Origin of the sequence: Streptomyces sp. 1-11 (assembly GCF_007176755.1) — a bacterium.
Classification (GTDB): domain Bacteria; phylum Actinomycetota; class Actinomycetes; order Streptomycetales; family Streptomycetaceae; genus Streptomyces.
Genome location: NZ_BJTV01000026.1, coordinates 1 through 56256, shown reverse-complemented (window position 1 = coordinate 56256; position 56256 = coordinate 1). Strand labels below are relative to the sequence as shown.

General features: G+C 69.9%; 58 protein-coding genes, 3 pseudogenes and 2 CRISPR repeat arrays (1 of these 63 only partly in view). Of the genes and pseudogenes, 26 read left to right on the top strand and 35 right to left on the bottom strand.

Annotated features, from left to right (window positions below; translation table 11 throughout):
- From TNCT1_RS34055 to TNCT1_RS34025, 7 genes are all read right to left on the bottom strand, one after another.
- On the bottom strand, positions 1–155 hold the 5' end (the start) of the coding sequence (locus TNCT1_RS34055) for a GNAT family N-acetyltransferase (RefSeq protein ID WP_216856697.1). The gene continues 481 nt to the left of window position 1, outside the view; 155 of the gene's 636 nt are visible here — the first part of the coding sequence; its start codon is at positions 153–155; its stop codon lies off the left edge, out of view.
- A gap of 36 nt (positions 156–191) precedes the next feature.
- Entirely contained in the window at positions 192–941 is a 750-nt protein-coding gene (locus TNCT1_RS34050) for a restriction endonuclease (RefSeq protein ID WP_143639941.1), read from the bottom strand.
- A complete protein-coding gene (locus tag TNCT1_RS34045) occupies positions 938–1147 on the bottom strand; it encodes a hypothetical protein (protein WP_143639939.1) in 210 nt (69 codons plus the stop codon). The genes TNCT1_RS34050 and TNCT1_RS34045 overlap by 4 nt, the downstream gene beginning before the upstream one ends.
- A gap of 174 nt (positions 1148–1321) precedes the next feature.
- On the bottom strand, positions 1322–1666 hold the full coding sequence (locus TNCT1_RS34040; protein WP_268894194.1) for a GFA family protein: 345 nt from the start codon (positions 1664–1666) through the stop codon (positions 1322–1324).
- Positions 1667–1887: 221 nt separating this feature from the next.
- Entirely contained in the window at positions 1888–2580 is a 693-nt protein-coding gene (locus tag TNCT1_RS34035) for an HNH endonuclease family protein (RefSeq protein ID WP_373920526.1), read from the bottom strand.
- 110 nt (positions 2581–2690) lie between these two features.
- Entirely contained in the window at positions 2691–3149 is a 459-nt protein-coding gene (locus TNCT1_RS35685; protein ID WP_160160453.1) for a hypothetical protein, read from the bottom strand.
- Entirely contained in the window at positions 3146–3364 is a 219-nt protein-coding gene (locus TNCT1_RS34025; protein ID WP_143639937.1) for a hypothetical protein, read from the bottom strand. The genes TNCT1_RS35685 and TNCT1_RS34025 overlap by 4 nt, the downstream gene beginning before the upstream one ends.
- Positions 3365–3444: 80 nt before the next feature.
- On the opposite strand from TNCT1_RS34025, the gene TNCT1_RS34020 reads away from it, so the two are divergent.
- The gene (locus TNCT1_RS34020; RefSeq protein WP_143639935.1) at positions 3445–3801 is read left to right on the top strand and encodes a DUF6233 domain-containing protein; all 357 of its coding nucleotides are present in this window, start codon (positions 3445–3447) and stop codon (positions 3799–3801) included.
- Here TNCT1_RS34020 and TNCT1_RS34015 read toward each other — a convergent pair.
- The 21 genes and pseudogenes from TNCT1_RS34015 to TNCT1_RS33915 form a co-directional block, all read right to left on the bottom strand.
- Positions 3798–4259: a hypothetical protein gene (locus TNCT1_RS34015; protein WP_143639933.1), complete on the bottom strand. Its 462-nt coding sequence runs from the start codon at positions 4257–4259 to the stop codon at positions 3798–3800. The two genes, TNCT1_RS34020 and TNCT1_RS34015, sit on opposite strands and share 4 nt — an antisense overlap.
- 781 nt (positions 4260–5040) lie before the next feature.
- Positions 5041–6351 carry a hypothetical protein gene (locus TNCT1_RS34010; protein ID WP_143639931.1) on the bottom strand — a complete coding sequence of 437 codons (1311 nt, stop codon included), beginning with the start codon at positions 6349–6351 and terminating at the stop codon, positions 5041–5043.
- A 64-nt stretch (positions 6352–6415) separates the two neighbouring features.
- Positions 6416–7404 (bottom strand): annotated as a pseudogene (locus TNCT1_RS34005) (NAD(P)-binding domain-containing protein).
- A pseudogene (locus TNCT1_RS36535) lies at positions 7401–7541 on the bottom strand (arsenical-resistance protein); the annotation flags it as partial. The pseudogenes TNCT1_RS36535 and TNCT1_RS34005, both read right to left, overlap by 4 nt.
- Positions 7542–7651: 110 nt before the next feature.
- Complete coding sequence (locus TNCT1_RS33995) at positions 7652–8575, bottom strand: ParB/RepB/Spo0J family partition protein (RefSeq protein ID WP_143639929.1); 924 nt, start codon at positions 8573–8575, stop codon at positions 7652–7654.
- On the bottom strand, positions 8572–9777 hold the full coding sequence (locus tag TNCT1_RS33990; protein WP_143639927.1) for a ParA family protein: 1206 nt from the start codon (positions 9775–9777) through the stop codon (positions 8572–8574). The genes TNCT1_RS33995 and TNCT1_RS33990 overlap by 4 nt, the downstream gene beginning before the upstream one ends.
- Positions 9778–10169: 392 nt before the next feature.
- Complete coding sequence (locus tag TNCT1_RS33985; RefSeq protein ID WP_143639925.1) at positions 10170–10625, bottom strand: Pycsar system effector family protein; 456 nt, start codon at positions 10623–10625, stop codon at positions 10170–10172.
- A gap of 123 nt (positions 10626–10748) precedes the next feature.
- Complete coding sequence (locus TNCT1_RS33980) at positions 10749–11189, bottom strand: RRQRL motif-containing zinc-binding protein (protein WP_235903038.1); 441 nt, start codon at positions 11187–11189, stop codon at positions 10749–10751.
- 166 nt (positions 11190–11355) lie between these two features.
- Positions 11356–13542: a hypothetical protein gene (locus TNCT1_RS33975; RefSeq protein WP_143639923.1), complete on the bottom strand. Its 2187-nt coding sequence runs from the start codon at positions 13540–13542 to the stop codon at positions 11356–11358.
- Positions 13539–14612, bottom strand: coding sequence for a hypothetical protein (locus TNCT1_RS33970; protein ID WP_143639921.1), 1074 nt, complete (start codon positions 14610–14612; stop codon positions 13539–13541). The genes TNCT1_RS33975 and TNCT1_RS33970 overlap by 4 nt, the downstream gene beginning before the upstream one ends.
- 123 nt (positions 14613–14735) lie before the next feature.
- The gene (locus tag TNCT1_RS33965) at positions 14736–15992 is read right to left on the bottom strand and encodes a hypothetical protein (protein WP_143639919.1); all 1257 of its coding nucleotides are present in this window, start codon (positions 15990–15992) and stop codon (positions 14736–14738) included.
- A 3-nt stretch (positions 15993–15995) separates the two neighbouring features.
- Positions 15996–16271 carry a hypothetical protein gene (locus TNCT1_RS33960; RefSeq protein WP_143639917.1) on the bottom strand — a complete coding sequence of 92 codons (276 nt, stop codon included), beginning with the start codon at positions 16269–16271 and terminating at the stop codon, positions 15996–15998.
- 3 nt (positions 16272–16274) lie between these two features.
- The gene (locus TNCT1_RS33955) at positions 16275–17273 is read right to left on the bottom strand and encodes a bifunctional lytic transglycosylase/C40 family peptidase (protein WP_235903037.1); all 999 of its coding nucleotides are present in this window, start codon (positions 17271–17273) and stop codon (positions 16275–16277) included.
- 189 nt (positions 17274–17462) lie between these two features.
- Positions 17463–19112 carry an FtsK/SpoIIIE domain-containing protein gene (locus tag TNCT1_RS33950; RefSeq protein WP_143639913.1) on the bottom strand — a complete coding sequence of 550 codons (1650 nt, stop codon included), beginning with the start codon at positions 19110–19112 and terminating at the stop codon, positions 17463–17465.
- A gap of 237 nt (positions 19113–19349) precedes the next feature.
- On the bottom strand, positions 19350–20501 hold the full coding sequence (locus TNCT1_RS33945; RefSeq protein WP_143639911.1) for a hypothetical protein: 1152 nt from the start codon (positions 20499–20501) through the stop codon (positions 19350–19352).
- A gap of 46 nt (positions 20502–20547) precedes the next feature.
- Positions 20548–20799 carry a hypothetical protein gene (locus TNCT1_RS35680; RefSeq protein ID WP_160160452.1) on the bottom strand — a complete coding sequence of 84 codons (252 nt, stop codon included), beginning with the start codon at positions 20797–20799 and terminating at the stop codon, positions 20548–20550.
- Positions 20800–20818: 19 nt separating this feature from the next.
- Positions 20819–21001 carry a hypothetical protein gene (locus TNCT1_RS33935; RefSeq protein WP_143639907.1) on the bottom strand — a complete coding sequence of 61 codons (183 nt, stop codon included), beginning with the start codon at positions 20999–21001 and terminating at the stop codon, positions 20819–20821.
- Positions 20994–21197: a hypothetical protein gene (locus TNCT1_RS33930; RefSeq protein WP_143639905.1), complete on the bottom strand. Its 204-nt coding sequence runs from the start codon at positions 21195–21197 to the stop codon at positions 20994–20996. Before TNCT1_RS33930 ends, TNCT1_RS33935 begins: the two co-directional genes overlap by 8 nt.
- The gene (locus tag TNCT1_RS33925; protein ID WP_235903036.1) at positions 21198–21668 is read right to left on the bottom strand and encodes a hypothetical protein; all 471 of its coding nucleotides are present in this window, start codon (positions 21666–21668) and stop codon (positions 21198–21200) included. It abuts the gene before it with no gap.
- 164 nt (positions 21669–21832) lie between these two features.
- Positions 21833–22126, bottom strand: coding sequence for a hypothetical protein (locus TNCT1_RS33920; protein ID WP_235903035.1), 294 nt, complete (start codon positions 22124–22126; stop codon positions 21833–21835).
- A 241-nt stretch (positions 22127–22367) separates the two neighbouring features.
- Complete coding sequence (locus TNCT1_RS33915) at positions 22368–22973, bottom strand: hypothetical protein (RefSeq protein WP_143639903.1); 606 nt, start codon at positions 22971–22973, stop codon at positions 22368–22370.
- Positions 22974–23361: 388 nt separating this feature from the next.
- On the opposite strand from TNCT1_RS33915, the gene TNCT1_RS33910 reads away from it, so the two are divergent.
- The 3 genes from TNCT1_RS33910 (at position 23362) to TNCT1_RS33900 (ending at position 25891) form a co-directional block, all read left to right on the top strand.
- Positions 23362–24114, top strand: a complete 753-nt coding sequence (locus TNCT1_RS33910; RefSeq protein ID WP_143639901.1) for a GntR family transcriptional regulator — start codon at positions 23362–23364, stop codon at positions 24112–24114.
- Between the two features lie 173 nt (positions 24115–24287).
- On the top strand, positions 24288–25325 hold the full coding sequence (locus TNCT1_RS33905; RefSeq protein WP_143639899.1) for an AAA family ATPase: 1038 nt from the start codon (positions 24288–24290) through the stop codon (positions 25323–25325).
- Positions 25322–25891, top strand: coding sequence for a guanylate kinase (locus TNCT1_RS33900; protein WP_143639897.1), 570 nt, complete (start codon positions 25322–25324; stop codon positions 25889–25891). Before TNCT1_RS33905 ends, TNCT1_RS33900 begins: the two co-directional genes overlap by 4 nt.
- A gap of 7 nt (positions 25892–25898) precedes the next feature.
- Here TNCT1_RS33900 and TNCT1_RS33895 read toward each other — a convergent pair whose 3' ends face one another.
- Both TNCT1_RS33895 and TNCT1_RS33890 read right to left on the bottom strand, forming a co-directional pair.
- On the bottom strand, positions 25899–26735 hold the full coding sequence (locus TNCT1_RS33895; RefSeq protein WP_143639895.1) for an NAD(P)-dependent oxidoreductase: 837 nt from the start codon (positions 26733–26735) through the stop codon (positions 25899–25901).
- A 4-nt stretch (positions 26736–26739) separates the two neighbouring features.
- Entirely contained in the window at positions 26740–27384 is a 645-nt protein-coding gene (locus TNCT1_RS33890) for an HAD family hydrolase (RefSeq protein WP_143639893.1), read from the bottom strand.
- A gap of 145 nt (positions 27385–27529) precedes the next feature.
- On the opposite strand from TNCT1_RS33890, the pseudogene TNCT1_RS33885 reads away from it, so the two are divergent.
- The 18 genes and pseudogenes from TNCT1_RS33885 to cas2e form a co-directional block, all read left to right on the top strand.
- Positions 27530–27820 (top strand): annotated as a pseudogene (locus tag TNCT1_RS33885) (helix-turn-helix domain-containing protein); the annotation flags it as partial.
- Positions 27821–28214: 394 nt separating this feature from the next.
- Complete coding sequence (locus tag TNCT1_RS33880) at positions 28215–29174, top strand: hypothetical protein (RefSeq protein ID WP_143639889.1); 960 nt, start codon at positions 28215–28217, stop codon at positions 29172–29174.
- An 80-nt stretch (positions 29175–29254) separates the two neighbouring features.
- Positions 29255–30640 (top strand): DnaB-like helicase C-terminal domain-containing protein, encoded by a 1386-nt coding sequence (locus TNCT1_RS33875; protein WP_143639887.1) that lies wholly within the window; start codon positions 29255–29257, stop codon positions 30638–30640.
- Between the two features lie 141 nt (positions 30641–30781).
- Positions 30782–31336 carry a helix-turn-helix transcriptional regulator gene (locus tag TNCT1_RS33870; RefSeq protein WP_143639885.1) on the top strand — a complete coding sequence of 185 codons (555 nt, stop codon included), beginning with the start codon at positions 30782–30784 and terminating at the stop codon, positions 31334–31336.
- 471 nt (positions 31337–31807) lie between these two features.
- Entirely contained in the window at positions 31808–32029 is a 222-nt protein-coding gene (locus tag TNCT1_RS33865) for a hypothetical protein (RefSeq protein WP_143639883.1), read from the top strand.
- Positions 32026–32634 carry an RNA polymerase sigma factor gene (locus tag TNCT1_RS33860; protein ID WP_235903034.1) on the top strand — a complete coding sequence of 203 codons (609 nt, stop codon included), beginning with the start codon at positions 32026–32028 and terminating at the stop codon, positions 32632–32634. The genes TNCT1_RS33865 and TNCT1_RS33860 overlap by 4 nt, the downstream gene beginning before the upstream one ends.
- A gap of 7 nt (positions 32635–32641) precedes the next feature.
- Complete coding sequence (locus tag TNCT1_RS33855) at positions 32642–33352, top strand: hypothetical protein (RefSeq protein WP_143639881.1); 711 nt, start codon at positions 32642–32644, stop codon at positions 33350–33352.
- 64 nt (positions 33353–33416) lie between these two features.
- Positions 33417–33782, top strand: coding sequence for a hypothetical protein (locus tag TNCT1_RS33850; RefSeq protein ID WP_143639879.1), 366 nt, complete (start codon positions 33417–33419; stop codon positions 33780–33782).
- 157 nt (positions 33783–33939) lie between these two features.
- Entirely contained in the window at positions 33940–34230 is a 291-nt protein-coding gene (locus TNCT1_RS33845) for a hypothetical protein (RefSeq protein ID WP_143639877.1), read from the top strand.
- Entirely contained in the window at positions 34223–34519 is a 297-nt protein-coding gene (locus tag TNCT1_RS33840; RefSeq protein WP_143639875.1) for a hypothetical protein, read from the top strand. The genes TNCT1_RS33845 and TNCT1_RS33840 overlap by 8 nt, the downstream gene beginning before the upstream one ends.
- Positions 34520–34593: 74 nt before the next feature.
- Positions 34594–36205: a CRISPR direct-repeat array (repeat unit 29 nt; unit sequence GGGACCATCCCCGCGTGCGCGGGGAGCAG).
- A gap of 337 nt (positions 36206–36542) precedes the next feature.
- On the top strand, positions 36543–39359 hold the full coding sequence (gene cas3, locus TNCT1_RS33835; protein ID WP_235903033.1) for a CRISPR-associated helicase Cas3': 2817 nt from the start codon (positions 36543–36545) through the stop codon (positions 39357–39359).
- On the top strand, positions 39352–41043 hold the full coding sequence (casA, locus tag TNCT1_RS33830) for a type I-E CRISPR-associated protein Cse1/CasA (protein ID WP_235903032.1): 1692 nt from the start codon (positions 39352–39354) through the stop codon (positions 41041–41043). Before cas3 ends, casA begins: the two co-directional genes overlap by 8 nt.
- The gene (casB, locus tag TNCT1_RS33825; RefSeq protein WP_143639872.1) at positions 41040–41756 is read left to right on the top strand and encodes a type I-E CRISPR-associated protein Cse2/CasB; all 717 of its coding nucleotides are present in this window, start codon (positions 41040–41042) and stop codon (positions 41754–41756) included. The genes casA and casB overlap by 4 nt, the downstream gene beginning before the upstream one ends.
- Positions 41753–42946, top strand: a complete 1194-nt coding sequence (gene cas7e, locus TNCT1_RS33820) for a type I-E CRISPR-associated protein Cas7/Cse4/CasC (protein ID WP_143639870.1) — start codon at positions 41753–41755, stop codon at positions 42944–42946. Before casB ends, cas7e begins: the two co-directional genes overlap by 4 nt.
- Positions 42943–43665, top strand: coding sequence for a type I-E CRISPR-associated protein Cas5/CasD (gene cas5e, locus TNCT1_RS33815; RefSeq protein WP_143639868.1), 723 nt, complete (start codon positions 42943–42945; stop codon positions 43663–43665). Before cas7e ends, cas5e begins: the two co-directional genes overlap by 4 nt.
- Positions 43665–44435 carry a type I-E CRISPR-associated protein Cas6/Cse3/CasE gene (gene cas6e, locus TNCT1_RS33810; protein WP_143639866.1) on the top strand — a complete coding sequence of 257 codons (771 nt, stop codon included), beginning with the start codon at positions 43665–43667 and terminating at the stop codon, positions 44433–44435. The genes cas5e and cas6e overlap by 1 nt, the downstream gene beginning before the upstream one ends.
- A 4-nt stretch (positions 44436–44439) precedes the next feature.
- Positions 44440–45423 carry a type I-E CRISPR-associated endonuclease Cas1e gene (gene cas1e / locus TNCT1_RS33805; protein ID WP_143639864.1) on the top strand — a complete coding sequence of 328 codons (984 nt, stop codon included), beginning with the start codon at positions 44440–44442 and terminating at the stop codon, positions 45421–45423.
- Entirely contained in the window at positions 45420–45770 is a 351-nt protein-coding gene (gene cas2e, locus TNCT1_RS33800; RefSeq protein ID WP_143639862.1) for a type I-E CRISPR-associated endoribonuclease Cas2e, read from the top strand. Before cas1e ends, cas2e begins: the two co-directional genes overlap by 4 nt.
- A gap of 92 nt (positions 45771–45862) precedes the next feature.
- Positions 45863–48598: a CRISPR direct-repeat array (repeat unit 29 nt; unit sequence GTGCTCCCCGCGCCCGCGGGGATGGTCCC).
- 238 nt (positions 48599–48836) lie between these two features.
- Here the strand turns inward: cas2e and TNCT1_RS33795 are convergent.
- Positions 48837–49034, bottom strand: coding sequence for a hypothetical protein (locus TNCT1_RS33795; RefSeq protein WP_143639859.1), 198 nt, complete (start codon positions 49032–49034; stop codon positions 48837–48839).
- Between the two features lie 31 nt (positions 49035–49065).
- Entirely contained in the window at positions 49066–49443 is a 378-nt protein-coding gene (locus TNCT1_RS33790; RefSeq protein ID WP_143639857.1) for a hypothetical protein, read from the bottom strand.
- Between the two features lie 351 nt (positions 49444–49794).
- On the opposite strand from TNCT1_RS33790, the gene TNCT1_RS33785 reads away from it, so the two are divergent.
- Positions 49795–50103, top strand: coding sequence for a hypothetical protein (locus tag TNCT1_RS33785; protein ID WP_143639855.1), 309 nt, complete (start codon positions 49795–49797; stop codon positions 50101–50103).
- Positions 50104–50184: 81 nt separating this feature from the next.
- Here the strand turns inward: TNCT1_RS33785 and TNCT1_RS33780 are convergent, their stop codons facing one another.
- Positions 50185–50835: an endonuclease VII domain-containing protein gene (locus TNCT1_RS33780; protein WP_235903031.1), complete on the bottom strand. Its 651-nt coding sequence runs from the start codon at positions 50833–50835 to the stop codon at positions 50185–50187.
- 111 nt (positions 50836–50946) lie between these two features.
- Positions 50947–51288, bottom strand: coding sequence for a hypothetical protein (locus TNCT1_RS33775; RefSeq protein ID WP_143639851.1), 342 nt, complete (start codon positions 51286–51288; stop codon positions 50947–50949).
- Positions 51289–53138: 1850 nt separating this feature from the next.
- Between TNCT1_RS33775 and TNCT1_RS33760 the strand changes: the two genes are divergently transcribed.
- From TNCT1_RS33760 to TNCT1_RS36525, 3 genes are all read left to right on the top strand, one after another.
- Positions 53139–54149: a hypothetical protein gene (locus tag TNCT1_RS33760; RefSeq protein WP_143639845.1), complete on the top strand. Its 1011-nt coding sequence runs from the start codon at positions 53139–53141 to the stop codon at positions 54147–54149.
- 663 nt (positions 54150–54812) lie between these two features.
- On the top strand, positions 54813–55193 hold the full coding sequence (locus TNCT1_RS33755) for a DUF3846 domain-containing protein (RefSeq protein WP_143639843.1): 381 nt from the start codon (positions 54813–54815) through the stop codon (positions 55191–55193).
- Between the two features lie 243 nt (positions 55194–55436).
- Complete coding sequence (locus TNCT1_RS36525) at positions 55437–56012, top strand: hypothetical protein (RefSeq protein WP_235903030.1); 576 nt, start codon at positions 55437–55439, stop codon at positions 56010–56012.
- Positions 56013–56061: 49 nt separating this feature from the next.
- Here TNCT1_RS36525 and TNCT1_RS36055 read toward each other — a convergent pair.
- On the bottom strand, positions 56062–56256 hold a 195-nt coding region (locus TNCT1_RS36055), incomplete at its 5' end, for a hypothetical protein (protein ID WP_216856696.1).

Genomic DNA, 56256 nt, shown 5'->3' with positions numbered 1-56256 from the left:
TCGCGATCGTCGAAGTCACCATGTCCCTCCATGGCGAGCGCGGCGAGATCGGTGAATGCCTTGCCTTCTCCGAAGCGGGCTTCTCTGATCTGGAGGGTGTCCGGCAGTGCGTCGGGGCGGCGGCGACGTACCTTGCCAGGCTTGTGTCGTCCCACGAGCATCCTCTCGAGTTGGGGTAGGGCGTAGCCGGTTCAGGACGAAGCGGTTGGCCTTCGGGGTGGCGGGACCGACCGGGGTGGCGGAACGGCACGGAGCAGCTCCCACAAGGGGCGTGAGCCGGCCGCCCACGCGCCGAGGGTGTGGCGGTCGACGACGTGGAGGCGCTGTTGCTTGGCGAAGGCCAGGGCGGGGGCGGTGGCTCGTCCGTTGGTGACGATCACCGCGATATCGGCGCCGTGGACTGGTCGGGCAGTGCCGTTGAGGACTTGCAGGTCCGGCGTGCCGACCGGGGAGCCGGCCATGCCGTTGCGGCGGTGTTTGCACTGGATCACCCAGCGTCGCCCGTAGGGGTCGGTTGCTTTGACGTCGGCGCCGAGGTCGCCGCCGCCCCCGACGCGGACCGCGTCCGGGCAGCCGTCACGCCGCATCAGATCCCGCACCGCGTCCTCGAACCGGGAATGGTGCAGAGCGTCGAGCTGGGGCAGCGCGTAGCGCAGGCCGTGTGTACGGACCGCTTCCCACCGGGCCTGCTGCCGCGCCTGATGGATCCGGGTGCTGCCGGCCAGCAGACCGAGCGCGCCGACAGCAGCCAGGATCCACCAGTGGGCGAGCAGCCAGTTGACGACGGCCACCACCAAGGCGACGGCCAGGGCTGCAGCGATCAGGAGGCCGATCAGCCGGTCGTCCGCCCGCTGCCGCCGCCTGCTAGAGGTGCGGGTCCGGCGCCGGACGTGTGGGCGCCTGGCCGCCGCGGGCCGGCCATTGCGGGTGCGGGGGCTCACCGGCTGGCCCGCGTGACGCCACCCGCCAGCTGCCCCAGGATGTCCAGGATGCCTTGGCCGACCGGGGTAGGAGCGATCAGAACACCCAGCGCCAGGATGAGGACCGCAGTGGTCCTTTCCTCGTTCCGGCTGCGGGCCTGCGTACGCCGCCGCAGCCGGAAGAACACGATGACCGCGAGCAGGAACGCCACATCGATCGTCAGCAACCGCCCCACCTCCCCCACCACCGCACGGGGACGGCCCGACGCTCACCCCGGCCTTCCTATGTAGCCGGACCATGATGATCTTGAGGGTGGATTACTGGCGAATGGCACAAACTCAATCGGGCCTGGCCGAATTAGATGTCCCGTGTGCCCGGGCCGGGGAGCAGCCGGGTGGCGCTACGGGTGAAGCGGGTCGGGGGCGAGGGTGATGGCCATCCAGGGCACGGCGGCTTCCCGGAAGCTGTGCCCGACAGGATCGAGGCCGCTCCGTTCGGTGAGACTGAAGCACGTCACCATGATCATTTCCGAGCCTTCGGCGATGGAGACAAGGTGGGTCCCGCAGCGCGGGCAGAAGCCGCGGTGCAACGTCGGCCAGGTCGAGTACCAGGCCGGCTCACCTCCGGGGCCGGTCCAGGTCAGTGCCTCCCTGCGGAACCCGGCCCACGCCATCGCCGGGGAGCCGGAGAGGAGCGTGCAGTGCTCACAGGAGCACAGGTGGGGGTCATCCGGGGCACCGGTCACCTCATAGGTGATGTCGCCGCATTGGCAGCACCCGGTTCGCAGTCCCGGTGCGGGGGTTGGGTCGGTCACTCGAGCATCTCCGTGATCTGAAGGCCGTTACGAGCACCAGAATGCTGTCGGCCGGGGTCCCCGCGCTGATGTCGGGCAGCACAGGCAGCGGCCGGCCAGCCTTCGGTGAGTGAGCAGGATCATCGCCATGCCCGAGCAGTGGTGGAGGCGGGTTAGCGGGCTAGGGCTACGGTGACGGGAACGTCAGGGCAGTGACTGAGGACCTCCGTGAGAGCAGCTTGCTCCACGGCATCGATACTGAGTTCCCAGCGGGTCTTGTCGGCCACCCAGTCAGTTGCATACTGGCAGCGGTAGCCCTCCGCCGGCGGCTGCCACGTGCTGGGATCCTGGTCAGCCTTGCTGCGATTGCTGGCCGCGGACACCGCGATCAGCGCCCGGTCGTCGCCGAGATCGTTGGCGTAGTCCTCACGCTTCTTCGCCGTCCACGCGTACGCCCCGGAGTCCCACGCCTCAGCGAGCGGGACCAGGTGGTCGATGTCCAGTCCTCTCGGTCCGTCGATGTAGCGGTCGTCGTACGGCGAGTACCACTCACCTCCGCTCAACACGCAGCGCACGCCCTGCGTCGGCGCGATGACCGCCTCCGCCTTCAACACCTCGGCCCGGGTGTTACACCCGTCCCTGTCCGCGTCGATCCAGTGCCGGAACTTACTGCGCTCGTAGCCCGTGCGGTCCTCGGCCCGCACAGGAAGGCCGGCCAGGGCGTCCCGCACCGGCACGGTGACGGTGTCCCCCGGCGCGACGGCCGGAGCAGCATTAGCGGTCGTCGGGATCAGAAGGGCGGCGAACACAACAGTCGCGGCGGCGAAGCGGGCCAGACGCACGAAACGGGTCCTCTCGAAGATCACGGACAGTTCGTGATCTTCGTAGCGGCTCCCATAAGCGACTCGCCCGGCAACCAGCCCACCTCTACCCGATCGGGGGTTAAGTGAGATCGTCGACGCTGCCTGCTCGCCGCCTAGGCTCCGGTGCTGTGACAGAGGTCCCCGATGAGCTGATCGAGCTGGAACGATCCGCCGAACAGGAGCGTGCGAGACTCGCCGGCCTCACCGGTGACGATTTCAACGCCCAGTTGCGGCGCTGGCGCGAAGCGGCCGACTCCGTGCAGGCGGCCATCGCGGCACACGCGGAAGCGGTGGAGGCGAACCGGTACGAGGTCGAGCAGGCCGTGAAGAAGGCCGTGCGCCACGCCCATGAGGACCCGGCGGCCGGCTAACTCCTGCTGGTCGGGACAGGTCGCCAACAGGGCAGTTCTCTCCTCGTCAAGGAGGGTGATCCGGGCGCCGGGCATGCTGCCGTACTCGCCGACCCAGACGCGGAACTTCCTCCGGGCGACCGCTTCCGTCCCCCACCAGCCGCGCAGAACCGGGCGGCCATCACAGACGAGCAGCAGGTAGTACCGGTCGAGGCTGGTCATGCCAGACGGATCCCTCTGCGTTGCCCGCGCTCCCGGACGATCGCGTGCTTCGCCTCGAGCTCGCCGAGCTGGTAGTGCACCGAGGCTCGGCTCCGCAGGCCGACAGCCGACCCGATCTGCGTGATCGTCGGAGCTTCCCCCTGGGTGGCAATGTGCTCGCGGATCAAGCGCAGGATCCGTTCCTGGGTGTCGGTGAGGTGGTCTACGCGATGCATAATTCTAATTAGAGCGCGTGTTCGAATTAGCGGGCAAACGACACGCTCAAGCCGACGCAGCGCGTGAGAGGAGCGAAGCAGTGAGGGGGGAGCGGCCGATCTCGCGCCTTGAGGCGCTGCGCTTCGCCCGCCGCGTCGTCGCGCAGCAGGCAGCGGCAGCACTCGCGCAGCTCGACGGCTGGATCGCGGCAGAGGAACGGCGCGAGGCGGAGCAGCGCCGGGGTGAGGAGATGCGGCCGGCCCCGCCGGACTGGCTGATCCAGTACGGGCTCAACCGCGGGAATGTGGACGCCGTGCACGCCGGTGGCTGCTGGTCAGCCACCAAGAGCGGGCGGTGTCGTCCGGCGACACGCGAGCAGGCACTCGAGGCACTGCGTCGGCAGGTACCAGCGTGCGTCCACCGCCGGCCCGACTCGGCCCTCGGTGTTCTGGACTAGTCGCCGTTGTCAGCAGGCTCGGGAACGTCGGCGCGCAGGGCTTGCAGCGTCTTCTCGCAGGCTCGGGCGATGTGCTCGCGGAAGGGGTGAACCTTGGGATTGGTCACTTCTCGTCGCAGGGCCGCCAGTGCCTCAATCCACTCCACGGCGTCCTCGGGGAGGGTGTAGGGCTGCCCGCTCAGACGCCGTGCCGGCCGGAGCTGCGTCAGGGAGGGAGCGGTGGCCGGTCGTACGACGGTGCGCACCACCGTTTCGGTGCGCTCAATCACCTCGCGGATCGGTTCACGGGTCTTGCCGCCCTCACTGACAGGTCGTTCAGCGCGAGCCGGCGCTGTACGCACTTCCCATGCCCGGCGCCGGTGCACCGGACTGCAGTAGCGCGGGGGGCGGCCTCGGCCGCTGTAGGCGACAGGCTCGCCGCACCATGCGCAGGTGCGCTCCAGCAGTTGCTCGCTCACGGTCGTCGTCTCGTGGATCTCGCCCGGTTCTGCCGCGTCCTGCAGACGGGTACCCGAGGAACCTGGACCTACTTTCGTCACAAACGAAATCATAGAAGCCTTGTTTCCCATGGTCAGTGGCGGGTGAAGGGCCATTTCGTCCAGGGATCGGCGACGTGTAGTGGAAGGCTTGCGGTATGACCTGGTCCCTGCCCGAACCGATGCTGACCTCAGCTGTGGACAGTCCCGCGTTCCCCGCGGGGTGGGCGGCCGAGCCGAAGCGGGAGGGTTCTCCGGACACTCTGTTGTGTCTCATCGTCCCTTCGTGAAGCACTGTTAACCGTGACAGGGCATCCGGTGCGGTGCAGAGGCCGTTCGCTAGCGAGAGTTCGATCTACCCGCGATGAGGCAGCAACCGCGGATGCCGCGACGAGCAGGAAAAACAGGTGGGGGTACGCCTTCTCCAAGGACGGCCCGAAGCCGGGGCAGCCGCGGCTGAGGCTGATGGCGGACGACGACAGCGACACCTTTCGCAGCGTCTAGCGCGGCGCGGCGGCCTTCCCCGAGGGCTGCTACGCCGGCATCCGAATCCCAACAGCCACGAGGACGGCCTGCCGGAGTTACCCGAGCATGAGGCGCTGGAGCAGCTCGCGGCGTTCAGCGTCCTGGCCCGCTGGGCGGACACCGCGTCTCTCCTCCAATGATGACCAGACGATGGCAGCGGCCACCAGGAGGCCGCCGCCGTCGCTAGCGCGCTGTTTGCGCCTCGCACCCAGGCTTCGTTCGCTGCCGTCCGGGGGTGTCAGACCTTCTCGCCCTCGGGCCACAGCTGCTCGAAGTCGTGCAACTCGTCCTGGGTCAGGCCGGTGGGGCCCTCGATTCGGATCAGGGTGGTGTCCCAGGGACGTCGCCCGTCATGGTTTGGGGTGAGCATGACGCCGAGGCTGGTGAGGTCTTCCGGGTGGCCGGTGCGTTCGCCGACTTGGTGGTGGCGCAGCATGACGTAGCTGCCGAATGAAGCCTCGACGTCCTTCCCGAACCGGGTCGCGCAGGTGAAGAGCATCTGGCGGTATCCGCTCTCGTCTGCATGCAGTTGACGTCGTGAGCGCCACTTCACGTGGCCGTCAGGAACCTGGACGACTTCATCGAGCATGTCGAGGAGCAGCTGGCCCCACTCCTCGCGGATGCCGACCGGGAGCCGGTCGAGGTCACCGAGCACGGTGAGCCGGTTCTCTTCGGTGACGGCGTCGCGCAGCATGCTGGTCGCGACGTCTTCGAGTACGAACCGGATCATCAAGTGGGCGCGCGTAACCCCTGATTCGGCTGGTACTTGCGGCAGGAGGGGCGTGGAGAACGGGCGCCCGCCGGGCCCGACGAGGTCGCTGTCGAAGTCTCCCGGAGGTGCTGCGGCGTCCGCGGCGGCGAGTTCGTAGTAGCGCACCGGCTCACCATCCAACGCGATGGGCGGCTCTGTGGCGACGCGAAACAAATAGTCCAGGACCGCGGTGGTGGAGCGGAGCTGGTCGAAGAGGAAATCCCAGTCGCGGCGCGTTAGCGTCAGGGCGGGCATGCCGATGGGATCCCAGGTGGGCACTGTGCCGCTGGGAACGTGATCGTGATCGAGGAGAGACACGGCCAGCCACTCGTAGGCGTCGCCCACCACGGACAAGGTGCGGTCGCGTCCGTTGACCATGTCGGACGGCATCAGCCGTAGCGTGCGGACCGTGCCTTTGGCCTGTCGCATCGCCTTGGCCGTCACCTTCTGGATCCAGGCCCGCTCCTCGGCCTCACCCTTAGGCTGGACGGTACGGCTTTTGATCTGAACGACTGCGCCGCGTTTGCCGCTGATCAGCAGCCGGTCACCCAATTCCCTTTGACCGGAGCCCTTGCGGGCGAGAGCGGACTGGAACACGAAGTCGGGCATGCCCCACGCCGCTGCGGCGGTGTGGGCGGCCTCCTCGGCGCCGGTGCCCGGTTCCGCATCAGCGGGGAGCGGTATGGCCGGCGGTATCCGGCGGACATAGGGGCCTGCCGGGGTGTCCACGACGAGCGTGAGAGTGGTGGGGTCGTCATCGTCGATGAGACGCCACAAGGCGTCAGAAGGTGCGCTCACGAATCCTATTAGACGCGGGTGGTCACCCGAAGAGGCCTATTTTCTGCTTCTGACGGTCAGTGGCTCAGCAGCCCCGCGATGCCAGCGGCGGTGCGCGGGCGGGGCGTCCGACGCCGATGAGGGTGGCGGAGGCCAATCCCGTCCAGTCGCCGTAGCCGAGCAGGTGCAGCCGCGGTTCGTCGGCGGCCCGGGTCCCGTCGATCGCGATGTGGCCGCGGGCTTGCGCAGGCCGAGCGGGGCGAGGTGGGCCACGGTCGGGCGGGGGTGAGGCGAGTGAACATCGGCTCGGTCTTGAGCAGTCCGGCGTCCCGTGCGGCGCGGCCCGGTGGGACGACGACGATGTCGCCGAGCGAGGCACGCCCCCGGTGTCGGTGTGGCCCGCGTCCAGGGCGCGGCGGCGTGCGGTGGCGGCGTCGAACAGGGCCCAGCCGTCGATGTCGTCGGCGAGGTAGCGGGGCGGGTGCTGGGTGACCCAGGTCAGCTCAACACCGTCGGGGCCACGGCCAGGTCGGCGGCGATCTGCGCGCCGGAGTTTCCGCCGCCGACGACGATGACGCGCTGTCTGGTGAAGTCGGCCGGGCTGCAGTAGTTGGTGGTGTGCAGCTGGCGACCGGTGAACAGATCCCGTCCCGGGACAGCCGGAAGGAAGGAGCCGCCACCAGGCGCCGGTGGCAGATACGACTGCCCGTGCCCGCCAGGTACCGGAGTCGGTCTCCACCTGCAGCAGCGGACCGTCGCGGTGGACGGCCCGGACTCGGATCCCGCAGTAAATCGGGAGGCTGTAGTGCAGCCCGTAGTCGCTCAGGTAATGCACCACGTGAGCGGCGTCTTGGCACTCCTGGCCCCGCTGGACGGGCATGTGCCGGCCGGCAGGGAGGGGAACGTTGCCGGAGAGAACAGGTGCAGCGAGTCCCAGGCGTGCTGCCAAGCGCCGCCCGACTTCACCGGGCCATCGAGGTTGACGAAGTCGAGCTTGTTGCGGCGATGGCGGTAGCCGGCGGCGAGCCCTGCCTGCCCGCCGCCGATCACCACCACGTTCACGAGAGCGGTCACGGGGCTGTGGTCACCGCGTCCGCGCTGAGCTGCTTGCGCCAGGCGAGAACGACGTAGACGAGCCCGATCAGGACCGGGACTTCGATGAGCGGGCCGACGACGCCGGACAGGGCCTGGCCGGAGGTGACGCCGAAGGTGAGAGGTGCCGCTGTTTGGCAGCGGAGACACGTAAGGGGTGGTGGTCCGGGAAGTACGGGTCACCACCCCTGTCGTGGGGCTGGGTGCTTACCGGGTAAGCACCCAGGCGTTAGGCGATGAGCAGCTCGACCAGTTCCTTGATCTGCTGTGGCGTGAGGCGTCGCTTCAGGTTTGCGGCAAGGGCCGTCAAATCCTCATCTGCCGACTGTGCGTCGGAGACGATCGCAGGGCCGTCCTGGGGTGCGGGGGCTGCCGTCGTGGGGGTGCTTACCGGGTAAGCACCCTTCGGCTTCCGGCCGGTCTCCGTCTTTTGCTTGGCGCGCTGCGCGAGTGCCTTGTCTGCGGCACTCTGCTGCTGTTGTTCAGGCAACTGGCCGACGGTGCGGGCGACCTTGACCGGCAGTGTCTTGTCCTCGAGCGCCTGCTTGAGTTCGGGGGTGAGCTTGAGCAGGGCGAGGCGCTGGGTGACCCATCCGCTTGATTTGCCCAGTGCCCGGGCCACAGCGCGCTGGGAGCCGTGGACCTGGACGAGGCGTTCGAGCGCTCTGGCTTCGTCGAGTGGTTCCAGGTCTTCGTGCTGCACGGCTGCAACGAGGGCGGTCTCGAGGAGGGTGTCGGCGTCGTGGGCGAGTGCGTCGTCGACGTGGACGGGGACGTCGTCGAGGCCGGCGAGTTTGGCGCCGGCGAGGCGGCGGTTGCCGTCGACGACGACGTATTCAGCTGACGCGAGGTCTTGCGTGTGGTTGGGGTGTGCCGCCAGGAAGGCGTCGCGGGTGACGATGGTGAGGGGCTGGATGATGCCCTTGCTGGTGAGGCTGTCGGCCATTTCCTCTATGGATGCGAGGGTGGCGCGGGGGTTGTAGGGGTTGGGTGCCAGATGGTCGACGGGGACCCGGAGTGAGCTGTGGGTGACGGCGGCCGGGGCCGGTGCGGTCTGTCCGGCGAAGGCGGCGAAGCTGGCGGCGCGGCTGCTCATCGGCTGGGCGACGGCGTCGAAGGTGGCGGATCCGCCGAGAGCGTCGGATTTTTTCATGACAGCCTCCGTGCGATCTCACGCATGTGGTGGGCCTGGTCTGATTCGGGGGCGTAGGCCAGGAGTGCTCGCTGGAGGCGTACGGCTTCGCGTTGTTCCTTGAGGTCGCCGATGACTGCGAGGACGGGAGGAGAGCCGAGGCTCTTCCACTTGTCGAGGGATGAGGTAGCGATGTAGCCGCGACGTGAGTCGTACTTGTTGACCACGAGGCCGAGTTGGTCGACGTCGATTTCGTAGTCGCTGGCGAGGGAGTCGACTTGGTTGATGAGCATGCCGTAGGCCTGAGCGGAGGTGTCTTCCGCCTCGACGGGAATCACCAGGCCTGATGAGCCGGGCTTCTCTCCATCGCGTCGGCGCCCGTAGAAGATGGCGGCATCCATGGCCAGTCCCAGGCTGGGGGGTGAGTCGATGACGATGACGTCGAAGTGTTCCTCAATCGGGGCGAGGGCCCGTTCGAGGGCGGCGTGCCGGGGTCCGCGGAACATGGTGAGGCCGGAGTCGAGCAGGAAAGCGTCGAATGCTGCGGGCAGGATCCGCAGCCGGTCACCGAAGCGGGCTTCGTCTATGACGACGGTGAGGTCGATCAGCGGGGTTCGGGCCTGCTCCCGGTTGAGCATGTGGGTGATGAGGCTCTCGGCGCCGGCTGGGATGGCTTTGAGCCCCAGCTGGTGGGAGAGGTGTCCTTGAGGGTCGTAGTCGACCATGAGGACGCGGAGTCCGAGGCCTGCCGCGGTGGTGGCGAGCTTCGTTGCTTTGTCGGTCTTTACGGGCAGCCCGTCGGAGGCTTCGGCCAGGGCCTGGGCGAGGCCGGCGGTGACAGCGGTCTTACCCACACCGCCTTTCTGATTGCAGACGATGATGCGGCGCGTGGGCGCGGTCTCGTCGTCTGCGGGGTTCTGCTCGAGCCACAGCGCTACGGACTGGGCAAGGCCTTGGATGTAGGAGACGCCCCGGGCGACGCAGTCCTGCTTGAAGTCGTCGTACAGACCTTCAGGCAGCCAGGTGCCGAAGGACTCAGCTCCCGCCGTGTCGATCTGGGGGAGGACTTCGGGATGGGCGCGCCAGGCGTGGATGCCGTCGGCGACAGCGTCCTGCACGTCGGTACTGAGCTGTGCTGCCCTGACTTTGAGGGATTGTCGGAGGGAGGCGGGCAGCTTGGACACGAGCTTCTCGCGCTCACCTCCCGAGGTAGGAGATGCCATGCGCGGCAGCATACTGCCGCAGCTGATGGATCAGTCACTGACACCAGCTCTCATATCACCCAGGCTGACGTTAGCTCCTGTCAGTCTGGGTGCTTACCGGGTAAGCACCCAGACCCAGTTGCCGCGCCGATCCAGCAGATACCGCGTCCCCGCTGCGCTGCGCGACGCAAGCGTCCAGAGCCCCGCGCGGCACCGGCGGGACTGGTGCTGCACCGAGCACGACGGTCAGTGAGAGCGGCAGAAGCCGCCTTGCCCAATTGGGCAAGAACGATCTTGACGAGTAGATGGGTGTAGAAACAGAAAAGCGGCCCCTGCTGACTAGCCGTCTAGTCAGCAGGGGCCGCTTCGGATTCTTCACATGGCCACGGAACGGCCAGCGTTCTTCTTGCAGCTCACACCAGGGCGCCAAAGGCAGCTACGGCAAGGAGAGCGAGCGCGGACAGGGTGCAGTCGACGGCGCGACGCAGCGTGCGGTACTTGCGCAGCGCGATCGTGGACAGAGCGTGGATGCGGGCGGGGCGGGTGTCGATGGTCATGCTGGCGGGGATTTCGTCTGCCTCGAGCTGGGCCCAGTAGGGGAAGCTGGCGCGGTCGTGGCCACCGAGGCGGGGGCGGACGACCACGAGCAGCAACACCGCGGCTGCGCCGAAGGCGAGGACGGCGATGATGCCGGCGACTTTCGTCACGGGCGGCAGGTCCTTGTCCGCGAGGGATGCAAGGCCGGCGAGGACGGCGCCGTTGAAGGCGAGGAGTAAGGATGCTTTGCCGTCGGTGCGGCCGATCTCGCCCGCGACCGCTGCGCAGGCGGCGTCCAGGTTCTTGTCCGTGCTGGGGGCCGTGGTAGTCATGGGATTTCTCCTAGTTCACCCGAAAGGGTGCGAAGGTGGAGTGGGTGGCCGGCCCTCATGCCGATGCGACGGCCACCCGGTGTGGCCCCGTCCCGGCCTCTGTCGCCGGGACGGGGCTCAGCTTCACGCGGCTAGCCGGTGCGTGCCGGGCGCCGGAGGCGTGGTGTAGGAGGCGGGGTCGGCCGGGGTGCCGTCGTGGCATTCCAAGCAGCTGCCGAGGGTGCGCAGCGGCAGGCAGTGGTGGTATCGGCGGCGGCAGAGCGGGCAGGTGGTGCGGGCCGCCATCGCGGCGTCGAGGGCGGCCTCTTTGGCGAGGGTCATGGGCCGGATCGGCTGGGCCTGGTCGACGCGGTACAGGTAGGCGGGGCGGGTGCAGGTGCGGTGCGGGCGGGTGGCGCACGCCCGGCAGCGCAGGATGGCGACGGGGTCGTGTCCGCCGGGGCGGAGCCGGGCGGCGCGCAGCTGGCGGCGTGTGGCCAGCTTGCCGGCGGGGGCGGTGCCCCAGTCGTACTCCGGTAACCCCTGCGGAACACGGACTCGGTTCATCGCGCTGTTGGCGGCCACGCGATCTCCAATCACATGGGGACGGATGGTGGTGGGTGAGGCCGGGCGGCCGGCTCAGTCCTCGCGACCCCGGTCTGGATGGGCGAGGGCCAGGCGGAGTGCCCGGAACAAGGGACGGCCCGCGCCGTGAGGCGCGGGCCGTGGGTGGTGCGGGGGCGTGCGGGGGTCAGAGATTGGAGGGCAGCTTCTCGCCGGTCTCGGCGTCGTAGGCGATGCCGGTCGGGGACAGTCGGACCGTACGAGAGTGCGGTGCCATGCCTTCCTTCCAGGTCTTACCGCCGACCGCTACACGTACGGTCACATCCGCCAGGGGATCCTTCACGGGCAGCGCAATCTCGGGTGACTGCGGGAACCAGCCGTCTTCACGGATGCTCTTCGCGCTGCGCCCGGAGGCATCCATGCGGAGAAGCTTGGAGTTGGCCTCGAACGGTGCGTTCAACTGCAGAACGACGCGCCGCTTGTCCCTGCTCCAGCGAGCAACTACGTCCGCGTGGACGCCGTCGATGTGGAGGTCCGCTCCCGCTCGCCCCTGGTATGCGGCTGCCTTGGCCTGTCGTTCGTGGCGTTCTTGGTCGTCGTCGCCCTTCTGCCACACGCCCGTGGCCACCAAAGCCAGCCCCGCGATCACCGCAACGTAAGGCCAGGCACGCCGGTTGGGCTGTGAAGGCACCTCACCGGCATCGGGCGAGCCCGCCGTGGGCGGCTGGGAAGGGTCGGCCCAGGCGGGTGCGGCGGTGGTGTTGCTCGCAGGCTCCTGCTGCCACCATTCGACGTCTTTGCCCATGCGGGTGACGGTAGCCCGGAGCTGAGCCGCCTGGTCGGGGCTTCCGCACAGTTCGGCCACCTTCGCGCGGGTGGACAGCCACAGGGCGGCCTCGTCGGAGTTGATGCCGTGGGCGGTGATGTCCTGGCGTTCGCCGATGGCGGCGAGCTGGGCGGCTTCGTCGCACCGGCCCTCGCTCGCTGCCCTGATGACATCGTGGTGCCGTCCGTCTATCACGTTGGGCGGCATCTCCCAGTCCCAGTCATCGGCGGCTTCCTGCTCAACCAATGGCGTCTCGTCGATCGGCATGGTGTCCGGTCGATCCCCGTCGCACAGATCGATGTCGGAAGCGCGGGCGCGCTCCGTCTCGGTGGGTTCCTCCTCGATCACGGCGATGGTCTCGGCAGCGTCGGTCACGGCCTGTTGTGCGGCGCGGCGGCGCGTCGAGGTGTCCGTGAGCCGGGCTTCGTCCTCGCTGAGCAAGGTCTGGATGATGTCGACGTAGTCGGGGCCGACCTTCCACACGGCTTGGCCCGGGTCTAGGGACGGGATCCGTTCTACCGCCCAGGCGGGCAGGCCCAGCAGTGAGCCGACGATGGCGGCCTCTTCGGGGCCGAGGCGTCCGATATGAGCGATCTCGCACAGTCGGGCCAGGTCCTGGGCCTTGCCGTCGCCGAGGTCGGACAGCGTGTGCATCACCACGTCCAGGGACAGTGCGGCCCTGCGGGAGTACTTCAGCAGGCGCTGGATGAGTTCGGCGGTGGCCGGGGACAGCAGGATCTGCCAGGCCTCCTCGAGGACCAGGTGCCGGTGCACGGCGGTCGACTGCCGCAGCCACACGTGCTCCGCCCAGCAGGAGATCGCGGCCATGAGCGAGGGAATCGCGGGGCTGTTGCGGTCCAGGCGGGAGAAGTCGAAGGACAGGATCGGCAGGTCCGTCTCGGGCAGGCTGGCGTCCTGCCCGTCGAACAGGCCTCGGAGCGAGCCTTCGGTGTAGCGGGACAGGGCGATCGCGGTGCCCACGCCCCACTCAGCGAGGCTGGCGGCCGGCCACCTTCCATCCTCGGGACTGACCAGCGCGTCCACCAGCCCGTTCAGCGATGTCGCTTTCGGATGGTTCAGGGCGTGCTGGAGTGCGTGTGTGGCCTGAGGGCTGAGCGCGGCAGGCTCTACGGCAGCGATCAGCGACCGCACCAGCTGCTCCTTGACTTCCGGCGGGAACATGGAGCTGCAGGGGTTCAAGGTGAAGGTTCCGGCTTCGATGACCCTGCCGCCCAGGGAGCGCACCAGTGGTGCCCACTCCCCGCCGGTGTTGTGCTCCCCGAAGGAGTCGATGACGACGGCCTGGTGGTCGTGGTCGAGGATCTCGCGGCGGATCCTCGCCTTTGCGGTGGTGCTCTTGCCGGAGCCGAGACCGCCCAGGGCGAGGCTGTTCGTGGACGGCAGCACGGCCGCCGAGGCGCGGACCGGTGACAGGTGGAACGGGCGGCCGTCCAGCAGGGACCGGCCGATCGGGATGCCGGGAAAGGTGGTGCTGGAGGCGACGAGCGGTGCGGTGATCGCGGCGTGGCTGGAGGGCAGACGGATCACAGGATCGCCCCTTTCTGGGTGGAGGCTGCGTGGGGGGTGGTCATCACGTGGGCGCGGTGCTGCTGGCCGGGGAGCCAGTCGAGGTGGATGCGGTGCCGGTCGGCAGTCAGAGAGGCCTGCCAGCGGGCGTCAGTGACGGCTTCCGGGCTGTCGCTGCAGACGGTCAGGTAGGCGTCGAGGTCGACGAGCGTGTCGCCTTGGACCAGCGCGCCGTGCGCAGTGTTGGACGCGATCTCGTGAGTGGCGGCCTTCACCTTGTCGGTGGTGAAGGCCCCGCTGGCGGCGGCCTGCCACTTCGCCGAACGCCGGGATTGGGCCGCCGGCAGCGGCCGGTACAGGACCGCAAGAGAATGGTCCGCCTCCTGACCCAGGAGCAGCCGGGGCATGAGGTCACCGCCGGTCTCCTCCGGCCAGGCGGTGATCCGGGCGGTGGCCGCGTACCGGCCGTCGTCCAGCGCCACCCAGCCGGGGCCCCGTTCGGTCACGTCGGGGACGGGGTCGGGTGTGAGGGGAGTCAGGGTGCCCAGGGCGGCGAACTCGCCCGCCAGGGTGTCCAGGACACGGGCGGGCTGGCCGGCCAGTCCCTTCGGCACGTGCACGCTGATGGTCTGCGTGTGCGCGGTGTGGTCGCCGACGGTGGCGTGGTGGGTGACGTGGACCTGGATACCGGCGGTGCGGGCCTGGCCGGCGGTGAACGTCAGCGCGCGGGAGAACGCGTCGTGGAATGCGGCCCGCCGCGCGGCGTCCTGCATGGTGCCGTGTTCCGGATACAGCGCCCACGTCGCGGTCGCCCCGGCCCGGGTGGACATGGCGGCAGGGGTGGTGCGCTCACGCAGATGCCGGTAGCCGACCGTCGCCCACCGGCCGATCGAGCGCGGCCCGGGCGCAAGGTTGAGCAGTGCCGCGGCCGCGCCCACCGCGCCGAACGTCCACATCGGCGGCGGAGTCAGCATGGCCGACGCCAGGATCGCGCTCCCGGCCCCGGCGTTGATTTTCGTCAGCAGGGTCTCGGCGGGGCTGAGTCCGCGCTGCAGAGCCGGGATGCGGTAACCGGGCGTCAGGGAATACATGCAAAGCCTCCGAGGAAGATGTGGTCGGACAAGGACCGGCCCCAGTGCCCGCCCCTCACCGCCGGACAGCGGGAGGGGCGGAGCACCGGGGCCGGGAACAGCCGACTGCTGCTGTCGCCGCTGTTACGGAGTGCCGCCGGACCCACCGGGCCGACCGGTCCGGCCGGGCGCGGGCCGGGGGTTGGGCGGCTGGGTGCCGCCGTTCTGCGGCTGGGCCGCGGTACGCGCCTGCTGGCGCACCTGGCGGATCCGTTCGTTGCGGGCCGCGGCTTCGGTTGCCTGCCGGCGGGCCGAGGCGACCGCGGACTCGGTGGTCAGACGTCCCGGCCGCTGGGGCCGCTTGACGCCGTAGGCGGCGAACAGCACGCCCCGGTCTTGCGACATCGCACGGCCCGGGGTGGGCACCGTGCGCGGCAGGCGCGGGGTGTTCTCCTGCTCGTAGAAGTCCGGCACGCCGGCCCGGACCATCGCCCGCACCAGCGGGTTGGTGGTGTTGTGTTCCACCAGCGTCCGCACGCCCCTGGCCACCTTGGGCCCGAAGTACGGCACGCCGTGGAAGATCATCCGCAGCATGAGCGCGTCCGCGGCGATCACCAGGACGGCGTCCACCGCGAGCGAGCCTTCAGCGAGCTTCACGAACGGTGAGACCAGCAGCAGCGCGAAGGGTGCGAACATCAGCCCCAGCAGCCGCTGCGCCCACTGCTTGACCGCGCTCGTGTCGCCGCCGCGTGCCAGGGATGCCAGCACCAGCGGTGCCATGCACACGAACACCAGGATTCCGATCTGGCGTGTCATGAACACCAGCGCCGCGAACGCCAGGGCGACGACCAGCGCGGAGATGATCAGTAACAGGGCCAGTGGGTTCCCCGCATCCGCGCCCTTTTCCAGATCGGTGCGGATGACGGGGAACAGCGTGGATTCGTTGCTGTCGAATGCGGCCGTGAAGGCCGCGCTGACGGCCTTGTTGAGCAGCATGACCGCGCCCGGGACCGACGCCATGGCGGCCACGGCCGCGAGCGTCCAGCCGGTCGAGGCGCCCATCTGCTTCAGGCGCGGTGCGCCCTGCCAAGCGGTCAGGGCGCACACGACGACGACACAGATGAAGATGGCCACGGCCAGGTGCTGGCCGAGCCACAGGAACTGCTCATACACCCAGCTGTCGGCCTTGGCCGGCGCCCATGCATGCTTCGGCGCGATCAGGGAGTTGAGTTGTTTGATCAGGCTTTCGGCGAGCTGCTTGACGTGGTCGGAGGCTCCGTGGGTGAGGCCTCCGCCGCCCCCGACACCGCTGGTGTCGGGGGGACCGCCGCCTGAGTTGTCCTGTTCGCAGTAGGCCCGGCCGGGGCCTTTGATCAGGTCGCAGGGGTCTTTGTCTGCCATGGGTCAGCCCTTGGCGTCGGTGACGGTGGAGAACAGGGTGTCGCCGTAGAGGGCGAGGATGACCGCGACGAACAGGGTGCCCACCGCGAAGGAGCCCTTTTGCAGGGCGCCCTTGGGGTCGCTGGACAGCTGCAGCAGCATCCGGACGGCGATGATGGCGATCACGGCGGCGATGCCCTTGGTGACCAGACCGCCGCCGGTCAGGCCGATGGTGTCGAAGAAGTCCTTGAAGCCGCCGGACATGTCGACGGGCTTGGCGAGGGTGGTGAGCTTGGACATGGGTCAGATCTCCTTGGCGTGGTGAGTGGTGGGGCGGGCGACGGCGATCAGGTCCGGCATGGTGTCCATCGGGTCGTAACGGACCTGAGCGCCGGGGCGCGGGGCGTCGAGAATCCAGCCGCCGCCGATATAGATGCCGACGTGATGAATACTGCTGAGACTGGAGCCGTAGAACACGAGATCTCCGGGGCGAACCTGCCCAGGTTTCACTGGTTCTGATGCGGCGTATTGCTGTGCCGCCGTGCGGGGCAGAGCGATACCGGCTTTCGCGTATGCGTAGAGGGTGAGTCCGGAGCAGTCGAAACCGGTGATGGATTCACCGGACCGTCCCCGGGGCGAGCAGCAGACACCCGTGCTGGGGCCGCTCGCGTTTCCGCCGCCCCACGAATACGGGGTGCCGATCATTTTCGTTGCCGCGTTGATGGCCGTGGAGGCCTGCGCCGTGGTCGCGGTTTTACCGTTACCGGTTGTTGGTTTGTTGGCGAGGGCCTGGATGGAGCGGACGTAATTCTGTGTCTCCTTGTAGGGAGGCACGCCGCCGTATTTGCGGACGGCTTCACTTCCGGCGTTGTAGGCGGCAAGCATATTTCCCTGCTTGTCACCGGGAACGTCACGGACGTCTTTCGCTATGCCGCACAGGTATCCGGCGGCTGCCGGGATCGCGTCCTCGGGATCCCAGACGTCTCGTTTGCCGTCGCCGTTTCCGTCGACGCCGTGCTTCTCCCACGTGGACGGCATGAACTGCGCAATTCCTTGCGCGCCGACCGGGGAGGTCGCTTTCGGATTGAATCCGGATTCCTGTGTGAGGAGCGCGGCGAGCAGATTCGGAGTGACCTCGGGGCAGGTGTTTCCCGCGCCCTCGATCAGGGACCTGTACTGGGTGGGGACGGCGAGGCTGAGCGCCGTGGACAGCGGGCTGTCGCCGGCACCCTGCACGAGCGCGGCCGCGACGACGGCCGTGGTCGCTCCCACGCCGATCGTGACGGCTGCAGAGGCTCTCACGAGCGAAAATCTCCTTCCAGGGACCATCAAGGGCTGTGTGGACTGTTTCCGCAGCTCAGCATGGGTTTGGTATCCGCCGGAGGATCCGCCAGGGATCCGCCGGGCATCCGCCGGAGGCGTGGCTCCCGGCGGATGCGCGGCGGGTCTTGGCGGATGTCCGGCGGATGCTCCGGCGGATGCGGCAGGGGGTCACAAGGCGGACTTCAGGGCGGCGACGAGGTCGGCGAGGTGGTAGCCGCGCACACCCTTGTCGTCCTTGCCCGAGGTGACGCCGAGCAGGGCGGAGAGTTTCCGCCCTTGGGTTACCGGACTTCCTTCGAGGATTCCGAGAGCCGGAGCCAGATCAGCCGTGCACATGAACTCCACGCCCTTGTCCCGCAGCAGGTCGACGGCCTGCTTGAGCGGTGAATCCGGGGCGGCTTCGACGGCCTTCTTGTGGCGGGATTCGATTTCGTCGACGACATCCCAGATGAACTTGTCCTCGAAGTTGAATCCCCGGATGAGCGTGGAGCGCCCCTTGGTGAAGAGGACGCCTTGGCCCTTGATGTCGGGGTCGAGGAGGGCTGGGTTGATCGGGGCGATGGTTTCGAAGTAGGTGTCGCCGAGAGCGACCTTGGCGGTTCCCGCCGATGCGACGTACAGGCACAGGCGGTAAAGGAACTGGTCTCGCACTTCAACGGGGATGGCGTTCGCGGACGGACGCTGGGTCATGAGGACCGTGGAGATGCCGGATTCCAGGGACTTGGAGACCAGCGATCGGGTGTCGTTCACGATCTGTTTGGCTTGGTCCTTTTCTTCGTTGTTTCCGCCGGAAGCGAAGAAGTCGGCCGCCTCGTCCACGATGAAGATGACCGGCTTGAATGTGGGTACGGGCTTCCGGTTGCGGATGGCTTCCTTGATTTGCGCATACCGGCTGTCTGAGAGCTGGTTCAGCTCGCGGACCATGCTCCAGAAAACGGCCGGATCATCGGACGACTCGTAGCGGGTGGCGATCGGTTCGAACCTGGTCAGCCCGCAGAATTTCCCGTCGAGGAGATACAGGTCGAAGTCGCCGTACGCGATCAGCAGGCAGGTGATGAGCCCGTTGATCAGCGTGGTCTTGCCCATCTGCGTCATGCCCGCGACCAGGAGCGAGGCCTTGTCGAAGGTGGGCACGCCGATGAGCTGGCCGGTGACGTCGTGGCCGAGCGGGATCCCGGCGAACGTCTCGATCTCACCCCGGGTGGGCGCGGGGAACGGGCGGGTGAACGGCGGCTCGTGCAGCTTGAGCAGCTTCACCCGGCGCTCGTTGTCCCGGCTGCGTTCCAGCGTCATGTGCAGGCGGGTGACGTGGAACATGCCCGCCACGGTGCCCAGGCGCTTCTCGACGTCCTCGTAGGTGCGCCCCTGAGGCATGAGGAAGTCGTACACCGCGCCGGTCGGCATGTCGGTGACCGTGGCCTCGTCGAGCTTGATGATCTGGTCCCGGCTGATGGCGCCGGCCGTGCGGAGCGCCGCGGTGAGCTCCGGGTGCGCCGGAGCGTCGGTTTCGGCCGGGGCCAGGGTGCCGTCCGCTTGCAGCGTGACGGCCTGCCTAGCCTGCTGCGCCGCCGTCCCCGCGAGAGCCTTGGCGGCGGCCTTGGGCTCGCGTCCCCACAGGCGTTTGAGGGTCGTTTTGGCCTTCCAGGCGGCGTAGCCGAGAGCGACCAGGGCCCCGGCGGTGAGCAGCAGGGTGGCCGGCCAGGACAGGCCGAGTTTGTCCTTGATCGCCGCGAGCGTGCCCGCGGCGATGGCGAGAGCGCCGATTCCGCCTGCGGCCTGCGCGTACATGTCGTCGCTGGCTGCTTGTTTTCCTGACACGCCTCTTCCTCGACTGGTGGCGAAGCGCGGGCACGGGTGCGTGCACGCGGATGGTCCGGGCGGTGCTGGGGTGCTCGCCGGGTCTGCTCCCCGGGTCTGCGAACCGCTGGTTCGCTCGCCAGGTCACTCACCGGGTCTGCGACCCGTCTCGACTGCGTGGATTTCCGGCAGTCGCAGCAAGGGCCAGCCCGCGCTGTTCGCGGGCTGGCCCTCACTGGTGGTGCCGGACAGGTGTGGTTAGACGTCGGCGTCCTCGGCCGCTTCCTCGTCGCTGTCGTCGGTGATCTCGCTGTGGCCCTCGTTGGCGCGCAGCGCGGCCCAGGCGTGGCGGATGCGTTCCTCGCTGCCCTGGTAGCCGGCGCCGCGGTAGGAGGCGCGGGCCTGGCGGAAGGACAGGGGCGGGTCGTCGCAGTAGCGCAGGTGGCGCAGCACGACGCCGATCTGGGCGTCGGTCAGCTGCTCGCCGGGGTGCGGGACCGGCACACCCGCGACCGCCGCTAGGTCCGTCAGGTCCGCGGGCGTGCCGGTGTGTGCCGCCGGGTGTGCCGGTGTGCCGGAGGGCGTGCCGTCGGGCGTGCCGGTTGCCGTGCCGGTTGCGTGGGGCAGAGCGCTGACCTGCGTGCCTCCTGTGTGTCGGTCGGTAAGTTCCGTGCCGGTGGCTGTGCCGGGCAGGGCGGGCGTGCCGGGCTTCCAGTTGCCGAGTTCGGGCAGGGTGATCGCCGCGACCGCAGCGGGCAGGACCTTCTCGGCGACCGTCTTCACGGTGGTCTCGGCCTGCTCGTGCAGGCCCTCGGTCATGGTCTGCTGGGTGGCGAGGACCGACAGGCGGTAGGCCGTCTCGGCTTCGGAGACCCGTTCGTTGAGGTCGCGGGCCAGCTCCAGCAGCTCGATGCGGTCGGCGGCTTCGGCCTCCATCTCCTCGAGCTGGTCCGCGACCTGCTGGCGCCGGGTGGCGATGGTGCGGCGGGTCTTGTCCGACACCCGCCGGCCCAACGCGGGCAGGGCGATCCACCATGCGCCCTTGGTGGCCACGATCGCGATAGGGGCGATGACCACGGCCAGGTCGAACCCGGCCCCCGTGTGCTTCAGCCGCAGGGCGAGGTCGACGGTGGGGATCGCGGCGTTGACGAGGGTCAGCGCCAGTCCCGCCCACCGCACCCGCCCGGCGCGTCGGCGGTTGTTGCAGGACAGGATCTCGGTCGCCTGAAAGACGACCCACAGGGCGTCCAGCGCGCCGACGGTCGGGACCGCCCACTTCCCGAAGGGCGGCTGGAGGATCTGATAGCTGACGGCCATCGACAGGACGGCCACCCCGAGGGTGACCACACCCAGGACGGTGAGCACCATCTCGCGCGGCGACGGCTGGCGCCAGTTCCTTTTGCTGTTCACTCGTCTGCTTCCTCTCGCAGTTCGGGTCGGCGGGAGCCGAGGTCGCTCACAGGGTGTTGGGTTCCAGGGACCAGAAGACGATGTGGGCGCCCTGGTAGTCGGGGTGGTTGTCGGCGATCTGATCGCGCAGCTCGGTGAGGAGCTCGGAGCGCGTCCAACCCGCGGGCGGGGTGATGGGGCCGGTGAAGGTGTGCATCAGGAACCCGTCACCGGCCGGGGCCTGCAGGGTGAGGACGAAGTGATGCGTGCCGGTGCCGGCCGCCGGGGCGGTGGTCGTGGGCTGGGCGGGTGCGGTCATCGCTGGGTTCCCCCCTTTTTCAGCGCCGCAGGCGCTGGTTGAGTCGGGTGAGGTAGACGTCCTGCAGCCGGGCGAAGCCCTCGAACGACCGGGCGCCAGCGGGGCAGTTGGGGCCGTCGCTGGTGCAGGAGGTGCAGGTTGCGGTGTGCGCCTGCCAGGCGCGGTGCGCTGCCTGGTAGCGCTGGTACAGGTCGTCAGGCACGAGGACCCGTCTTTCGTTCGTGGTGGCGGCGGGTGGGGTGGAGGTCGGTGACGCGATGCCCGGCGTCCCACACGGCCGCGGCCGCCAGTGCGGCGGCCGCGAGCAGCAGACGGGTCAGCGGTTGCACCGGACCGGCCTCGGACGCGGCCCGGGCCGCGCGGTGCTGCGCTGCCCGGGCCGCGTGTCTCAGGTGCACTCAACTTCCGAGGTTCTGGCAGGCACTACAGGTCCAAGCGGTCACCGTGCCGGGACGGGCCCCAGTGGCGCCGAACCAGCCACCGCAGGTGTCGCACTGCCAGCCGCCGGACGCGCGGACCGGTGCCGGGGCCAGCTCGGCATCGGCCGGCCGGGGCGTAAGGGCGTAGGCCTCACTGCAGCGGCATCGCCAGTAGCCGCACACCGGGCAGGCGTCGTCGGCCATCTCCGGGCGGTGCAGGGTCAGCACCGGCTGCCGCTGGAAGCCGGGCATCATCTCCTGCAGCGTGCGGCGCGCCCGCCGGTCGTCCGGGATGCGGACATCGGCCTCGCGCACCATGCGCGCCAGGAGCACGCCGAGCTGGTGGTTGGCGGCGGGACAGGCACCGGCGGCATGCCATCCGTTGCACTGGTCGCACGCGTACTCGGGATTGACGGCAGCCGGTGTCGCGGGGGCTGCGGGACGTGTCATGATCGCTGTGGTCAAGGGAAGTCCTCTTTCCTGTGACCGGACAGCCCCGGGGGTCGCAAGTCGCCGGGGCTGTCGCTTGTTGGCTGGCCGGACGGTCAGCCACGGCCCTCCTCCCACCCCTTTCAGGCGCGCTGGTGGGGTGGGAGCGGGACCGTGGCGGGCGGTCAGGCGGCCGGCGCGTAGACGCTGGTGGCGGGGGCGGGGCGGATCAGGTAGTCGCTGTCCGTCCACACCGAGCCGATGGCGAAAGGTTGGCCATCGGGGCGGAGGGTGTCGCGGATGATGACCGCCCACCGCGCAGCGGTCCGACGCAGCAGCTGCGCGGCGTCGGCCGGGTTCGTGACGAGCGCCAGGACCTCGAACCGGCCATCGGTGTTCTGGTAGATCGCGCCGGGCCGGCGCGGTCCGATCTCGTCCTGAACGCTGGGGCGGATCTGGCGGAGTGCGATGCTGTGCACGTGGTCGTCCTCTCCGGTGGGGATGAGACCGCGACAAAGAACCCCTCAGGAGGGCATTCCTGAGGGGTTCGTCGTATGCGGGGCCCCGCACAACAGCGGGGCAGTGCGTCCTGCGCACTCCACCGACCACCGAGCCATGCGGAGCTCGGTCGACGATGGGCAGCGCAGGGCTGCAAGGGGCCCGGCAGAGGTGGCGATGCCGGGGCGAGGACGGCTGTGGCCGCCCTCGTGTAGAGGTGGATCAGCGCGCGGGGCGCTTGGGGTGCAGCGTTGTGAGCGGCACCAGCGGCGCGCCCAGCGGCGCGTCACTGTCCGGCAGCGCCGCGCGGCGGGTGTCGGTCTCGCGGACCGCCGACTCGGTCGACGCCCACTCCATCTTCCGCAGCAGCCACAAGGGCCGGCCGTCGCTGGGCTCGTCATTCGACGACGTCTGCTTCTGCGCGGCGATCTGACTGACGGCCGGGACGGGCTGGATCTTTGGCTTGCGCCGCACGGTGGTCCGGCGGCGGCCGGTGGTCTCGGCGCTGCCGTCCTCGAGGCGCTCCTGCCACTTCTCGAACTCGATGTCCACGGTGACCAGGCGGTTGCTGCCCTGGCAGCGGACGGCCGCGTCCTTCCCCGCACGCCCGGTGTCGTGCGGGACTAACTTCTGCCTCTTGGCCTGAATGCCGGTGATCGGCACCCACGTCTTGCAGTCGGGGCAGATCAGTGACGCGCAGACCGGACGCAGGTCGTACTGGTGGGGCTTGAGGGTGGAAACGGCAAGCGGCGGGCGGCCGCTGATGTTCCGGGAGCGGGTCCGGCTCCGGCGGGGACGGGCGGTGCGCTCACGGGTCGAAGCAGACATCAGGACTCCTCACAGTCGGCATGGCAGGGAGCAGGTCGCGATGCTCTCTCCGCCCCACGAGCCACACGGCACGAGGCCGGCGTCCCGCAGGACAGACAACGCACAGCGCTGCGACGTGCACACAGTTGTCGCGGCCGTCAGGCTCCGGGGGAGTTTGATGAAGCTCTCAACCCCGGCCGCCCCCGGGGGGCAGACGACTACTGCGGCCTTGCAATGCGACCTCGTTAACGAGGTGCTGTCCATAGTGAACCTGCGCCCGTTAACGATGTCAAGTAGTTCGTTAACGAGGTAGCCTTGTTGGGTGAGGTCCTGCGAAGAGTCGAGATAGCCCCTTCCCAGCGGCTCGATAGCCAACGGCCCTAGGATCGCTAACGAGGTAGGGAGAGGCATGGTGAGTGAGACGGGGCCGCAGAGGCCGAAGTACCAGCGAATCGCCGACGATCTGAAGGCGGCGATTGAATCGGGCGTGTACGGTCCCGGGGACCGCCTGCCAGGGGAGAGCGCACTTGCGGGGCAGTATGACGTTGCGGTGCTGACCGCTCGCCAAGCACTCAAGATCCTTCGCATAGAGGGACTGGTGGAGACGAAGAAGGGCGCCGGCGCCCGTGTCATCGAGTTCCGCCCCATCCGGCGTCACGGCATTCAGCGCCTCGCACGCGAGCAGTGGGGTGCAGGCAAGTCCATCTGGTCTGCTGATGAAGAACGCCCCGTCACCATCGACGTTCGAGTTGACACCGTCGCTGCACCACCGCACGTAGCGCGAATGCTGGAAGTAGAAGAGAACGATCGCGTCTGCGCGCGATCCCGCCGATTCATCCTGGACGACAGATCGGTCATGCTCGCGACCTCGTACCTTCCCCTGGACCTGGTGGACGGCACAGCAATCATGCGAGTCGACACTGGAGAGGGTGGCGCGTACGCCAGGCTCGCTGAGATTGGTCACGCACCTGCGCACTTCCGCGAAGAGATCCGCTGCAGGCTCCCTGTGGCCGAAGAAGCCGAAGGGCTGGGAATGCCCCTGGAGCGTCCGGTCATCAAGGTGTGCCGGACAGCCTTCGACGCTGAGCTGCGAGCCGTTGAAGTGAACGAGATGACGATGGACAGCGCGGCCTACGTCCTGGAGTACAAGTTCGATGCATGAGCGTTCCATCTCTAGACTCCTCCCGGCTGGTCGTCGTGTGGGAGCCATCTCACTTGCCAGGAGCGGATCGCAACATCACAGCGCTTTGTCGAAGCTCGTTCGCACCCGTATTCATGGGTTTTCAACATCGGCGTATACATGGGAATTGACTGCTGCGACCTAGGCTCACGGCCATGACGACGACCGAGGGGATAAGGGTGGGGAAGCATCGAGCTGGGTGGAGGCCGGACCGACTGCGCGAGCAGCGGGAGGCTCACGGCCTGACCTTAGAGAAGGCTGGCGAGCGGCTTCGAGAAGTTGCTGAGCGAGCCAAGCTCAAGGGCATTCCCGCTGCGAATCCGCAGACCTTGTGGCAACACGAGCAGGGAGAGGTCTACCCCGGTCCGCACTACCGGCGCGCATACTGCCTGCTGTATCGCGCCACCGAACCGGACCTTGGCTTCCGCGCCGCGCTGCCGGGGGAGGAGACGTCTTTCAAGCTCACGCCGATGGACGACCACCTCAACGGCTCGCATGTCCTAGCGGTTGAGCGCGCCATTCACCGCATTGCGCCGGGCTCCGACGAGGCCGACCACTTCGACCTGCAGCAGCGGATCATCGACGCGTGGAAGCGCCGACACACGGGCGGCGACCCTCACCGTCCCGTGCTCATTCTGGTCGGCGGCTTCGCGGGCAGCGGTAAAACCGAGCTCGCCCGCTTTTTCGTTCAGCTCACCGGCTGGCCGCTGCTCGACAAGGACCCGCTCACCCGTCCGCTCGTGGAGCGCCTCCTGGTCGCGCTGGGCGGCGACGCGAACGACCGGCACACCGAGGTCTACCGCGAGAAGGTGCGGCCGGTGGAGTACGACTGCCTGATGCAGTCGGCCATGGCCAACATTAAGTGCGGCATCAGCACTGTGCTCACCGCGCCGTTCATCTCCGAGATGACTGACTCGGCTTGGATGCAGCGCCTGGCCAACCGTGCGGGCTCGATGGGTGTCGACGTCTTCCCGGTGTGGGTGCGCTGCGACGAAGAGTCGATGCGCGAGTACATCGGATTCCGCTCAGCGGCCCGGGACGCGTGGAAGCTCCAGCGGTGGGATGAGTACATGGCCACGATCGACCTCGACCTGCGGCCGGCGGTGCCGCACCTGGTCGTCGACAACCGGCTGGGGACCGCGGTGACGCTCGCAGACCAGGCCCGGCAGGCGATGGGGGCAATGTACGCGTGACGGAGAAGCAGGGCGTGATCCTCTACGGGCCGCCAGCCTCGGGCAAGGACACCGTTACCGCCACGCTCAGCAAACTCGACTCCAGGTACGCGCAGTTCGCGCGGCTCAAGGTCGGAACGGGCAAGGCCGCTGGCTACAGGATGGGCACAGCGGAGCAGCTGCGTGAGCTGGAGGCCGCGGGCGACGTCGTCTATGCGAACGCCCGGTACGGCAACACGTACGCGATCGACCGCCCCGGCGTCGACGCCGCGTTCACGGCCGGGGTGCCCGTAGTGCACCTCGGGCAGGTCGACGGCATCCGCGCCCTGATCGACGGCTACCCGGCCGACTGGTCGGTGGTGCTGCTGTGGTGTCCGCGCGAGGTGACCGAGCAGCGGTCGGCGGGGCGCGGCGACAGCGACACTGCGGCGCGCCTGGCGGCGTGGGACGCGACGCGCGAGGACTTGGCCGCGCATCCGGGCATGGCCTGGGACCTGACCGTGGACACCACGGCATCGGCTCCTGAGGACGCGGCGCGGCTCATCGACCAGTTGCTGGCGCAGCGGGCGGGAGCGGAGACGGCATGAGCGCGGGCTACGGCTGGGCGAGTCGGTCCAAGGCGTCGGTAAGCGTAAGTTCGCCGTCCTTGGCGTCGTCCCACCGTGCCAGCGTGGACGCAGCCGCGCGCAGCACCTCCGGCGGAAGGCCGGCGGCCGCGAGCGCGTCGGCAGCTTCCTCTAGCTCCGGGCCCCAGCGCCAAGCGCGCGCGGCGGTCTTCGCGACGTACTGCGGCTCGGACAGGTACGAGTCGGTACGTCGGGCCGCGACCTCGATGAGCTCCTGGTCGACGCCGTGCTCGCGCGCCATCCCGACCGCGAGCGCCACCAGCACTCGACTGGTCTTCTGGAAGGAGGCGTACGCCAGTTTCAACGCGGACGCCTTCCCGACCTCCGTGCCCAGCACGGCCGTCTGCACCGCAGTACCCGCGAACAGCACCTCAATCCGCTTGGTCGCCGCAGCCGGGCCGGAGACGTACAGGGTCGGGGTCTTCCCGCGCACTGGTGGGGAGCCCACGACACCGCCGTCCACGACGACCGCGTGCGGTTCGAGCAACGCGGTGATCCGCTTCGTTCGTTCGGGGTTGATGGCGTTCGCCTCTACGTACAGCCCGGCGAAGCGGTACCTGACGACGTCGCGGGCCAGGTTCTCAGCAGCGGCCGGCGGGCAGAGGCTGATGACGATGTCACTGTGGCGCAGCAGCTCGGCCAGCGTGGCCACGGGCGTCAGGCCGAACTGGGCTGCGCGCTCCACGGACGCGGCGCTGCGCCCCGTCTCGCACCACAGGACCTCGGCCGCGTTGGCCGCGGCGCAGGCAGCGACGGCGGCGCCCATGCTGCCGGGGTGGAGGATGCCGACGGTCGGCTGGGCCACGGTGCTACTCCGTTTCTGCGAGCAGGATGGTGATGGCATCGGTGACGTCGTCGACGACGTGGTGCGCGGCGGGGAGTCCGTCGGGCCAGGGACGCCCGCGCAGCCAGATAGTGCGCAGGCCAGCTTGGCGGCCGCCGCCGATGTCGCCGGTCGGGTTGTCGCCGACCATCCAGCCTCCGTCCGCGAGGCTGACGCCGCACCGGGTGGCCCCGAGTGCGAAGAGGCGCCGGTCCGGCTTGCGGATCTCCAGGTCGCCCGAGGCGGCGACTCCATGGACCAGGTCGTCGAGTCCGGTCCCGGCGAGCTTGGCGCGCTGGATGTCGCCAGCCCCGTTGGTGATGACGCCGATCGTCCATGCAGCGGCGCGCAGGCGGGCCAGGCCCTCGAGGACCTCGGGGCGGCAGGTGACGGCGGCCGCCATGAGGTCGACGTACTCCTGCCACAGGTCAGCGGCCGACGCTTCCAGTCCGAAAGCTTCCCGCAGCCGGGCGAAGTCTCCAGCGGTCGCGCGGTCGGCCAGTTCTGTGCGCAGCCACTGTTCGGCGTCTGGAGGGAGATCGAGGGAACGGCACAGGCAACTCACGGCGTCGCCGAACGCCGATTGACGATCGACCAGCGTGCCATCCAGGTCGAACAGAGCAAGGGGCATGTGGGCGACCCTACCTCTGGCTCTAGCTGCGCAAATGCTGACAACGCGCCACGCCTACAGTCTGCGCTCCTGAACAACGCGCAGCTGACATGTCTTCAAATGCTCTACATGGAGCTGCTTTCTATGTACAGTTTGGGATCACGAGGAAGGGGGAGTGATGAATGATCTGAATGAGGCTGTGGACGCGCTGCTCAGTCGGCCTGCTGACGTCCTTCCTTCTCCTGAGGTTCGGGCCAGGCTCCGCAAGGCATCCGGACTCACTCAGGAAGAGGTCGCGCAGGCCTTCGGCGTACACCGGATGGCATTCCTACGCTGGGAAAACGGACAGTCCATGCCGCGGCGGCGGCACCGCGACGCATACCTCCGCCTGCTCAAGGGGTGGGCCGACCAGCACCCCGAGGCAGCCCACGGGTCCGACCTTGCGAAAGCAGGCTGAGGTGCACGGCTCCGACTGGCCCCCCTAGAAAACGCCGAAGCGGCCCTGTCGCCACAACAGGACCGCTTCCTAGCGAATCGACTCACCAGCCCTGAGAAAGCTTCGAGTCGTGAGCAGCGAGGTGACCTCGTCTGCCGGGTGATGCCCGTGGGCCCGAGAGCCCGCGTGGTCACCTATACCCAGAGTATGCGCAGGGGATTGCGCAACGCCACTACTCCGGGATCCACATAGGTCACATTCTCTGGTCGCGGCTCCCCTACCTGGGGAGATGTGCCCCTTGCACCACCAGTCTGAAACGACCGGTCCCGAGCCAGGATCGGCGCGTATCACCGGGCGCGCTGCTGCGCTACGCCCGTCGGTCCCGCTGTACCGGCACATGCTGTACGGCAGCGGCTTGAGCAACGCCCTGGATTTCCTCGTCCTGTCACACATCCACTTCATGTGTGAGGACGGCAAGAACTTCACCGTGGACGAGCTGGTCGCAGCGCTGCGGGCCGAAGGCATCAGCAGCGCGAACGGCAAAGGGCTGATCGGCAGCAAGGCCGTCTATGAGTCGGTTGGCCGTCTGCGCGGCGCCGGCTTCCTTCACCGTGCTCAGGACAACGACGGCGGCAGCTTCGGAAAGGTCTCCTACACCTTCTACGAGTTCCCCGCGTCCAACCCTCACTGGACACCATCCGATGTGTCTGATTCGGTAGCGAGTGCACCGCTTCCCTTGTCAGGCGAAGCGGTGCACTCGCTACCGGCCAGTAACGACTTTTTCGCAGGTCAGACCGCTTCTCCTGACAAGGCACGCGCTGACAAGGCACGCGCTGACAGGAGAAGCGGTAAGCGACGCGTTTTCACAGGTCAGACCGCTTCTCCTGTCAGGCGAAGCGCGAACCCGTCCCCCCCACACCCCCCGGAGGAGGTAACTACCTCCTCCCCCTACCCCCTCACTGACCCCGCGCGGTCGCTTCCGTCACAGCGGGAGGAGGAGGAGGCGGGCTTCGCCCCGAAGGACCTCCACGCCGCGGAGTCGTTCTTGCAGGACCTACAGCCGCCGCATCACATGGGTGCTGCCTCGGCACGGAAGTACGCACCCTTGCTGCTGCGGTCGATGGCGGGGCAGGGCTGGCCGTCGATCCACGAGGTCGATCACCGGCTGCTGGCGCGGGAGGTCACGCGGGATCCGGCCGGATTCAAGAGGCCGTCGTCGCTGGTTCCGACCCGGATCCGTGATCTTGCCCGCTACAGCGTGGTCGCCCCTGCCGGCAAGTCCCGGGACGGCCTGTCCGGGCCGGAGCGGTGTCCGGACCATCCGGCCCGCTACCGCAAGGGCTGCATGGACTGCGCAATGACGGTGCCTGCCTGACCTCATGCGTGCGGGCCGCTCCCGTGCAGGGGAGCGGCCCGCGATTCCCCTGAACGCTCATCTCGGACAGGAGACCTTCAGTGTCCACCAGTCTTCCCGCTCAACGCCATGACGCCCCCGGCGCCGACCTCGAACTCGACGGCGGCCGGCCGGCCGGGCTCACCCGGGTGCCGCCGCAGGACCTCGACGCCGAGCAGTCGGTGATCGGGTCGCTGCTGCTGTCCGGCAGCCCGAGCAGCGCGTCGTACCGGTACTTCGCCGAGATCCTGGACACCGGCATCCTGGCGGAGGAGTACTACCGGCCCGCGCACCAGACGATCCACCGGGCGATCTGCGAGGTGCGCGCGGCCGGCGAGCCCGTGGACCCGGTCACGGTCGCCGATGCGCTGACCCGCAGCGGTGACCTGGCCCGGGTGGGCGGCACCTCGTATCTGCACGCGTGTGTCCAGGCCACGCCCACCGCCGCGAACGGCTCGCACTACGCCGAGATCGTCCGCGCGAAGGCGTACCGGCGGGCGGTCATCGAATCAGCACAGCGAATCCTGGAATTCGCCTACAGCGAGGCCGGTGACGAGGACGAGGTCCGCGACCTGGTCGAGCAGCAGCTCACCGAGATCATCGCGGGCACCCCGGGCCTGCACCAGGCGCCGCCCACGGTCGATGACCTGTACCTCGACTTCGTGGCGGACCTGGAAAACATCCAAAACGGCCGCAAGTCCGGACTGCCGTACGGGTTCGCCGACCTCGACTCCCTCACCTCGGGGATGCGACCGGGCAACGTGACCGTGGTGGCCGCGCAGTCCGGCGTGGGTAAGTCCACCTTCGCCCTGGGCGCCGCCGTAGCCGCCGCCAAGGCCGGCGGGAAGGTGATGTTCTCCTCGCTGGAGATGAGCGGCACCGAGCTCATGCAGAAGATCGCCGCCGCCGAGGGGAACATCCCCCTGCACCACATGACACACCAGGGCATGCTCACCGCCGAGGGCTGGGAGAAGGTCAGGCGGCTCGGACCGGAGCTGTTCAAGATGCTGCCGCTGCGGGTCTACCGGCCCGACGGCGCCTCCTTGAGTGACATCGCCTCGGCCGCACGCGCCTGCGCCCGCGCAGACGGCCTGGACCTCCTCGTCGTGGACTACCTGCAACTCGTCGAGGTCCAGCAGTCCCGCACCACCACCCGCGAGCAGGCCGTCGCCTCCGTCTCCCGCGGCCTGAAAAACCTCGCCGTCCAGCTCGGCTGCCACGTCATCGCCCTGTCCCAGCTCAACGACGACGGCCTCATGCGCGAATCCAGGGCCATCAAGAACGACGCCTCCCTCGTCATCAAGGTCGAACGCCCCGACGCCGACGACAAAGACTCGCCCCGGGCCGGCGAAGTGGACCTCGTCATCGAGAAGAACAGGTTCGGACCCACCTGCACCCTGACCGTCGCCGCGCGGCTCCACTACTCCCGCTTCGAGGACATGGGGTGACCACCACCGCCCCCAGGGCCTCACAGGGGTCCTGAGCGCCTCTCTCGCGGCCGATCACCCGCTCCGGCGTCAATTCCCCTGCCGGACCCTGTGATCGGCCGCGAGAAACCCCTACAGTGATCTTGGAAGGAAGTCTTTGCGATGGGTCTGGTCTCCGACGGCCTCGACCGTGCCGTGCACAAGGCGTTCACCCGCCCGATCCCGAAGTCCGCCGGCGCACAGATGCGCTACCTGGTCAAGCAGCTCAAGGGCACACGGCAGGTGGCCGCTCTGCTCGGCGTCTCCCAGCGCACCGTCGAGCGCTACGTCAAAGACCAGATCCGCCGGCCCCGCCCCGACCTCGCCGAGCGCCTGGCCGACGCCGTCCGCGCCCGCTGGCAGCCCCGCATCCGCGAGCAAGCCCGCAAGAAGGCCGCGACCAGCACGGGCATCGTCATCGACACCCGGGCCCGGTTCGGGTTCACCGCCGCACCCGGCAGCACCGACGACGCCCGGATCCGCCACCTCACCCTGGCCCTGCCGCCTGCCTTCGCCGCCCGTCTCTTCGACGCCCAGCAAGCGGGCGCCAGCGAGCAGCAACTGCGCGAGATCACCGCCGAGGGCCTCGGCGAGACCTACTTCCGCGACAGCGGCCGCCGCGCCCACGGCCTGGAAGTGGAGTTCACCGACGTCGAGCAGCTCGACTTCGACCTGTGACCGCCCAGCGTCGTCGCGTCTGCTGAAGCGTGTGCCGGAGAGAGCCCCACAGGCGTCGACTCCGACTGGAAATCCAGCTGCGTGGCACTGGGCCGCGTTCGCCGACGGCAGGGGGCGGGAGCCCGGCAAGGCAGCTGCAGGCGACTTCTTGAGCCGTAGCGTCATACGGGAGCATGTGAGTTGAGTCACAGGCGTTAGGGCTGAGGTGGGTGGGTGAATTTGCGCAAAACGGGTCGGTCGTCCCGTTGGGTGGCGGCGGCGCAGGTGGCGGGGGTGGCGGAAAAGGTGGCGCGGGGTGGGGGAGGCGGATGCGAATACGCATACGGATTTGCTGTAACCGGAACGTCATCTTCCGTAAAAATCTCATGGTGAGAGCTCTGCACGATCGGTGGGGGTCAGGTTGTTTGCTGATGATCAGGAGCAACGAGGCTTCAGGCACCGGTAGTTGAAAGGCGCGATGAGCGGCGTCCGGTGCTGCACGAGAACGAAGGAAACACCGTGACACTGGACGACGTCGCCAGCCTCGTGCTGGCCTCCGCCGCTGCAGCGCGGGCCTACGCGCCCGATGCGTGCGCCGGAGTGCGGCGCCTGCTGGGTGCGGGGGTCCGCGTGGGTACGCAGACGCTCCTCGAGGAGCAGCTGTCCATCCGGACCGAGGCCATCCGTCGTGAGGACGCCGGGGGCGGCCGATGACCGGACAGCCTCCCGACGGCGAGGACCGGGTCGTGTGCGAGCCCAGCGAGGTGATGCCGCCGGCCTTCTGGGCCTTCCACGAGCTGTACCACCAGGCGTACTTCGAGTACGCCTACGTACAGCTGGGCGAGCACGGCTTGGCCGACCGTCTCGTCGACCAGACGTTTGTCTTCCTGGCAGTGATCTGGCAGCAGGTCACCGAACGAGAGAGCCCGGAGGCATTCGCCTGGCGGCTGCTCAAGGAGCGCGTCGCCGTTGCACTCGCGGACCAGGGCCGCGAGCCGGCGGCGCTGGAGACCCTGGCCTTCGAACGCGCCACCTGTGCAGCCTGCGCCCCGATCCTTCGCGGCTTCCGCTCCGCATTCCGGGCACAAGTGAGCGAACTCGAAGAGGGCCTGGGGCTTTATGCGGCGATAGCCCGGCTACCGGAGCGCCAGTTTGATGTCATGGTTCTGCAGTACGCCCTGGGTTTCACCACCAAGCGGACCGCACTGGTGATGGGCGTGTGCGAGGCCACGGTGCGCTCCACCCGCCGCGCTGCCAAACGCCACCTGGCCGCGGCCTTGGGGCTGCAGCTCGGCGAGGACCCCGACGACGAGGAGTGAGATCCCGATGCGCCCTCACCAGCCGCGCACCCTAGACGAAAGCCTCGACCAGGCACGTATCCGCGAAGGCGCATACACCAACGCCCACCTCGAGGCCTCGCGTCGCCGCATCACCGAACAGCTCCACGAGCTGCGCTGGACCCAGGCCATGGTCGGCCCCGGGACGGGCCGGCGCCCCGCGCACCGGCTGATGCTGCACGAACAGGCCGGCCACGACTTACGCGCCCTCTGCCAGGGCGTCATCCACGACGACGACGCCGCCCGCCGCATCGCCCGCTTCGACACCGCCCGCGACCCCGGCGGCGCCCTCGCCTTCGCCTGCCTCCTGCTGCTGGCCGACTACGAGGAAGGCGCGCAGTTCTGGCTCGAGTACGCCGCCGGCGGCGGCCAGGCGACCAGCGCCGTGTGCCTGCACCTGCTGCACCTGCACCGCGGGGACATGCGCGACGCCCGGTACTGGGCGGAACAGATCACGGCCCTGGAAAGTGAGCCCTGGCAGTACGCGCCCGTTGCCCATCAGGTCGTCGACACCACCGTCCCGGGACCGGCCGGCATGGCCGTCTACCTCGACCTGCCCGACATCGCCGCCGCCGTACCGGAAGAGGCGGTCAAGGACGCCGTCGACGACCTGACCGTCGCCACGCTTGACGGCTTCGGCGCCATCCCACAGCCAAGCCCCGACCTGGCCCACCAACTCCAGGACCTCGTAGCCCACTGACGCGCGCGGGTGATCTTCGCACGCTCCCCGTGACGCGACCGCTCCCTGCGAGAGTTGGCCGGTCATGATCCGACGACTCATCGCCGCGACGGCCGGCGCGGCCGCCGTCCTCACCCCCCTCGCCACCGCCCCGGCCCCGGCTGTTCCAGCCGCCCCGGCGGCGGTGAGCCTGCCCCGGGCCTGCAACACCCAGGCGGCGGCAGCCCAGCTCCACACCACCGACGCGGTACACCTGCGCACGAACCGTTCCCGGCATTCCCGCTCGGTCATGGTGCTCCCGAAGAACACGGACTTCTACGCCGAATGCTGGGGCATTTCCGCCGATGAATGGTGGGCGTACGGAAAAGCCATGTCCGGCTCCGCGACCGGCCACCGTGGATGGATCAGCGGCGACTACGTCGCGACCGGATACCGGCACCATGCCTGGTGAGCTCAGCGTGTCCTCGGCGTCGGGCTTGACACGCCCGGACCCAAGCCGCACACGATAGCCGCCGCCCGGCTCCACACCCGGCCCGGGATTTGTGGCCGGGCGTGACGGCGGGCGGGGGAACAGGGCAGACTCGGGGCAGAACGAAAGGGGCGCCGTGATGACCGCACAGCCGATTCACCCGCACGGCCCAGAGCGGGTGCCGCGCAACGCCGAGGGCATCGCGGCCACGCTGACCGGTGAGCGCCGGATGGAGTTCTACCGCGAGCTCCTGGCGGCCGCGCCCGAGGAGGCGGAGGGTGTGCTGCGGCGGTGGTGGTGCGAAGCGATGCTCGACACCGACCCGGCCGGAGACCGAATTACCGCGGCCGCGCTGGACGGGACGCTGCCGACCACGACGGTTGCCGACCTCCTGCGCCGCCGGCGCGAGGCAGGTCTGCCCGTTGAGTGAGCCCTCCGGCGAGGAGCCTCAGGGCCTGCCGTGCCTGCTGTCGGAAGAGGTCACCGATCTCCTCATGGACAGAACCCTGCCTGGTGACGTGTTCGGCGCGATCGTCGCTGCCACGGTCGTGATCAACGACACCCGTGGTCAGGTGCCTGGCAGCACCGCGTCGGCGAAGTGGCCCGAGCAGCGGCGCATGCCGCTCGGTGCAGACGGCTCACTCGGCATCGCCGAATACGTCATCGTCGCCGACGCCGACCCGCCGCACATCGTCCTCACCCGCATCCAGCTCTACTGACAGTGATGACTCCGCACGCGCCGTGCTGCATGCGGGAAGCAGGACATCTCCGTCAGTGTGATGATGCGTATTCCGGGCCCATCCCCCATGCGCGAGAGCAGCCCAAATGGCGTAGGTGCGCAGCCCTCTAGTCGGGCCCATCCCCGCGCGCGGGGAGCAGCCGGCGCGCCGGTAGGTCTGGTGGCCGGGCGGGGGACCATCCCCGGGTGCGCGAGGAGCAGTCCATCACGGCGAGCCAGTCAGGGAAGCCGTCGGGACCATCCCCGCGTGCGCGGGGAGCAGGAGGGCTGGGACTCCCCGGACGCCAGGGCGGAGGGACCATCCCCGCGTGCGCGGGGAGCAGGCCAGGAAGGCGTCCTCGGCTGCCACGATCTGGGGACCATCCCCGCGTGCGCGGGGAGCAGGCGATCGGGAATGCGCCCGGGTCGCCGTGGTCGGGACCATCCCCGCGTGCGCGGGGAGCAGCCGGTGTGTGGCTGCCAGTCCACACGCCTGGGGGGACCATCCCCGCGTGCGCGGGGAGCAGTACAACGACAAGCTCTTCGGGTCCTGGTACGGGGGACCATCCCCGCGTGCGCGGGGAGCAGGAGGTCTCACAGCCCCCGCACCACCTTGGGACGGGACCATCCCCGCGTGCGCGGGGAGCAGTGCCCGGCCGTGATGGTGTTCGCCGCGATCTCAGGACCATCCCCGCGTGCGCGGGGAGCAGCCGGTGTACCGGAACGCGATGGTGCGCGTCCAGGGACCATCCCCGCGTGCGCGGGGAGCAGGAAGTGCACACGAAGGACGAGGCGCTGGCGGAGGGACCATCCCCGCGTGCGCAGGGAGCAGATTACGACGGTGGAGATCGTCTCCCCCTTCGCGGGACCATCCCCGCGTGCGCGGGGAGCAGGCAACGATCTTCCCGACGTCCGGCGGAGTGCTGGGACCATCCCCGCGTGCGCGGGGAGCAGCTTGATCGCCCGGGGATCCTGGCCGTTGACCAGGGACCATCTCCGCGTGCGCGGGGAGCAGAGTGCGATGCCGAGCGCGGTGGCGATGGCCTCGGGACCATCCCCGCGTGCGCGGGGAGCAGGTCTCCGGGCTCCAGCCCAACACGGAGTACTCGGGACCATCCCCGCGTGCGCGGGGAGCAGATTTCCTGCTGCTCCGCATCGAACGACAGCAGGGGACCATCCCCGCGTGCGCGGGGAGCAGACGGCGTTCGTGGCCGGAGTGAAGGCCGGAGAGGGACTATCCCCGCGTGCGCGGGGAGCAGACGACGTCGCCGCGGCTCAGTCCGCGCCGGTGGGGACCATCCCCGCGTGCGCGGGGAGCAGAACTCCCCAGTGGGTGCTCGCGGAATCGCTCAGGGACCATCCCCGCGTGCGCGGGGAGCAGCATGGAACAGTGCCTGCACCCCACCGCCCACCGGGGACCATCCCCGCGTGCGCGGGGAGCAGGACCTGCGTGAACGCGGGCTGATCTAGATGAAGGGACCATCCCCGCGTGCGCGGGGAGCAGACGGCCTCGCCCATCAGCCAGCGGGCCGCGACGGGACCATCCCCGCGTGCGCGGGGAGCAGGCGTTCACCCAGGCGGTCAGGGACCGGCCGACGGGACCATCCCCGCGTGCGCGGGGAGCAGTCAGCACCACCAAGGGCGGGCGTACGGTCGGCGGGACCATCCCCGCGTGCGCGGGGAGCAGGCTGTGTGGCCTGCGGTGCTATCGAGCTGAGGTGGTGGTTTCGGCAAGTTTCGCTGATTCCGGCAAACGTTGCATTCCAGGCCACAGTTCTTGGGTGACAAGCCAGGCACGGTCTCGTCGTAGGTGGTGGCGTGTGTTGGGCTGCAAGTGCTAACAGCTAATTCTTCTCACTTTCTTCATACCTACTTCACGTGTCATCTACATCCTGTATGCATCTGACATGACTGGGGAGAGGGCGGCCGGTTCGGACTTGCGTGCCTGGTTGGGCGGGCCGGCGTCGAGTGTATGGGCCAAGCACGACCGTGAGGGGGAGCGGTGGCTGCCGTTGTGGCGGCACATGGAAGACAGCGCGGCCGTGGCGGGGCGGTTGTGGGACGAGTGGCTGCCCGTGTCGGTGCGGAGGCTGATCGCTGATCCGCTGCCGGGCGGGCTGGTGGCTGCTCGCCGGTTGGTGGTGTGGCTGGCGGGTGTGCACGACATCGGGAAGGCGACGCCCGCGTTCGCCTGTCAGGTGGAGCAGTTGGCGCAGGTCATGCGCGGGCACGGGTTGGAGATGCGCTCGCGGGAGGCGATGGGCGCGGACCGCAGGCTCGCGCCGCACGGGCTGGCCGGTCAGGTGCTGCTGGGCGAGTGGCTTCAGGAGCGCCATGGGTGGACGGTGAAGCAGACCGGGCAGTTCACCGTCGCGGTGGGCGGGCATCACGGGGTGCCGCCTGAGCACGGCCAGATCCAGGCACTTGACCGTCACCCCGACCTGCTGGGCGCGCACGGGCCGGCCCGTGCGGTGTGGAAGCGGGTGCAGGGCGAGTTGCTTGATGCCTGCGCGGCGGAGTTCGGCGTCGGTGAGGATCTGGCGGACTGGAAGACGGTGAAGCTGCCGCAGCCGGTGCAGGTGCTGCTGTCCGCGCTGGTCATTGTCTGCGACTGGATCGCCAGCAATCGCGACCTCTTCCCCTACTTCCCCGAGGACGTGCCCCGAACGGGGTCGGAGCGTATCGCGGCGGCCTGGGCGGGTCTGGACCTGCCGGGTCCCTGGCGGGCCGAGGAACCGGCAGCGGACGTGCACGAGTTGTTCGCGTCCCGCTTCGACCTCCCGCCGGGATCGAAGGCCCGCCCGGTGCAGGAAGCGACTGTCGAACTGGCGCGGGAGATGGACCAGCCGGGGCTGATGGTGATCGAAGCGCCGATGGGGGAGGGGAAGACGGAGGCCGCGCTCGCCGCAGCGGAGATCCTCGCCGCGTGCTCAGGGGCGGGCGGCGTGTTCTTCGCCCTGCCGACGATGGCCACCGGCAACGCGATGTTCCCCCGCCTGCTGCACTGGCTGGACCGTCTGCCGGCCCCGCCGGGGACGCGCTACTCGGTACTGCTCGCCCATTCCAAGGCTGCTCTCAACGACGACTTCGTCGGTCTCCTGGGCAACGGGGGTCAGAGGATCGCCGCGGTCGACGTGGACGGCCACGGCAGTGAGCAGTGGCGGCCGTCGAGCCAGAGCCGTGTCGCCGGGGCCGAACTCGTCGCTCACGCCTGGCTGCGGGGGCGGAAGAAGGCCATGCTGTCGTCGTTCGTCGCGGGCACGGTCGATCAGCTGCTGTTCGCCGGGCTCAAGAGCCGGCACCTGGCGCTGCGCCATCTGGCGATCGCTGGGAAGGTCGTCGTCATCGACGAGGCCCACGCCTACGACACCTACATGAGCGTCTACCTCGATCGGGTGCTGTCCTGGCTGGGCGCCTACCGGGTGCCGGTGGTGGTGCTGTCCGCGACGCTGCCCGCCGGCCGGCGCAGGGAACTCGCCGAGGCGTACGCGGGCAAGGACGCCACGCGTGCGGCCGCGGGCGCCTTCGAGGCTGTCGGCCGGGCCGGTGACTATCCGCTGCTGACGGCGGTCACGCCCGGCGGCGCGCCGCTCATGCGGCGCCCTGCGGCTTCGGCCCGCGGCACGCAGGTCGCAGTGGAGCGCCTCGATGACGACGTGGACGTCCTGGCCGACCGGCTCGAAAGGGAACTCGCCCAGGGCGGCTGCGTCCTGGTCGTGCGCAACACTGTGCGCCGTGTCCTTGAGGCGGCGGCGGTGCTGCGCCAGAGGTTCGGGGAAGCGAACGTCACCGTCGCCCACTCGTGCTTCGTCGACGTCGACCGTGCCGCGAAGGACGCCTCCCTGCTGAACCGCTTCGGGCCATCGGGCAAGGCCGACCGGCCGGCAGGGGCGCACATCGTCGTCGCCAGCCAGGTCGCCGAGCAGTCCCTGGACGTCGACTTCGACCTGCTCGTCACCGACCTCGCCCCCGTCGATCTCCTGCTGCAGCGCATGGGACGCCTGCACCGCCACCTGCGCGGCGGCCCGGAGCAGACCGACCGCCCCGAGCGGCTGCGCCAGGCACGCTGCCTGATCACCGGCGTCGACTGGAACGCCTCCGTACCGCGGCCGGTTGCCGGCTCGGTCGCCGTGTACGGGGCGTATGCGCTGCTGCGTTCGGCTGCCGCGCTGCTGGACCACCTCGACGGCGGCCCGGAGCGGCCGGTGGGGCTGCCGGACGACATCAGCCCCCTGGTCCAGCGCGCCTACACCGACACGTTGGACGGCCCGGCCGGCTGGACGCAGGCACTCGAGGACGCCCGGACGCGTCATGAGAAGCATCGCGCGGACCAGGCCGAGCGGGCGGCGACGTTCCGGCTGGATGCCGCGGCCCGGCCCGGCCGGCCGCTGTTCGGCTGGGTCGCCGCGGGCGTCGGGGACGCGGACGACACCCGCCAGGGACGGGCCCAGGTACGCGACAGCCGCGAGAGCCTGGAGGTGGTGGTCGTCCAGCGGCGCGCCGACGGCAGCCTGGCAACGCTGCCGTGGCTCCAGCCGGACCGCAAGGGCCGCGTGCTGGCAGGGCTGCCCCTGCCCACGGACCAGGTTCCGACCGCGCTCGCGGCCCGCACGGCGGCGAGCTGCGGGCTGCGGCTGCCGATCCAGTTCAGCTTCCCCGACGTGATGGACCGGGCCCTCGAGGAGCTCGAGGAACTGTATGTCGAGGCCTGGCAGACGAAGGACAGTCACTGGCTTGCCGGCCAGCTGATCCTGCCGCTCGACGAGGACTGTCAGACCCACCTGGCAGGCTTCGCCCTCCGGTACAGCCCGAGTGACGGTCTTGAGGTGACCCGTGCCTGATTCCGAGCAGAGCAGCAGCGGTGGTGTGCTGTCGTTCGACCTCACCGCCCAGCCGTGGATTCCCGTCCTGCGACTGGACGGCAGTCAGGGGGAGTTGTCGCTGCGCGAGGTGTTCGAGCAGGCTGACGGCCTGCGGCGTGTGATCGGTGACCTGCCCACCCAGGAGTTCGCCCTGGTGCGGCTGCTGCTTGCCGTCGCGCACGACGCGCTGGACGGTCCGCAGGACATCGACGACTGGGCGCAGTTGTGGACGCAGGACGACTGCTTCGCGCCGGTCGGGGCGTACCTGGAAGGGCAGCGGGACCGGTTCGACCTGCTGCACCCCCGGGCGCCGTTCTTCCAGACCGCCGGCCTGCGTACCGGGCAGGGGGAGGTGTTCTCCCTCAACCGGATCGTGGCCGATGTCCCCAACGGTGAGCCGTTCTTCACCGCCCGGATGCCGACCGTCGGGCGGCTCACCTTCGCCGAGGCGGCCCGGTGGGTCGTGCACGCGCACGCCTACGACACCTCCGGCATCAAGACCGGCGTGGAGGGCGACCCGCGGGCCAAGGGAGGCAAGGTCTACCCGCTCGGGGTCGGCTGGGCCGGCAACCTCGGAGGCGTCTTCGTCGAGGGCCGCACCCTGCGCGAGACGCTGCTGCTGAACCTGGTGGCCGCCGACACCGCCAACCTGCAGATCGACGACACCGACGCCCCGGCGTGGCGCAGGCCGCCCTGCGGCCCGGGCGGCACGGAACGCGCCCCCACGGGGGTGCGCGATCTGTACACGTGGCAGACGCGGCGCCTGCGCCTGCATTTCGACGCCTGCGGCGTGTATGGCGTCGTCCTCGGCTACGGCGACCCGCTGGCCCCCCGGGATCGTCAGCATCGGGAGCCGATGACCGCCTGGCGTCGCAGCCGGGCCCAGGAGAAGAAGCTGAAAACGCTCCCGGTCTATCTGCCGCGCGAGCATGCGCCCGAGCGGTCCGCCTGGCGCGGGATCGGCGCGCTGGTCGCGAACGAGGCCGGCAGCAGTCAGGGGCCGGAGCCCGCCGACTACCTGCGGCCGGGAATCCTGGAGTGGGTGGCCCGCCTGGTGACGGAAGGCGAACTCGAGCCTGGTTTCCTGATCCGGGCGCGGATCATCGGCGCGAGTTACGGCACGCAGCAGTCCGTCATCGACGAGATCGTCGACGACGACGTGGCCATGGCCGTCGTCCTGCTGCACCAGCGGGACCGGTGCTACGCCGAGCAGGCCGTCGCTGCCGTCGCCGACGCCGACCTGGCGGTCAACGCGCTCGGCGACCTCGCCACGAACCTGGCCCGCGCGGCCGGCACGGAGACGGACGGGCCCCGCTCCACCGCGCGCGATCTCGCCTACGGTCTCCTCGAGGCCCCCTACCGCACCTGGCTGGCCCGTCTCGCCGACACCGACGACCCCTACGCGCAGCGCACCGCCTGGCAGCAGCAGGTACATGCCATCGCCGGCCGCATCGGCGACCAGTTGATGGCCGCGGCCGGGAACGCGGCCTGGCAGGGCCGGACCGTCCAGCTCAAGCACGGCACCGAGTGGCTCAACTCCTCCCTCGCCGGCAAGTGGTTCCGCGCCGCTCTCCACAAAGGCCTGGGGCACCCCGACCCTGACGACAGGCGGCCGGCGACGGACGCAAGCCCGGCACCCACCACTGCGAAGGCACCCGCATGACCATCTCTTCCGCACCCGTCACCGTCACCGTCTCCGCCCGCGAACGGGTGACCCGGCTCGCCGCCGACCACCTCACAGCCCTGCAGCGGGGCTATCTCGCCGACCAGTCCTACGCGGTCGCCTCCCTCGCCAGGCTCCGGCGCGGCGCCGGCCGGCCGGCCGGACAACTCCCCGACCTGTGGGCACTGATCGACACCGGCCCCCTGCACCGAACCCCCGACGGCGCCCGGCCCCTGACCGAGCAGGAGCTGGCAAGAGCCGAGGACGCCCTGCACGTCGCCCTCACCCTCTACGCACTGCACCAGCAGTCCCGCCGCACCGGCATGTACCAGGCCGACCGGCCGGACCGCCGCCGCGGCCTGGGCGCTGCGGTGCGCCGGATGATGAAACCCGGCGAGATCGACACCCCCGTGCACAAACGCCTGGTCCGCGCCGGCACCGCCGCCGACCTGGCGACCTGCGCCCAGCGGCTGCGCGACATCGTCGTGCTGCTGCGCCGCGAAGACATCGAACTCGACCACGCGCTGCTCGCCGGACAGCTCTACACCTGGCAGCGGCCCGGCGGCGCGGACACCGTCCGCAGGGAATGGGGCCGCTCCTTCCACGCCTGGCACGACAAGCCCGCCGGCCCCCCTCACCCGGCCGCCGACCGCGACACCGCGGACACCACTCACACCGCCGACACCTCGGACACCGACAAGGACGCCTCGTGAACCGCATCTTCCTCGACGTGCACGCCCTGCAGACCGTCCCGCCCAGCAACCTCAACCGCGACGACACCGGCGCCCCGAAGACCGCGGTGTACGGGGGAGTGCCGCGCGCCCGCGTCTCCAGCCAGGCGTGGAAACGGGCCACCCGCACCTACTTCAAGGACGAGCACCTGCTCGAGCCCAGCGAGCTCGGCGTGCGGACCAAGAAGATCGTGGAGGCAGTCGCCGCCCGGATCACCGACCTCGACCCCGCGCTCACGGGCGAGGACGCCCTGCTTATCGCGGACGAGACGGTGAAGGCAGCCGGCTTGAAGACCGAGGTGCCCAAGCGCAAGGCTAGCGCCGCCAAGGACGGTGAGCCCGAGCCGGCACCCCAGGCCAAATACCTGGTGTTCCTCAGCAGCCGCCAGCTCGACGCCCTCGCCCGCCTCGCCGTCGACGGCGCCGCCGACATCACGGCCTTCCTGAAGGACAAGAAGAACAAGGACAAGGCCAGGCAACTCGCCGACACCCACCACTCCGTCGACATCGCCCTGTTCGGCCGCATGGTCGCCGACGCCGCAGACATCAACGTCGACGCCGCCGTCCAGGTCGCCCACGCCCTCAGCGTCCACCGCGTGGAGAACGAGTCCGACTACTACACCGCCGTCGACGACAAGAACACCGACGAGGAGACCGGAGCCGGCATGATCGGCACCGTCGACTTCAACTCGGCCACCCTCTACCGCTACGCCGCGCTCGGCGTGCACCAGCTCGCCGCCAACCTCGGACACGGCCTGCGCGAGGACGAGCCGCGCACCGAACCGGTCCGCCGGGCCGTCGAAGCCTTCGTCCACGGCTTCATCGCCTCCCTGCCCACCGGCAAGATCAACACCTTCGGCAACCACACCCTGCCCGACGCCGTGATCGTCAAGCTCCGCACCACCCGGCCCGTCAGCTTCGTCGCCGCCTTCGAGGACCCGGTGCGCGGCGAGACGGGCGGCTACGTCCGCGAAGCGTGCGAGCGCCTGGCCGAGTACATCCCCGACATCGAGCGCGCCTACGGCGACGAGACCTCCACCCTCACCTGGGTGCTCCGCGTCGGCCCCAACACCCACAAGCTCGCCGGACTCGGCACCGAGTCGCCCACCATCAACGACCTCGTCACCGCCGTCGGCCAGGCCGTCGCCGAACGCCTGGAGAAGCCCGCATGAGCGTGCTGACCCTCCGGCTCGCGGGCCCCCTGCAGTCCTGGGGGGCCTCGGCCCGCTTCACCCGCCGCACCACCGAGTCCGCCCCCACCAAGAGCGGCGTCATCGGCATGCTCGCCGCCGCCGCCGGCATCCAACGCGGCGACGACACCGCACTGGCACCGCTGGCCGCCCTGCACTTCGGCGTCCGCATCGACCAGCCCGGCACCCGCGTACGCGACTTCCACACCGCCCACCACGGCGTCACCGGCAAATCCATGCCGCTCTCCGAACGCTTCTACCTCGCCGACGCCGTCTTCGTCGCCGCCCTCGAAGGCGACCCCACCCTGCTCACCGAACTGAACGCAGCACTGCGCGCCCCCGTCTATCCGCCGTTCCTCGGCCGCCGCTCCTGCCCGCCCGCCCTCCCCGTCGAACTCGGCCTCCACCCCCACGGCGACCTGCTCGACGCCCTGCGCACGGAGCCCTGGCAGGCCTCACCCTGGTACCGCAAACACCACCGCAGCCAAGACCACGTCGAACTGACCGTGCTGCGCGAGGCGCACCCCGACGAGCACCACAGCGCGGACACCCTGCGCGACCAGCCCCTCAGCTACGCCGCCGAACACCGACGCCACGCGCTGCGCACCCGCGTCACCTGCAGCGTCCGCATCCCCAACCCGTCCGCCCGGCACCTGCCCCGCCACGACCCCTTCGACGCCCTGGACGAAGAGAGCGCCTGATGTACCTCACCCGCTTCCGCGTGAACACCGCACGCACCGGCGCCCGCCGCCTGCTGTCCTCACCCCAGGCCATGCACGCAGCCGTCATGTCGTCCTTCCCGACCCTGCTGCCCACCGACACACCCCCCACGGACGGGCCCCGCGTGCTGTGGCGACTGGACCACACCGCCCGCGCCGAAGTCATGCTGTACATCGTCAGCCCCGACCGGCCCGACCTCACCCACCTGGTCGAACAGGCCGGCTGGCCCGCAGCCGCCGACCCCACCGCACCCGGCTGGCAAAGCCGCCCCTACGGCCCGCTCCTCGACCGGCTCACCACCGCAGACCGATGGGCCTTCCGCCTCACCGCCAACCCCGTCCACCACGCCCGCCGAAAAGACGACGAACCCACCAAACGCACCGCGCACATCACCCCGACGCACCAGATGGGCTGGCTCCTCAAACGCCAGGAAGCCTGCGGCTTCCGCGTCCTGGAAAAAGCAGACGGCACCAGGCTGCTCCCCGGCGGCACCACCCACCACAAGCAACCCCACCACGGCGACCGGTACGAACTGACCGTCCGCGACAAACGCACCCTCGCCTTCGACAAGCACCACAGCCCCAACGGCAGCCGCCGGGCACCCGTCAGCCTGGTCACCGTCACCTTCGACGGCCGCCTGGAAGTCACCGACCCGCAACTGCTGCGCCGCGCCCTGACCCAAGGGATCGGCAAGGCCAAGGCATACGGCTGCGGCCTGCTCACCCTGGCACCGCTCACCCCGACCGGATGAACCGGTGACCACAGTCTCCCGGCGCCCCGCGCTCACCCCACGCCAGCTCACCCGCACCGGCGAACGGCTCTCCTTCGTCTACCTCGAGCGCTGCACCGTCCACCGCGACGCCAACGCCATCACCGCCGAGGACGCCGACGGCACCACCCACATCCCGTCGGCGACCATCGGCACCCTCCTCCTCGGCCCCGGCACCCGGATCACCCACCAGGCGATGAGCGTCCTCGGCGAAACCGGCGCCGCCGTCTGCTGGGTGGGAGAGCAAGGAGTGCGCTACTACGCCGGCGGCCGCGCACTGACCCGTTCCTCGGCGCTCGCCGAAGCGCAAGCCGTGCAGTGGGCCAACGTCCGTAGCCGCCTCACCGTCGCCCGCGCCATGTACCGGCTGCGCTTCCCCGACGAGGACCCCGCCGGCCTGACCCGCAAGGAACTCCTCGGCCACGAAGGCACCCGCGTCAAGGACTGCTACCGGGCCCAGTCCGCCCGGACCGGCGTCCCCTGGCGCGGCCGCCGCTACACCCCTGGCGACTTCGCCAGCGGTGACCCGGTCAACCAGGCCATCACCGCCGCCGCCCAGTGCATGTACGGCATCGCCCACGCAGTCGTCGCATCCCTCGGCTGCAGCACCGCCCTGGGATTCGTCCACTCCGGACACGAACTCTCCTTCGTCCTCGACATCGCCGACCTGTACAAGACCGAGATCGGCATCCCACTCGCCTTCGACGTCGCCGCCGAAGCCGAAGAAGACCTCGGCTCGCGCACCCGCCGTGCCCTACGGGACCGCATCAACGAAACCTCCCTGCTCGACCGCTGCGTCAACGACATCAAACGCCTCCTGCTGCCAGAGGCCACCTTGACCGAGGCGATGAACCACGATCGTGATGTCGTCACCCTCCACAGCGACGGCCACACCGTCCCCGGGGGCTGGAACTACGGCGAAGGAACCGACCAGAATGACACCTACAGCGACACGGACATCAGCTGGTGACCGTCATCGTCCTCACCAACTGCCCGCCCGGCCTGAGGGGCTTCCTCACCCGCTGGCTCCTCGAAATCTCCGCCGGCGTTTTCATCGGCAACCCCTCGGCGCGAATCCGTGACCTGCTCTGGGCCGAGGTCCAGCAATACGCCGGCCAAGGCCGCGCCCTCCTCGCCCACACGACGAACAACGAGCAGGGCTTCACCTTCCGCACCCACGACCATGCCTGGCACCCGGTCGACCAAGAAGGACTCACCCTGATCCGTCGCCCCAGCGCCCAAGGCCCCTCGAAAGCCACCACTGCCGCACGTAAAGGCTGGAGCAACGCGTCCAAGCGGCGGCGGTACGGCAGATGACTGCGCTTAGCTGCTTTTGTGACGTTTTGCCGGGATCGATGAAACTGTCTTGCAACTGCCAGCCCTAGTGACAAAGCCCCAGGTCACGAAGAGTGCTCCCCGCGCCCGCGGGGATGGTCCCGCGAGCACCGGCCAGGCGGCGACGACCACGCGGTGCTCCCCGCGCCCGCGGGGATGGTCCCCGTGCCTCGGCGGCACGACCCACGCCGAGCGCGTGCTCCCCGCGCCCGCGGGGATGGTCCCTCCGCCCGGTCGTTGTGGACGATCGTGCGGCCGTGCTCCCCGCGCCCGCGGGGATGGTCCCGCCTGTGCGCGGCGGACGGCTTCCTGGATGCGGTGCTCCCCGCGCCCGCGGGGATGGTCCCAAGACCTCACCCGCGCTGCCTTCGGTCCTCGCGTGCTCCCCGCGCCCGCGGGGATGGTCCCTCGGCCTGCACCGCAAGCAGCTCAGCCAGGGTGTGCTCCCCGCGCCCGCGGGGATGGTCCCGAGTCCTTCGCCAAGATCGCCGGTACGAAGTCCGCCGAAGTCGAAGTGCTCCCCGCGCCCGCGGGGATGGTCCCCTCGGTGGAGTCCAGGCGGCGCAGCACGTTGGGTGCTCCCCGCGCCCGCGGGGATGGTCCCGTCATCGACGGAATCACGTGGGCCGAGGGCAAGTGCTCCCCGCGCCCGCGGGGATGGTCCCTAGCAAGTAGGTCACGGCGAGTCAAGTGGCCTGTGCTCCCCGCGCCCGCGGGGATGGTCCCCAAGCCGGGGTCGAGGGCTCGGAGAAAGTCAAGTGCTCCCCGCGCCCGCGGGGATGGTCCCAGGCCGGCGAGGGTCAGGTCAGGCTCGGATGTGTGCTCCCCGCGCCCGCGGGGATGGTCCCGTGCGAGCCCTCCGGGGGATAGCCGGCCACCGGTGCTCCCCGCGCCCGCGGGGATGGTCCCGGGGGTAGGCATGGCGGCCGAGAGACCCACCGGTGCTCCCCGCGCCCGCGGGGATGGTCCCACGCCGACGAGCGTCACGGTGAACTACGGCCAGTGCTCCCCGCGCCCGCGGGGATGGTCCCTGCTGCGACTCCTTCGTGGACCCGTTGAGCTGGTGCTCCCCGCGCCCGCGGGGATGGTCCCCGTGCCGGGACGCCGCGCAGGACGCGGCGGACGTGCTCCCCGCGCCCGCGGGGATGGTCCCGGGAGAAGGCGGAGCGCGAAGAGCGGCAGAGGGTGCTCCCCGCGCCCGCGGGGATGGTCCCGACGGCTCCAGCTGTGTGAGCAGGTCCACCAGGTGCTCCCCGCGCCCGCGGGGATGGTCCCCCGCTCCCGTGGATGCAAGCCGGCACGTACCCGTGCTCCCCGCGCCCGCGGGGATGGTCCCGACGGCTCCAGCTGTGTGAGCAGGTCGTCCAGGTGCTCCCCGCGCCCGCGGGGATGGTCCCGGGGCGAACGTCGGCGCGAACGCGTCTAACGTGTGCTCCCCGCGCCCGCGGGGATGGCCCCCACAAGACCAGTGGAAAGGCTCTCGGCGCCAAGTGCTCCCCGCGCCCGCGGGGATGGTCCCTCCACTCGATCCTTGCAGAGTTGATTGACGCTGTGCTCCCCGCGCCCGCGGGGATGGTCCCTGCCAGATCAAGCTGGTCACCGGGTCCACGACGTGCTCCCCGCGCCCGCGGGGATGGTCCCTTCAAGGTGACGACGAAGATGTCCGTCACGGTGTGCTCCCCGCGCCCGCGGGGATGGTCCCCCGTTCGAGGGGATGGAGCGCCCCTCGGTGTCGTGCTCCCCGCGCCCGCGGGGATGGTCCCCCCCGCCGGTGCGTTCACGGCGGGGGCTCTGGAGTGCTCCCCGCGCCCGCGGGGATGGTCCCTCCGCGCGGTCGACGGCGGCGTCGGCCAAGAGGTGCTCCCCGCGCCCGCGGGGATGGTCCCAGGTCGCTGTCCGGGTCGACGCCGTCGAACAGGTGCTCCCCGCGCCCGCGGGGATGGTCCCGACACCCAGAGTCGAGATGGACACGTTCTCGAGTGCTCCCCGCGCCCGCGGGGATGGTCCCGACGATCCGGCCCTAGATCCACGCACCTCGCGAGTGCTCCCCGCGCCCGCGGGGATGGTCCCAGCCCACACACGCCCCGCATTAGCCCCACGCCGTGCTCCCCGCGCCCGCGGGGATGGTCCCCTCACCGTCACCGGCCGCCTGAAAGCCGCGAAGTGCTCCCCGCGCCCGCGGGGATGGTCCCCCGTCCCGCTGGTTCCTCAACCCGGCCGGCACGTGCTCCCCGCGCCCGCGGGGATGGTCCCGACACGTGGTCACCGGTCTTGTAGCCCTGGGGGTGCTCCCCGCGCCCGCGGGGATGGTCCCGACTACCTGTCGGGCTCCGTCCTGCGGCAGATGTGCTCCCCGCGCCCGCGGGGATGGTCCCCCTGCCGGGTGCCCGGAGATCGTCTCGAACGAGTGCTCCCCGCGCCCGCGGGGATGGTCCCAAGGGTATGGGGCTGCTGCTGCAGGCCCTGATGTGCTCCCCGCGCCCGCGGGGATGGTCCCGTGGCGGGCCGGGTCCTGGACGCGGCGGCCGGGTGCTCCCCGCGCCCGCGGGGATGGCCCCCTGCGCGGGGAGAGCGTGTGGACGTCGTGGGTGTGCTCCCCGCGCCCGCGGGGATGGTCCCACGTCCTCGAACCGGACGCCGAACGCGCTGCAGTGCTCCCCGCGCCCGCGGGGATGGTCCCGCGATCAATCCGAAGGACTGGCTAGACCCGATTTGCTCCCCGCGCCCGCAGGGATGGTCCCTGGCAGCGCGCCCAGCCCTGGACCGGGGAACTGCGTCCCGCCCGCGGCCGCGCCCAGCGGGAGAACACGAGCGGGGACGGAGTCCGCACCAGCCGCCGGCAGCGTGAGGTGATGCGGCTGCTTTGCTCGGGGATGTCGCAGCCGTCGCCCGCCCAACGGATCGGGGTGTCCAAGCGGACCCTGGAGGCGGAGATTGTCACCCTGAAGGACTTGTGGGGGGTGCGGACGCTGAACGAGTTGATCTACCAGTACGCGTTGTTCCCGGACCGCACCGTAGACGACAGCGAGGCCGCCCGGAGTCGGCGGCCTAGGCCTGCTCGGGGACGTGCTGGTGCTCGTCCCGGTGCGCCCCGCACGCCTGCCCGAACGTGTCCGTGCGGCAGGTGCCAGGGCCTTCGTACTCGTGGTCCCAGATGCTGGCCACGCTGATGCTGGTCTGTCCGGGCAGTGGGGGCTGTGCGGGGCGGGAGAGGATCGCCTTGAGGGCCCTGAGCCCGAACGTCACCCCGCTCCCGTCCCCTCAAGCTGCTGGTCCGTCACCGGTTCTCGCACTTCTGCTTGATGATCAGTGCGGCTTCGTCCCAGTCGAGGTCGTCTGCGGTGTCCGGGTTGGACTTCTCCGCGCCGGCCTTCATGGATACGGCGGCCCAGTCGGTGCCGAACTGGTCGATGCTCTGGCACATCGTGTCGCGTTCGGCCGGGGTTTTCTGATTCCAGGTGTTCTCGATGGCGGTGGCGGTGTCGAGGGCGTCGGGGCTGGTTCCGTCGTCGTCGGTGTAGCCGGTGTCGGTGTCGTCGGCGGGCTGCTCGATGCCCGTGTCGGAGTCGCTGCTGGTGTCGTCGGGGGAGCCGGCGCAGGCGGTGAGGAGGCCGAGGAGGGCGAGGGCGGGGGCTATGCGGCGCAGGCGGGTCACTGGTGCTCCTTGCGGCTGTTGGGTGCGGGGATGTCGACGGGCGGCCGCATCAACCGCGCATCTCGACGGCGTACAGGGTGATCATGCACTAGTCCTCTCAAGGTCGACCTGCTGCTGTACGGCGGCGAGGACGAGGTAGGGGTCGGCCATGGCGGGTTCCTGGTATTGGCTTGGTGGTCCAGCGTGCCGCTGTTGGGGGTGCGGGTGTTCCCTCGGGTGCGTGAGGGGGCTGGTGTCGGGTCCACCGCACCGAGGAGGGCATGACAATGCGATGCGTGCGGGGGTTGGGCGACTGTGCAAAACCCCCCAACGCCCCCTTCGTCACGGCAGGATGACCGGCATGAACGAAGCATGGGGGCAGTCGTCGCCGCGATAGCGGCTGGCGTGTTCGGGATCGCTGGCGCCTTGACCAGCATCCTGGTGGGCCGCCGTCAGACCACCGACCAAGCCGCAGTCGAATATGGGCAGCGGCTCCGCGGCCAGCGACAGGAAGCGTTCGCCAACTACTTCAAGGCCTGGGACAAAACGCACCAGCAGTTTGAGGACATTGCCGAGAACATCGACGAGCACACCTCGCGGGAGAACTTCGACTCGGACCGTTACGAGCAAGAGGTGGCGGAGAACCCTCGCCGCGAGCGAGCGGGTCGTGGGGGCGCTTGATCGGAGATGCCCCGAGGGGCACACCCAGCATCACCCCAAACCGCGCGTCTGTTCCCCCGGCTCGAGCCTCGGGGCCGTACATCAGCCGTGGGTCAGTGCCGTCTTGCCGTACAGCCAGCGCAGCGGCCCGGCCGGCGGCTGCTCCCAGTAGGACTGGAAGCACGGCCGGCCGCGGTGCGTACCGGCCTGCGTGTTTCGCAGGCACTGGCCTTCGAGCTTGTTGCAGGACACGCAGAGCAGGCCTCGGACGAGGCCGGTGGCGTGGTCATGGTCGATGGCGTAGGCGGCAGCGTCACAGGTGGCGCAGGTGCCGTCTTGGATGTCGTGGAGCCGCCACCACGCGTACCAGCGGGGGATCTTCGTGTCTGGCCACTGTTCGGGGAGTGGGCCGGACCAGGGGCGTGGCATGTAGCGGGGGGCAACCCAGTGGCCGCACCGCTGGTCGGGCGGGACCTGCGTCGCGGGCACCGGGGGCCCGAGTTCTTCCTCCGGCCAGCCTGCGGCGCGGTGGCTTTTCCAGTGAGCGCAGTGGATGGTGCTGAGGCCGCGGGTGGGGCTCCACAGGTGATAGCCGTCGGAGCCGTCCAGCGGGCGCCTGGCGTATCTCTCGTCACGTCCGGGGACGGTGTCAGGAGCGCAGGGCGGGAGGCCCGCTCGCCGGCGGACGGGGGCGTCGATGACAGCGGTGAGGTGGTCGGGGAGCGGCCGCACGGGCCGGTGGGTGGTAGGCATGGCAACCTCCTGGGCGGGTGCGGTGGCCATGCTGTCAGCCACTGACAACGGGGGTCGTCTGGCAGTGACGCCCCCTGAGTCTGGAGACGGGCGCGTGGCGCTCCCCGGCGACTATCCGGCGTCCGGCTCCTGCGCGCGGAGCTGCTGCACGGCCTCGCTGATCCGTCCGTCTCGGATCGCCCGCTGCTGCGCGGCGGTGGCCGTGCGGATCGTCTTCCGGGCGGTGGAGAACGGGATGCCGGTGACGCGGATCCAGTAGTCGGTCTCGTTATATTCGCTGTCGGGGGCGTAGCAGTGGGCGCCGCGGTGGGTGGTGTCGCCGACGGGGGTGTCGTCATGGCCGTGGCTGTGCCAGTCGCAGCACCATCGGCACCAGACGCGGAGGCTGTGCCCGTGGGCGTGGGGCTCGAGGAAGCTGGGGAGGACGGGGGTGGTGTCGTTGGAGCGGGCCATCGGCTCTCCGTGGGTTGTGGGCTTGTCGGGCGGTCTTGGTGGCAGTGTGCCGTTGAACCCGGTTCGTGCCAAACGTCCTTGACCGGCAGGCGTTTGGGCGCTAATGGGGCGTCTGGCAGGTGTTGGGGCGTGATGCTGCTGGTGTACGCCTGTGCGCCCCGCAAGCCCTCTGCCCGGCCGGCCCGGCCACGGCGCACCGTCGGGCGCATGGGGGATACCAGGGAACCGTGTCCGGGGCGTGGGGATGGTACGGACTGTCCGAACGGGGAGGACGAGGTGTTGGTGGACGGGGTTCGGTGCGAGGAGTGCTTGTACTACTGGGAGCTGGACGCGACGGCACCGGAGCGCCGACTGGTGGCGGATGACGAGCTGACCCGGCCGCTCGGGGATCCGCGGGAGGCCGGGCCAGGCACCGCGGCCTAGCGCATCCTGGCGGGGTGGGTGCCGTGGCGGGCATCCTGTCGTGAGACCAGGGTGCGGGGGAGGGCAGCGGTGAACTTCGTGTTCGAGTGCGGCTGGTGCGGCGAAGAGTGCTCCCCGCGCCCGCGGGGATGGTCCCGCGGCCACCGTCAACGGCGTCAACATCACCGGGTGCTCCCCGCGCCCGCGGGGATGGTCCCGACCAGGTGAAGATCACCGGGACGCTCGAGACGTGCTCCCCGCGCCCGCGAGGATAGAGCTGCGGTGCGCCGCCACCAAGTGCTCCCGCGCATGCGGGGCTGGTCCCCTGTACGGCGCAAAGCAGACGACCGCCGGCAGTGCTCTCCGCGCTCGTGGGGATGTCCCAAGGACTGCTACGACGACGAGCCCGACCCGCCGTGCTCCCCGCGCCCGCGGGGATGGTCCCAAGGACGGCAAGCCCGCGGCCCCGCGGGACCGGTGCTCCCCATGCTCCGGGGATGGCCCCCCCTGGTCATCGGCGGTGACCTGCGTGACCTGAGTGCTCTCCGCGGCCGCGGGGATGGTCCCTCGATCCGGCTGGTCGGCCAGGGCGCCGGTAAGTGCGCCCCTCGCCCGCAGGGGTGGGCCCGTGCGCTTCAATTACCGTTGCAAGCGCCACAAGTGCTCCCCGGACCTGCGGGGATGGTCCGATGCTGCAGCGTATGCGTGACCTGGCGATGAAGTGCTCCCCGCGTCCGCGGGGATGGTCCCAACAACTCGGACGACGGCGACGACATCGAGTAGTGCTCCCCGCGCCCGCGGGGATGGTCCTAAGACCGCGGAGTCGTCGCAGGCCGAGCTGGACGTGCTCCCCGCGCCCGCGGGTATGGTCCCGTCGACCGGCTGGCCCTGGTCCGGGACACCGGGTGCTCCCCGTCCCTGCGGGGATGGTGCCCGGGCCCAGGCGCAGGCTTCACCACCGACGGCACCCTGCGCTCCCGGCGGCCGCGGGGGATGGGTCCCTTCGCCCGGAACTGGGTCAGCGAGGCCTCGTTGTGCTCCCCGCGATGGAAGCCGCCGCGGTTCGGGCCCGGCTGCGGCGCCGGTCACCAGGCGGAGAGGTCGGGGCCTGGGGGCGAGCGGGCGCTGCTGCCGTACCCGGAACGAACGCATTGCGTTCATCTTCCGGGCGATAGGCGTACGCCTGGCAGGGCAGGGGCGTCTAGCCACGCGGCTGCTGTGCTTCCCCGCGCCCGCGGGGATGCCCCAGCACGTGTCGGCTTCTGGTCTGGTGTGGCCGGCGCCCTCAGTCCGCCCGGGGGCGGGTGGCACGGGTGCCGGCCGTCCCAAGACACCGCCCGGGGGCGTGTGCTCGGGTGGCAGCCTACTCCTGCTTTCGTCTGCGGTAGTAAACTCCGTACTGTTTTCTTGATGACTGTCCGGGGGTTCGCCGGACGTAGGAGGCCCAGATGATCCGCGCCGGACGCCGGCACTTGGTGCGTACCCTGGCTGACATTGCGGCGCGGCAGGGCATTGCCGTGCAGACTCTTCTCAACTCCGGTCGGCATCTGGCGGAGGGTTTTCCGGCGCCGTTGAACGCGGGCCGGACTCGGCTTTACGACGGCGAGCAGGTGGATGCGTATCTCGCGGGCCTTCCCGTTCCGCCGCTTCCGGTGACCGACGACGACGAGGACCTCCTGGATCGTCAGGAGGCCGCCGCGCTGCGCGGGATGACTCCGCAGCGGTGGGACCGCCGCAAGATGGATCCGGCTGTGAGCGAGCATCTGGTGCTCGTGGGCGGGGTCGAGCACTGGCCTCGCCGTGTCGTACGCGATCACACTCCCACTCCCCGCCGTCAGGCTGGCGGCCGCGGCGGTGGCCGGCCTACCGGCGTGGGGGATCAGGTGCCCCGTGACCAGCTCCCGGCGCTCGTCGCGCAGCTCCTGGACGACGATCCCGCCCTGACCGCGGCCGGCGTCACCGACCGTCTGGGCGTGCACCGTGACACGGCGCAGGATGCGCTGACCCAGTGCCGTGCGGAGCGGATGGCCGACGTGATGGAGCAGCGCCAGGTGACGGCAGCCCAGGCCGCCGCCGTGCTCGGCTATCCGGCCGGTCTGACCCGCCGCGCGAGTGTCCGCGCTGCCGCTGTCCTGCGCGGCCGCCGGGCGCGCCCGTACCTCGCCACCGTCGCCCAGGCTCTGCACGCACGCGGCTGGATGACCACCGACACCCCGCCGGCCGTCCAGCACCCCGAGGACGACGCCTGCGTCGCCGCGCTCGTCCTGGACGCCCCCTCAGCCCCGGCGCCCGCTCTGGTGTGGTCCGAGCAGCACGGCTGGCGCACCGCAACCTCCCGACGTCACCCGCTCGGCCGGGGCGCGGCCTGGCCCCCGCCCGGCCCCGGCGTGCGCCACCTCACCACCGGCACGACCCCCACCCTCGCCGACCTCATCCATGCCCTCGAGGGCACCGGCTGACCCTCCCGGCAGCACCGGCCGACCATCCCCGCCGCACACACCGCTCCAGGCCCTCAGAACGCCCCTGGAGGGCCTCGCCGTGCGCCCGCACCAAAGGGGTGTCTGAGCGCGGCCCAGCCCCCGTGGCGCAGCGCAACACGGACGCGGCGGTAGCGGGCGCGCCAGGGCGCTGTCCCACACCAAGGGTCGGAAAAAGCCAAGCCTCTTGGGCGCAGCGGGCCGGGGCCCGGCCGCCGCGCCGCCGGGGGCGTGTCCGGGTCGCTGCGCTCCCCGGACCGCGCGCTGCGCGCGCTCACGCCCGGGTGGGGGCCGGTACGCCGGGTCGCTGCGCGCCCCGGACGCGCGCTGCGCACGCTCGCCCCTGCCCCTCACCCTCCGCCGGGCCCGCTGCGCGGTCCTGCGGCGGGCCCGGCCGGTCCCGGGGCAGGCGCTGCGCGCTGCCCCGCCGCCTGCGGCGGCCGGACGGGCGGGATCCTCACCGCTGCGCGGTGCGGATCGGCGGCGCGGCGGCCGGGCCCCGGCCCGCCGCTCCATATGAGTTGACCTGGGGAAACACGGCGAAAACCACAGCAGCAGTAGCTAAGTTTCGATACAGTTTTCTTGTTGGTCGGCAGTGGCAGCCGGCCAGCACCCAAGACCCGCACGCCCTGAGAGGGGACACCCATGTCCGCAGGCTTCGCGCTCGTCCTCCGCCCCGACGCCTCCTTCGAGATCACCGAGTGGCCCGGCAACTCCCGCGCCAACCTCCGCACCCTATACACCGCGATCGGCTGCACCCGCGTCGACGTCGTCGACCTCTCCTCCAAGGTCTCGATGTGGCTGGATGACGACGGAATGCACACCGGAGCCCCCGTCAACAGGTGGGCCACCATCCTCTACGCCATCACCGCCCCCCTCCACCAGCACTACTACGGCACCGCCGTGTTCACCGGTGGCCCCGACCCCCAAGGCGACACCACCGGCCTCACCCTCGACCGCTGCGCCGCACTCCTCGGACTCGCCGGAATCGACGTGCCGACGATCCCCCACCCGCGCACCAACTGACCCCCCAGCCGGGGTGGGAGGCCCCGTAACGAGCCTCCCACCCCGCCCAGCCCTCACGGGCCTCCCATCACGCCGCTACCCGCGCACAGCGCCCCCCAGCGGCCACGCCCGGCCAACGCCCCAGCCTTCGCCCGGCCCCCCCCTTCACTGCGCCGCCCGGCCATGAGTTGAGCCGCCCCGTAGGGCCCGCTCCTCACCGCCCCCTTTGCGCGCGCTCCCCCCCCCACTTTTCAAGGAACCCTCATGATTCCGGTCAAGAGCACCGAAGAGCAGCGTGCCGCCTATACCCAGGCCATCATGGACAAGTGGAAAAGCGCCACTCTCGACCAAAAGCGGCGCGGACGTGAGTGGTACGTCACGGCGCATGAATTCGCCGCCGAAATCGCTGCAGGAGACACCAGCAAAGGCGCGGGTGTCCTCGCCGCACTGTCCGCCAACAAGTCGTGGGCGGAAAACTGCAGGCTCGCCCGCAAAGCCTTCGCCGAAGGAGCAGCAAGCGGACACGTCCGCGACGCTGTCACCAAGGCCAACCGCATCATGGCGGGAACCCACCCGAGCGAAGTCCTGCCCATGCACATCAAAACGGGCTGCTTCTACCTGTGCATCGCCGACCCGGAGAACCCCGACGCCGTAGTGATTGACCGTCACGCACACGACATCGCGGTACGCAAAATCTACGGCCAGCGAGACCGAGGACTAGGAGCGATCGGACGATACAACCTACTCGCCCATTGCTACCGCGCCGCTGCCCAAAAAATCGGAGAGGTACCCAGTAAAGTTCAGGCCGTCACATGGGTGGCCCACATCGAGCGCAAGTGAGACGGTCCCGGCAACCGGGGGCGGACCCTTGATCCAGAGTTAATCCAAGCTAAAAATTGAAGCAGCAGGGACAGCCGGATTCTTCCAAACCTACATACTGCATCACCTGATACAGAGTCACCACCCCCACCACCCTCCCCTTGTAGCTGCTCGGGCCGAAGGCCCGTTGGCCGACCCGCGCAGCGGGGCCGGCCTCCGTGGCGCAGAGCGCCACCAGGTGGCTGGAGCGCAGCGAAAGCCACCT

What these genes read in the sequence shown, in the direction of transcription:
- TNCT1_RS35685 (WP_160160453.1), bottom strand. Translation starts at nt 3,149, where the DNA reads ATGACCAGCCTCGACCGGTACTACCTGCTGCTCGTCTGTGATGGCCGC.
- TNCT1_RS34025 (WP_143639937.1), bottom strand. Translation starts at nt 3,364, where the DNA reads ATGCATCGCGTAGACCACCTCACCGACACCCAGGAACGGATCCTGCGC.
- TNCT1_RS33995 (WP_143639929.1), bottom strand. Translation starts at nt 8,575, where the DNA reads ATGAAAAAATCCGACGCTCTCGGCGGATCCGCCACCTTCGACGCCGTC.
- TNCT1_RS33990 (WP_143639927.1), bottom strand. Translation starts at nt 9,777, where the DNA reads ATGGCATCTCCTACCTCGGGAGGTGAGCGCGAGAAGCTCGTGTCCAAG.
- TNCT1_RS33985 (WP_143639925.1), bottom strand. Translation starts at nt 10,625, where the DNA reads ATGACTACCACGGCCCCCAGCACGGACAAGAACCTGGACGCCGCCTGC.
- TNCT1_RS33970 (WP_143639921.1), bottom strand. Translation starts at nt 14,612, where the DNA reads ATGTATTCCCTGACGCCCGGTTACCGCATCCCGGCTCTGCAGCGCGGA.
- TNCT1_RS33965 (WP_143639919.1), bottom strand. Translation starts at nt 15,992, where the DNA reads ATGGCAGACAAAGACCCCTGCGACCTGATCAAAGGCCCCGGCCGGGCC.
- TNCT1_RS33960 (WP_143639917.1), bottom strand. Translation starts at nt 16,271, where the DNA reads ATGTCCAAGCTCACCACCCTCGCCAAGCCCGTCGACATGTCCGGCGGC.
- TNCT1_RS35680 (WP_160160452.1), bottom strand. Translation starts at nt 20,799, where the DNA reads ATGACCGCACCCGCCCAGCCCACGACCACCGCCCCGGCGGCCGGCACC.
- TNCT1_RS33925 (WP_235903036.1), bottom strand. Translation starts at nt 21,668, where the DNA reads ATGACACGTCCCGCAGCCCCCGCGACACCGGCTGCCGTCAATCCCGAG.
- TNCT1_RS33915 (WP_143639903.1), bottom strand. Translation starts at nt 22,973, where the DNA reads ATGTCTGCTTCGACCCGTGAGCGCACCGCCCGTCCCCGCCGGAGCCGG.
- TNCT1_RS33910 (WP_143639901.1), top strand. Translation starts at nt 23,362, where the DNA reads ATGGTGAGTGAGACGGGGCCGCAGAGGCCGAAGTACCAGCGAATCGCC.
- TNCT1_RS33905 (WP_143639899.1), top strand. Translation starts at nt 24,288, where the DNA reads ATGACGACGACCGAGGGGATAAGGGTGGGGAAGCATCGAGCTGGGTGG.
- TNCT1_RS33890 (WP_143639893.1), bottom strand. Translation starts at nt 27,384, where the DNA reads ATGCCCCTTGCTCTGTTCGACCTGGATGGCACGCTGGTCGATCGTCAA.
- TNCT1_RS33870 (WP_143639885.1), top strand. Translation starts at nt 30,782, where the DNA reads ATGGGTCTGGTCTCCGACGGCCTCGACCGTGCCGTGCACAAGGCGTTC.
- TNCT1_RS33860 (WP_235903034.1), top strand. Translation starts at nt 32,026, where the DNA reads ATGACCGGACAGCCTCCCGACGGCGAGGACCGGGTCGTGTGCGAGCCC.
- TNCT1_RS33855 (WP_143639881.1), top strand. Translation starts at nt 32,642, where the DNA reads ATGCGCCCTCACCAGCCGCGCACCCTAGACGAAAGCCTCGACCAGGCA.
- TNCT1_RS33850 (WP_143639879.1), top strand. Translation starts at nt 33,417, where the DNA reads ATGATCCGACGACTCATCGCCGCGACGGCCGGCGCGGCCGCCGTCCTC.
- TNCT1_RS33845 (WP_143639877.1), top strand. Translation starts at nt 33,940, where the DNA reads ATGACCGCACAGCCGATTCACCCGCACGGCCCAGAGCGGGTGCCGCGC.
- cas3 (WP_235903033.1), top strand. Translation starts at nt 36,543, where the DNA reads ATGGAAGACAGCGCGGCCGTGGCGGGGCGGTTGTGGGACGAGTGGCTG.
- casB (WP_143639872.1), top strand. Translation starts at nt 41,040, where the DNA reads ATGACCATCTCTTCCGCACCCGTCACCGTCACCGTCTCCGCCCGCGAA.
- cas5e (WP_143639868.1), top strand. Translation starts at nt 42,943, where the DNA reads ATGAGCGTGCTGACCCTCCGGCTCGCGGGCCCCCTGCAGTCCTGGGGG.
- cas6e (WP_143639866.1), top strand. Translation starts at nt 43,665, where the DNA reads ATGTACCTCACCCGCTTCCGCGTGAACACCGCACGCACCGGCGCCCGC.
- TNCT1_RS33785 (WP_143639855.1), top strand. Translation starts at nt 49,795, where the DNA reads ATGGGGGCAGTCGTCGCCGCGATAGCGGCTGGCGTGTTCGGGATCGCT.
- TNCT1_RS33780 (WP_235903031.1), bottom strand. Translation starts at nt 50,835, where the DNA reads ATGCCTACCACCCACCGGCCCGTGCGGCCGCTCCCCGACCACCTCACC.
- TNCT1_RS33775 (WP_143639851.1), bottom strand. Translation starts at nt 51,288, where the DNA reads ATGGCCCGCTCCAACGACACCACCCCCGTCCTCCCCAGCTTCCTCGAG.
- TNCT1_RS33760 (WP_143639845.1), top strand. Translation starts at nt 53,139, where the DNA reads ATGATCCGCGCCGGACGCCGGCACTTGGTGCGTACCCTGGCTGACATT.
- TNCT1_RS33755 (WP_143639843.1), top strand. Translation starts at nt 54,813, where the DNA reads ATGTCCGCAGGCTTCGCGCTCGTCCTCCGCCCCGACGCCTCCTTCGAG.
- TNCT1_RS36525 (WP_235903030.1), top strand. Translation starts at nt 55,437, where the DNA reads ATGATTCCGGTCAAGAGCACCGAAGAGCAGCGTGCCGCCTATACCCAG.